Raw genomic sequence first — 56,529 nt, forward strand, 5'->3', positions numbered from 1 at the left:
GTCCTGGACCACCTGACGGCCCCGGCCGGCGAAGCGCCTCCGTTCCCCACCAGAACCCCGGAACCACCGCCTCCCCCCAACGACGACGAAGACGAAGAAGACCTCTCCGGCACCACCCCGCGCAGCGCGAACCTGGCCGCCGGCCTCAGCGCCGAACTGGCCCGCGAAGAGGCCGCCGCGACGCCCCGCCCGTCGACCGCAGCCTCCAGCGCCGCCTCCTCGATCACGGTCTCACCGGCCGCCGGCTCCCAGGCCACCCCGGACCCCCTCGCCCTCTGGGACGACCGAGCCCTCCCCCTCTTTCCCCTCCAGCCCCCGCGCACGGCCCGTGAACTGCTCGCCGACCACCTCACGGCGATGATCTGCTGTGCCGCGATGGACACCGCCGGAGCGACGCCCGGCCTGGACTGGCTGGACGGCCCCACGCTCCTCCACAACGGCGAGCGCACCGCCGATCTCGCGCCCAAAATCCTCACCCTGATCGAGGAGGGCGACCCCACCCCCTTGCGCGCCTGGCTTGCCGAGCTGGGGATACGCCCGGAGAAGCCGGTCCGGCTCGTCTGACCGCCGGAGCACCTGCTTCCACTTCTGGCCAATTCGAAACGAACAGTGACGAAGTGCGTGCGTTATGTGATGTGCTTAGACCGTTCGCGCGCATGGCAAGGGCTGACGACATACGACAAGCACATAAGCGCGACGGCACCGCAGGGGACGCACTCACCACGCGCTCACCACGCGTTCACGGACAGACCGCACGCATCACACCGGCAGGCACCACCACGGGGGCGAAGGGGAGGGGAAACAGCCATGGCTTCGGAGCAGATCCGCCGCTGGGAGTCGGGAGCGCTGGCGCACGCCGTGACGGATCCCTTCGGGCAGGGACCCGTCCCATGGCTGCGCGGCACCGTGACGTACTTCGACGACACCGGCCAGGTCGTCCCCTGGTACGTGGACCAGGACGCGCCCCACGCCCCGAGGAAGGCCACCCGCTCCAACGGCCCCCGCGCGGCCGACGACGTCAACCGCCAGATCAAGGGCTTCACCTCCACCGGCGCGGTCGCGCCCGGCGAGGCCATCGACTTCCACATCACCGTCGACCCGCCCCAGGAGTTCGGCGTCGACATCTATCGCATCGGCCACTACGGCGGTGACGGCGCCGCCAAGATCACGACCAGCCCGCGGCTGTCCGGCATCGTGCAGCCCGCGCCGCTCACCGCGGACCGTACGGTCTCCTGCCACCACTGGTGGCTGTCCTGGCGGCTCCAGGTCCCCTCGTACTGGAACATCGGCGCGTACGTCGCAGTCCTCACCACCGCGGGCGGCTACCGCTCCCACGTCCCGTTCACGGTCCGCCACGACCAGCCCGCCGACCTGCTCCTCGTCCTGCCCGACATCACCTGGCAGGCGTACAACCTCTACCCGGAGGACGGCCGCACCGGCGCCAGCCTCTACCACGCCTGGGACGAGAAGGGCCGGCTGCTCGGCGAGTCGGAGGCCGCGACCACGGTCTCCTTCGACCGTCCGTACGCGGGCGCCGGCCTCCCCCTCCATGTCGGCCACGCCTACGACTTCATCCGCTGGGCCGAGCGCTACGGCTACGACATCGCCTACGCGACGGCGAGCGATCTGCACGCGGGCCGCGTGGACCCCGCCCACTACCGCGGCCTGGTCTTCCCGGGCCACGACGAGTACTGGTCGGCCGCCATGCGCGGCAGTGTGGAGCTCGCCCGCGACGCCGGCACCTCGCTCGTCTTCCTCTCCGCCAACTCCATGTACTGGCAGGTGGAACTGGGCCCCTCCCCGTCCGGCGTCCCCGACCGCCTGCTGACCTGCCGCAAGCGCAGGGGCCCGGGGAAGCCGGTGCTGTGGCGGGAGATCGACCGGGCGGAGCAGCAGCTCATCGGCATCCAGTACGCGGGGCACGTCCCGGAGCCGCAGCCCCTGATCGTGCGCAACGCCGGTCACTGGCTGTGGGAGGCGTCCGGGGCGCACGAGGGCGACGAGATCGCCGACCTGGTCGCGGGCGAGGCCGACCGCTACTTCCCGCGCACCCCGCTGCCCGAGCACGAGGAGCGCATGCTGCTCGCGCACTCCCCGTACACCGACAAGGAAGGCGCCCAGCGCCACCAGGAGACATCTCTCTACCGCGCCCCATCCGGCGCCTGGGTCTTCGCATCAGGAACGTTCGCCTGGACCCCGGCCCTGGACCGCCCGGGCCACGTCGACCCCCGCATCCAGCGCGCCACCGCAAACCTCCTGGACCGCATCTGCAAACGCGACTGACCCGCTGTCCGTGATCACCTCCCGCATACGGGAGAATCAAGCCATTGGACAGAACCACGGGGAGGAACCGTGTCCGGATTCGTCGAAAAGCCCGAGCCGATCCAGGTTCCGGGTCTGGTGCATCTGCACACCGGCAAGGTGCGCGAGCTGTACCAGAACGAGGCGGGCGACCTCGTGATGGTCGCCAGCGACCGCATCTCCGCGTACGACTGGGTGCTGCCGACCGAGATCCCGGACAAGGGCCGGGTCCTCACGCAGCTCTCCCTGTGGTGGTTCGACCAGCTCGCCGACCTGGTGCCGAACCACGTCCTGAGCACCGAACTGCCCGCCGGCGCCCCCGCCGACTGGGCGGGCCGCACGCTGGTCTGCAAGTCCCTGCAAATGGTCCCCGTGGAGTGCGTGGCCCGCGGGTACCTCACCGGCTCGGGCCTGGTCGAGTACAACGAGACCCGCACGGTCTGCGGCCTCGCCCTCCCCGAGGGCCTGGTCGACGGCAGCGAACTGCCCGGGCCGATCTTCACCCCGGCCACCAAGGCCGCCGTAGGCGAGCACGACGAGAACGTCTCCTACGAGGAGGTCGCCCGCCAGGTCGGCGCGGACACCGCGGCCCGACTGCGCCAGGCGACCCTCGCCGTCTACGCCCGGGGCCGGGACATCGCCCGGGAGCGGGGCATCATCCTCGCGGACACGAAGTTCGAGTTCGGCTTCGACGGCGACGACCTGGTCCTCGCGGACGAGGTCCTCACCGCGGACTCCTCCCGTTTCTGGCCGGCCGACCAGTGGCAGCCGGGCCGCGCGCAGCCGTCGTACGACAAGCAGTTCGTGCGCGACTGGCTGACCTCGGCGGAGTCCGGCTGGGACCGCAAGAGCGAGCAGCCCCCGCCCGCGCTGCCGCAGCAGGTCGTCGACGCCACCCGCGCCAAGTACGTGGAGGCGTACGAGCGCCTGACGGGCCTGACCTGGTCCTGAACACACAGAAGCCCCCCGGCCGGAACCGGGGGGCTTCTCGCTGGAGCGAACGACGAGGTTCGAACTCGCGACCTCAACCTTGGCAAGGTTGCGCTCTACCAACTGAGCTACGTTCGCATGCGCCGTGGCGCGAGAACCACTATACCCAACCTCGCTCCCGTGCGAGCCGCACCGCCGCATGCCGGTTCTCCGCCCCGAGCTTCGACACCGCCGACGACAGATAGTTCCGCACGGTCCCCTGCGACAGCGCGGCCCGCTCGGCGATCTCCGCCACGGGTGCCCCGTCGGCGGCGAGTTCCAGTACCTCGGCCTCCCGCGCGGTCAGCGGAGAGTCCCCGGCGGCGATCGCGTCGGCGGCCAACTCCGGGTCGACGTAACGGTTGCCGGCGTGCACGGTACGGATGAGCTCCGCGAGCCGCTGCGCGCTCACGGTCTTCGGCACGAACCCCCGCACCCCGGCCTCCAGCGCCCGCTTCAGATGCCCGGGCCGCCCGTGGCTGGTGACGATGAGCACCTTGCAGCCGGGCAGTTCGGCGCGCAGGGATGTGGCGACCTTCACACCGTCGGCGCCGGGCATCTGGAGATCCAGTACGGCGACGTCGGGCTCGTGAGCGCGGGCCATCGCCATCGCCTCCGGCCCGGTGGCCGCCTCGGCGACGACCATGAGGTCGTCCTCCAGCGACAGCAGCGCGGCGAGCGCCCCGCGGATGAGGTGCTCGTCGTCGGCGAGCAGCAGCCGTACGGGCTCTACTGCGGTCATGGTGTGACCTCACCCACAGGGCCCACGGTGGCGACGGACGCCGGGCCGGAGGGGTCAGCAGGGCCGGCTGCCGACGGCAGCGGAATCTCCGCCGTCAGCCGGAACAGCCCCCGCCCCGCGGGCCCTGCCTCCAACGTCCCGTCGATCTCCGCAAGCCGCTCCCGCAACCCGGCGATCCCCGAGCCGGAAGAGCTGATCGCCCCGGCCCCTGTGGCCACCCCATCGCCCTCCTTCCCATTGCTCTCCACCCCGTCGTTCTCCACCGACAGCACCACGCACCCCTCCACCACCCGCAGCCGCACCGCACACCGCCGCGCGTCCCCGTGCCGCAGGACATTCGTCGCGGCCTCCCGCACCACCCACCCCAGGGCGGACTGCACCGCGACCGGCAGCCCGGCCGCCGTCGCCCCGCTCACCGTGCAGTCGATGCCGGCCGCGGCCAGCACCCCTTGCGCCCCGGCGAGTTCCGTCCCGAGGTCGGCCTCGCGGTAGCCGCGGACGACCTCCCGCACCTCGCGCTGCGACTCGTGCGCGAGCCGCTGCACCTCGACCATCTGTGCCACGGCCTCCGGCCGTCCCCGCTGGGCCAGCTGCACGGCCAGTTCGCTCTTGAGCGCGATCACGGCGAGGTTCCGCCCCATGACGTCGTGCAGATCACGCCCGAACCGGAGCCGCTCCTCGGCGACGGCGAGCCGGGTCCGGGTCTCGCGTGCCTCGTCGAGCTCGTAGACGATGTCGAGCAGCCACACGGAGACGACGGCCGTGAAGGCGAGTACTCCGCCGGCGAGCAGCGCCATCAACGCCGTGAAGAGCGATTCGCCCAGCGGGGCGCCCCGGGTGAGCGCCACGAGCCAGGAGACCGACGCGAAGCCCACGACGATCGCGAACACATGCCGCCGCCGGCGGACACCTAGGGCGATGGTGCCGATCCCGATGATGCCGACGACCCCGACGGCCCCGTTCGCGGCGTTGTCCACGCTCTCGCCGCCCGGCCCGTGGTCGGCGATGCCGATCGCGACGGCGCCGATCACGGCGGTCACGGCGCCCAGCGTCCACAGCAGCCGGACGGGCTGCCGCCGCCTGCCGCGCGTCCAGTCCAGTGACCGCGACACGGTGACCAGGCAGACCGCGGCGTGCACAGCCGACATGAGCAGCAGCCCGGTCCCGAGCCACTTCCCCAGCGGGACCAGGGCCAAGAGCCCGACCATGACGAACTCGGTCACCGCGAAGGACTGGAAGGACCACCGCGTGTACGTCTCGACCTTCTCCGGCGTGGTCTGCCGCCGCCACCACCCACCCGGCCCGCGCATCAGCCCGTCCCTCCCCCTCCGGTCAGCGCCGCGGTTCCCAGCGGAACCACCGTCGTCCAGCAAACACCGACACGACGGTCCAGGCCACCGCCGTCGCCACGGCGCCCAGCGCCTCGTACGCCGACAGGTCGCCGGTCCAGCCGCCGCGCACCAGGGTGACGACGGGCGTCAGCGGCAGCAGTTCGCACAGGGAGGCCAGCCGGTCCGGCAGCAGCTCCAGCGGGACGAACATGCCGGAGCCCATCATCGAGAGGACCAGCAGCGGCATGGGCGTGACCTGTGCGCTCTCGCCGGTCCGGGTGAAACCGGCGGTGACCGCGGCGAGGGCGGCGCACAGCACGATCCCCAACAGCAGGCCCACGACGGCCAGATGGGGCGCGGACGGTGCGGACATGTCCAGCAGCACGGTGCAGCCCGCCGCGAGCAGCAGGCACTGCACGAGCCCGGTGACGGCGGCGGGCGTGGCGGAGCCGGCCAGGATCTCGGCGTCCCGCGGCTCACCGGTGCGCAGCCGCTTGAGGACGAGTTCCTCACGCCGGACGACGAAGACGCCGACGAGCACCGAGTAGACGGCGAACAGCAGGGAGAAGCCGACCGCGGCGGGCAGCACCAGGGTTCCGGCGTCCAGCCCCGCCTCCGCGAGGTCCATCTCCGGGGCCGCCGACCGCACGCTGACCGGCATCACCAGCGGCACGAACAGCGCGGCGACGAGCGCGCCCCTGCTCCGCCCGAGCAGGGTCAGCTCGGCGCGGGCGAGTGCCGTCATGCGGCTCATCGGCGTGGTGCCCGCGGCTCTCGTGCCGGTCGCCGGGCCGGGCGTCGTGTGGGTGGCACTCATGCCGCGTACTCCTTCGTCGTCCTTGCCGGGGTCCGCCCCGCCGATGCCTCCTTGGCGATCCCGAGGAACGCCTCCTCCAGGGAGGCAGACCGCACGTCCAGGCGGCGCAGTTCCACCCGGGCCCGCTCGGCCCACAGCAGCAGACCGGTGGCCGCGCGCTGCAGTTCATGGGTGCGGAGCCGGACGATCCGGCCGTCGGTCTCGTGCCCGGTCACGCCCAGCTCCCCGAGCGGCGGCAGATCGCCCACGAAGTAGCCGTCGGGCAGTTCGAAGGAGATCCGCGACGGCTCGGCGGCGGTCACCTCGGCCGGGGTCCCGGTGGCGGCGATGCGGCCCTCGTGCATGATCGCCAGCCGGTCGGCGAGGTTCTCGGCCTCCTCCAGGTAGTGCGTGGTCAGCAGCACCGTCGTGCCGCCGTCTCGCAGCGCGCTCACCAACTCCCACGTCTCCCGCCGGCCTTCGACGTCCAGTCCGGTGGTCGGCTCGTCCAGGAAGAGCACCTCGGGGTGGCCGAGCAGGGCGAGCGCCAGATCCAGGCGGCGCCGCTGCCCGCCGGACAACTGCTTGACCCGGACGCCGGCCTTCGACTCCAGTCCGACCAGCGCGAGGACCTCCGCCGGCGGCCGGGCTCCGCTCACGCACCCCGCCCACATCCGCGTGGTCTCCGCGACGGTCAGCTCGGACGGGAAGCCGCCTTCCTGGAGCATGACGCCGGTGCGGGGCCGGACGAGCGCCCGCTCGGTGTACGGGTCGTGCCCGAGGACCCGCACCCGGCCGTCCGCCGGCGCCGCGAGCCCCTCCAGCAGTTCGACGGTCGACGTCTTGCCCGCGCCGTTGGTGCCCAGCAGCGCGAAGATCTCCCCACGGCGGACGGAAAAGCTGATTCCGCTCACCGCCTCGAACCCGCCCCCGTACACACGCCGCAGGTCAGTGACCTCAATCACGTGTTCGCGTCCGTTGTTTTCCATGCCTTCAGCGTTCCGCCCCGGCGGGCCGCTCGGCAGTGCGCGTTGTCATCACTCGGCATGACAAATGTCAGACGAACCCGCGATGAACACGAAAAGACCCCGGTCCTGAAGGACCGGGGTCTCATTCCCGAGCGGACGACGAGGTTCGAACTCGCGACCTCAACCTTGGCAAGGTTGCGCTCTACCAGCTGAGCTACGTCCGCAATTGCCCCCGACCGGCTCTCACCGATCGGTGCGGGCACCAGCCTACCTGATCCACAGGAGTGGTCGGTACGGCGATGCAGAGCGGGTGACAGGAATCGCACACTGCGCCTTCCCCCTGGAAGGGGGATGTTCTACTACTGAACTACACCCGCATGTTTCCGTGAGCTGGGCCTTTCGGCCTCGCCCCTCGGCGTGCTCCAGACTCTAACTGATCAGCCGGGGTGCTGCGCAAGTCGGTTGCCGTGAGGGGCGGATGGCCGGCCGTCGGGCGGGGCTCACGGGGCCGTCACTGCGCGGCCGTGAACGCCTCGTAGACCTTCTTGGGGATGCGCCCGCGCGCGGGGACCTCCATCTTGTTGGCCTGGGCCCAGGCCCGTACGGCCGAGGGGTCGGGGGCGACCTCCGTCTGCCGGTACGCCTTGCCCGAGCGGGACCGCTTGCGGCCGGCCTCCACGTAAGGCGCGAGCGCCTTCCGCAGTTCGTCGGCATTGCCTTCGTTCAGGTCGATCTCGTACGACTTGCCGTCCAGTCCGAAAGCGATCGTTTCCGCCGCTTCCGAGCCGTCGATGTCGTCAAAGAGAGTGACCACGACCTTCTGCGCCACGAATATCGGTCCCTTCCTGCGGCACTTGCCAATTCATTTGTACAGTGCCGTTCAATGCATTGTGAAGCCCGACTAAATCCTTCCGCGTGTCCGAACGCAATAGGTTTCGGGTGACGACCCGGAATCTTTCCCGGAAATTTTCGTGTGTGGACCCGACGATGCCGGATCGTGATGACCGTCACGTAGTTTCCTACAAGTCGACGCGCGTAGAAATTTTGGGCGGGTAGTCTGAAGGGACCTGCTCAGCACCACACACCGGGAGTGCCAGTGGCACGCGTCGTAGTCGACGTCATGCTCAAGCCGGAGATCCTCGACCCCCAGGGCCAGGCGGTGCAGCGCGCACTGCCGCGGCTGGGTTTCGAGGGGATCTCGGACGTCCGCCAGGGAAAGCGTTTCGAACTGGAAGTTGACGGGCCGGTCGACGAGGCCGCCCTCGCCCGCATTCACGATCTTGCGGAGTCCTTCCTCGCGAACACCGTGATCGAGGACTTCACCGTCCGGGTCGAGGAAGTCGCGGAGGCCGTGAAGTGACCGCTCGTATTGGCGTCGTCACTTTTCCCGGCAGTCTGGACGACCGGGACACGCAGCGCGCGATCCGGGTCGCGGGCGCCGAGCCGGTCGCCCTCTGGCACAAGGACAAGGACCTCAAGCAGGTCGACGCCGTGGTGCTGTGCGGTGGTTTCTCCTATGGCGACTATCTGCGCGCCGGGGCCATCGCCCGTTTCTCGCCGGTGATGGAGCCCCTGCTGGAGCAGGCGAAGGCCGGTCTGCCGGTGCTCGGCATCTGCAACGGCTTCCAGATCCTCACCGAGGCCCATCTGCTGCCGGGCACGATGCTGCGCAACGACCACCTGCACTTCATCTGCCGTGACCAGAAGCTGCGGGTGGAGAACGCCGAGACCTCCTGGACCACCGACTACACGGCCGGCCAGGAGATCCACATCCCGCTGAAGAACAACGACGGGCAGTACGTCGCCGACGCCTACACCCTCGACCAGCTCGAGGCCGAGGGCCGTGTCGCGTTCCGGTACCTCGACTTCAACCCCAACGGCTCGCAGCGGGACATCGCCGGCGTCAGCAACGCGGCCGGAAACGTGGTCGGCCTCATGCCGCACCCCGAGCACGCCGTCGAGCAGCTGATCGGTACGGGCCGTACCGACGGCCTCCCGTTCTTCACCTCGATCCTCAAGAAGCTGGTCAACGCATGAGCCGGACGCCTCTGGACACGGTCGAGCACGCGGCCGAGACCCCCGACGTCGAGCTGCCCTGGGCCGAACTCGGCCTGAAGAAGGACGAGTACGAGCGGGTCGTGGAGATCCTCGGCCGCCGGCCCACCGGGGCCGAGCTCGCCATGTACTCCGTCATGTGGTCCGAGCACTGCTCGTACAAGTCGTCGAAGGTGCACCTGCGCCAGTTCGGCGAGAAGGCACCGCAGAGCGACGCGCTGCTCGTCGGCATCGGCGAGAACGCCGGTGTCGTGGACGTCGGCCAGGGCTACGCGGTCACCTTCAAGGTCGAGTCGCACAACCACCCGTCGTACGTGGAGCCCTACCAGGGCGCGGCCACGGGTGTCGGCGGCATCGTCCGCGACATCATCGCCATGGGCGCGCGGCCCGTCGCCGTCGTCGACCCGCTGCGCTTCGGTGCGGCCGACCACCCCGACACCAAGCGCGTGCTGCCGGGTGTCGTCGCCGGCATCGGCGGCTACGGCAACTGCCTGGGGCTGCCCAACATCGGCGGCGAGGTCGTCTTCGACTCCTGCTACCAGGGCAACCCGCTGGTCAACGCCGGTGCCATCGGCGTCATGCGGCACGAGGACATCCACCTCGCGAAGGCGTCCGGCGCGGGCAACAAGGTCATCCTGTACGGGGCTCGCACGGGCGGTGACGGCATCGGCGGCGCCTCGATCCTGGCCTCCGAGACCTTCGACGACGCCAAGCCGTCGAAGCGCCCGGCCGTGCAGGTCGGCGACCCCTTCCAGGAGAAGCTGCTCATCGAGTGCACCCTGGAGGCCTTCGCCGAGAAGCTGGTCGTCGGCATCCAGGACCTCGGTGCGGCCGGTCTTTCCTGCGCAACCTCCGAGCTCGCCTCCAACGGCTCCGGCGGTATGCGCGTCACCCTGGACGACGTCCCGCTGCGCGACTCGACGCTCTCGCCCGAGGAAATCCTCATGAGCGAGTCGCAGGAGCGCATGTGCGCGGTCGTCGAGCCGGAGAAGGTCGACCGCTTCCTGGAGATCTGCGAGAAGTGGGACGTCATCGCCACCGTCATCGGTGAGGTGACCGACGGCGACCGCCTGGAGATCTACTGGCACGGCGGCAAGATCGTCGACGTCGACCCGCGCACGGTCGCCCATGAGGGCCCGGTCTACGAGCGCCCGTACGCCCGCCCGTCCTGGCAGGACACGCTCCAGGCGGACGACGCGAACAAGCTGCCCAGGCCCACGACTTCGGTTGAGCTGAAGGACCAGGTCCTGAAGCTGGTCGGCTCCCCGAACCAGGCCTCCAAGTCCTGGATCACCTCGCAGTACGACCACTTCGTGCAGGGCAACACGGTTCTCGCCCAGCCCGAGGACTCCGGCATGATCCGGATCGACGAGGAGTCCGGCCTCGGCGTGGCCCTCGCGACCGACGGCAACGGCCGGTACGCGAAGCTGGACCCGTACCACGGCGCCCAGTTGGCGCTGGCGGAGGCGTACCGCAATGTCGCCACGACCGGCGCGAAGCCGCTCGCCGTCTCCGACTGCCTGAACTTCGGCTCGCCCGAGGACCCGGCGGTGATGTGGCAGTTCGCGGAGGCCGTGCGCGGTCTGGCCGACGCCTGTCAGCAGCTGGGCACCCCGGTGACCGGCGGCAATGTCTCCCTCTACAACCAGACGGGCGAGGCCGCCATCCACCCGACCCCGGTGGTCGCGGTCCTCGGCGTGATCGACGACGTGGCCCGCCGCACGCCGGTCGCCTTCCAGGAGGAGGGGCAGCTGCTCTACGTCCTCGGTGACACGCGTGAGGAGTTCGGCGGTTCGGCCTGGTCCCAGGTCGTGCACGACCACCTCGGCGGCCTGCCGCCCAAGGTCGACCTGGAGCGCGAGCGGCTGCTCGCCGAGATCCTGATCGCCGCCTCCCGCGACGGCATGATCGACTCCGCGCACGACCTGTCCGACGGCGGTCTGATCCAGGCGGTCGTCGAGTCGGCGCTGCTGGGCGGCAAGGGCGCCCGCCTGATCGTCCCGGACGGTCTGGACGCCTTCACCTTCCTCTTCTCCGAGTCGGCGGGCCGCGCGGTCGTGGCCGTGCCGCGCTCCGAGGAGCTCCGCTTCAACGACATGTGCGGTGCGCGGGGCCTCCCGGCCACCCGCATCGGTGTCGTCGACGGTGACTCCGTGGACGTCCAGGGCGAGTTCGCTCTCACCCTGTCCGAGCTGCGCGAGACGCACGAGGCGACGATTCCGGCGCTGCTGGCCTGACCCGAGGCAGTCATGCCGGTGCCCCGTCGAGGTCCCACTCGGCGGGGCACAGGTGTCTTTCAGGGGAGCAGGCCGGAATGCCGGTTCGTCTGCGTCGTCACGGGTGCATCGCGCTGTTCTTCAGGGCCCGGGTGATCGCCTCGGGCGCGTCCGCCGAGATGTAGACCGTGTCGACGTCGAAGCTGTGACCGTCGTCCAGCTCGACCGGCACGGGCTCCGCCAGGAGGACCCGCACATTGACGGAGCCGCCGATCGAGCACGCCACGGCCGAGGGCTCATTCGGCACGCGACGCAAGCCTCGTCCCTCGATCGTCCGCATGGACCGGTTCGCCGACCGCACCATCGGGCGCGGCAGCTCCAGGCCGCCCATGAACCCGGTGCGCAGCGCGACCCGGTCGGCCGAGACGGTGTGCGGGCTGCGGGCCATGGTGACCAGGACGCCGAAGCCGGTGAGGATCAGCGCGAGCTCCAGCACCGCGTGCGGAATCCGGCCGGCCGGCGGAAGGATCTCGGAGACGAGGAAGGCCAGCGGGATCTCCGTCAAGGTCAGGACCGTGACCATGGAGCGGACTTCGGAGGAGTGCCGGATCGCCGTTGTGCCCGGCGGTGTGCCGAGCGGGCGCCGAGTGATCACCGCCATCAGGGCGCGGGTCAGGATCCCGGCCCTGTGCCCCATACGCGGCTTGGGAGTCACCTGTAACCCATGGTGATTCGACACGCTGTCTCCAGACTCCGGCGATGTGGCAACTGAGCGGTTCTACCCGCGTACACCCGCCTTGTGCCAGATCTTTTGCGCGTCAGGTTGCACGATATTACGTAGTTCCGTAATCTCAGAGGAGTGGAACTCGAAGCACGCGTCGCCGACCTGGAGCGCCGGCTGGCGGCCCTGGAAGGCGCCCGCCGCGCCGGACCCCGTCTCGACGAGAGCGACTTCTGGGCCCTGAACGGGCTGAGGGAGCAGCTGGCCGAACTGGGGGCCACCGACGGAGGCGTCCTCTACACCGGCTCCGTGCGTCTGCCGACGGGCGAGCCGTACGCGTGGCAGATGGGAGCCCTGACAGAGGGGCTCCTGGAGGAGGACTGGACGGCGGCCGCCGAGTCGTTCGCGGCGCTCGGCCACCCGGTCCGGCTCCGGCTGCTCCGCGAGATCCTCGGCGGCCGGCGCACCGCGGCGGAACTCGCCGAGCTGGACGAGGTCGGCACGACCGGCCAGATCTACCACCACCTGCGCCAGCTCACCGGCACCGGCTGGCTGCACACCACCGGCCGGGGCCGCTACGAGGTGCCGGCCCAGCGCGTCGTACCGCTGCTGGTGGCGGTGGCGACGGCCAGGCCATAGCAGCGAGAACCGGGAAACGGGGGACGGGATGTCCGCACACAAGCTCGGCACGGTGGCCTTCCAGGGCCTGCAACTGGCCTTCATCGGCCTGGTGATCGCCCACATCTGCCTCGGCTGGGGCTACCCCATCCTGTGGAACTGCCTGGTGCTGCTCCTCGCGTACGCCGTCGTCACCGTCGCCAACCGGTGGGGCGGCGCCCCGGACAGCACGCGCCGGGCCAGGGAACCCCTCGAAGTCGCCCCGCCCGTGACCGGCCGCTGGTCCGCGCTGAACAGCCCGGCCGACCGCACCCCTAGCCACGGCATCCACGCCCACGGGCAGACGTACGCCATCGACATCCTCGCCGAGCCCGAGCCTGGCTCCCGCCCCGCCTTCCGGTGGCTGTGGCCGCTGGCTCGCCGCCCCCAGGACTTCCCGGCCTTCGGCGCCGAGATCCTCGCGGTCGCCGACGCCACGGTCGTACGGGCCGCGGACGGGCAGCGCGACCACCTCAGCCGCAACTCACTGCTCGGCCTGCTGTACCTGATGCTCGCCGAAGGCTCGGTACGGGAGATGGCCGGCGTCAGCCGCATCCTCGGCAACCACATAGTCCTGGACCTCGGCAACGGCACCTACGCCGCCTACGCCCACCTGCGACGCGGCTCCCTCACCGTCCGCGAGGGCGACCGCGTCCGGGCCGGACAGCCGCTCGCCCGCTGCGGCAACTCCGGCAACTCCTCCGAGCCACACCTCCACTTCCAGCTGATGGACGCCCCGGACCCGGACGCGGCCCGCGGACTCCCCTTCACCTGGAGCGGCATCGGTGTGCCCCGCAACGGCGAGACCTTCGAGGCACCCACTGTCACAGCCCGCGCCTAGGCTGCCCCTCATGCCCCCGGCCAAGAAGCGCCCCCGCGCCTACGACCCCGCCAAGACCCGAGCCGCCGTGCTCGCCCAGTTCGGGAACATGCGCCGGGCCGTGGGCACCCTCGGTCCCGACCGGCTGACCCTGCCCACGCGCCTCGGCGACTGGACCGTGCGCGAGCTGGCCGCGCACTGCGCCATGGCCCTGGACGCCGTGGAGCGGCTGCTCGGGGAGCCCGAGCCCGCGCGGCAGGACGGCCGGCTGCTCGACTGGCCCTTGGCCATCGCCGACGACGCCCCCGCCATCGCCGGCACCGCCCGCCGCCTGGCCGAGGAGCACCCGGACCTCGACGCCCACCTCGCCGGCGCCGAGCACCGCTTCACCGCGAACCTCGACGCGCACCCCGCCGGCCGGCTGCTCCCCACCGGCGCGGGCGCCCTGCCCCTGGCCGACTACGTCGTCACGCGCACCGTCGAACTCGTCGTCCACACCGACGACCTCAACGCCGCCGTCCCCGGCCTGGACATCCCCTACGACCGTCAGGCCCTCGCCGCGTGCACCCGGCTGCTCGCGGACGCGCTCGCCGCGAAGGCGCCCGGCGGCTCGACGGAGGTGCGGGTGCCGCCGTACGCGGTCGTGCAGTGCGTGGAGGGTCCGAGGCACACCCGGGGCACCCCGCCCAACGTCGTCGAGACGGACCCGCTCACCTGGATCCGGCTGGCGACCGGGCGGCTGGCCTGGAAGCAGGCGCTCCAGGACGCGCAGGTCAGCGCCAGTGGAGAGCGCGCGGACCTGTCCCCCTACCTGCCACTGATGACATAAGGGGAACCGATCCCCCCGGGTCCCCCGTCGAAGTGGCATGGACAGGCAGAAGCAGCGCATGACCCTGACGGCCGCCGCCATGCTCGTCCCGCTCATGGCGGCCTGCGGCAGTGAGAAGGCGGACAGCGGCAGCGGTTCGGTCGGTGCCGACAAGCCGGCGGTGACCGGCATGCGGTGGAGCGTGGACAGCGTCACCGCGGACGGCAAGACCCAGAAGGCACCCACCGGCGCCCATGTGACCATCGACAAGGGCCGGGCCGAGGGCAGCTTCGGCTGCAACAACTTCGGCGCCGACGCCACCGTCGACGGCGACCGCATCCGGCTCAGCAAGACCATGGCCACCGAGATGGCATGCGAGAACAAGCCGATGGACTTCGAGGAGGCCCTCGCGCGCACGCTCTCCGACCAGGAGTTCAAGGCGAAGGTGGACGGCGACCGCCTCACCCTCACCACCGAGAAGGGCGACACCGTCCGTCTCACCAAGGCCAAGGACGCCCAGCTCAGCGGCACCAAGTGGACCGTCACGGCCCCGGAGGCCGACGGCCGCGCCCACCTCACCTTCGACGAGAAGAAGGGCACCGTCTCCGGAAGCCTCGGCTGCAACAAGGTCAACGCCAAGGCCACCGTGCGCGACGGCAGTATCACCCTGGGCCCTCCGGCCACGACCCGCATGATGTGCGAAGACTCACTCATGGCCGGCGAGAAGACCCTGCTGCGTCTTTTCGACGGGAAGCTGAAGTACGGAGTCGATCATCGAACTCTGACGCTGACCAGCGAAAACGGAACGAACGTACGAGCCGTCGCCGAGCAGTGATCCACCAAAAAGTCCGTTATCCCCAATTCGGACCAGTGGTCGACCTCGCCTACACTCGGTGGCGTGCCACGTGGTGACGGACGACTCAACCACGACCTGCTCCCCGGTGAGAAGGGCCCCCAGGACGCTTGTGGCGTCTTCGGTGTCTGGGCTCCGGGCGAAGAGGTCGCCAAGCTCACGTACTTCGGGCTCTACGCCCTCCAGCATCGAGGCCAGGAATCCGCGGGAATCGCGGTCAGCAACGGCTCTCAGATCCTTGTCTTCAAGGACATGGGCCTGGTCTCCCAGGTCTTCGACGAAACCTCCCTCGGCTCGCTCCAGGGACACATCGCGGTCGGACACGCCCGCTACTCGACCACCGGTGCCTCCGTGTGGGAGAACGCCCAGCCGACGTTCCGTGCCACCGGGCACGGCTCCATCGCGCTCGGCCACAACGGCAACCTGGTCAACACCGCCCAGCTCGCCGAGATGGTCGCCGACCTGCCCAAGCAGGAGGGCGGCCGCACCCCGCGCGTCGCGGCGACGAACGACACCGACCTGCTCACCGCGCTCCTCGCGGCCCAGGTCGACGAGGACGGCAAGCCGCTGACCATCGAGGATGCCGCCCACAGCGTCCTCCCGCAGGTCAAGGGCGCCTTCTCGCTCGTCTTCATGGACGAGCACACGCTGTACGCGGCCCGCGACCCGCAGGGCATCCGCCCGCTGGTCCTCGGCCGCCTGGAGCGCGGCTGGGTCGTGGCCTCCGAGTCCGCGGCCCTCGACATCTGCGGCGCCTCTTACGTCCGCGAGATCGAGCCGGGCGAGTTCGTCGCCATCGACGAGAACGGCCTGCGCACCTCCCGGTTCGCGGAAGCGAAGCCCAAGGGCTGTGTCTTCGAGTACGTGTATCTGGCCCGCCCGGACACCGACATCGCCGGTCGGAACGTCTACCTCTCCCGCGTGGAGATGGGCCGCAAGCTCGCCAAGGAAGCCCCGGTCGACGCCGACCTCGTCATAGCGACCCCGGAGTCCGGCACCCCCGCCGCCATCGGCTACGCGGAGGCGTCCGGCATCCCCTTCGGCTCCGGCCTGGTGAAGAACGCCTACGTCGGCCGCACCTTCATCCAGCCCTCACAGACCATCCGCCAACTCGGCATCCGTCTGAAGCTGAATCCTCTCAAGGAAGTCATCAAGGGCAAGCGCCTGGTCGTCGTCGACGACTCGATCGTGCGCGGCAACACCCAGCGGGCCCTGGTCCGCATGCTCCGCGAGGCCGGCGCCGCCGAGGTCCACATCCGGATCTCCTCGCCGCCCGTGAAGTGGCCCTGCTTCTTCGGAATCGACTTCGCCACCCGCGCCGAGCTCATCGCCAACGGCATGACCGTCGACGAGATCGGCACCTCGATGGGCGCCGACTCCCTGGCGTACATCTCCATCGACGGCATGATCGAGGCGACCACCATCGCCAAGCCGAACCTGTGCCGCGCCTGCTTCGACGGCGAATACCCGATGGAGCTCCCGGACCCCGAACTGCTCGGCAAGCAGCTCCTGGAGACCGAGCTGGCCGCCGGCCCGGCCGCCACGGCCGCCGCCGACGCGATCCGCCGCCCGTAGTCGGCCCGTAACACCTGCCGTACGACACGAAGGTTCTCATCAGCCATGTCTGAGACACCCATCGCCGAGGGCGGCGCCAGCTACGCAGCCGCGGGCGTCGACATCGAAGCGGGCGACCGCGCCGTAGAACTCATGAAGGAGTGGGTGAAGAAGGCCCAGCGCCCCGAGGTCCTCGGCGGCCTCGGCGGCTTCGCCGGCCTCTTCGACGCCTCCGCCTTGAAGAACTACGAGCGTCCCCTGCTGGCCTCCGCCACGGACGGGGTCGGCACCAAGGTCGACATCGCCCGCCAGCTCGGGATCTACGACACGATCGGCCACGACCTGGTCGCCATGGTCATGGACGACATCGTGGTCTGCGGCGCCGAGCCGCTGTTCATGACCGACTACATCTGTGTCGGCAAGGTCCACCCCGAGCGCGTCGCCGCCATCGTCAAGGGCATCGCCGAGGGCTGTGTGCTGGCCGGCTGCGCCCTGGTCGGCGGCGAGACCGCCGAGCACCCGGGCCTGCTCGGCGAGGACGACTTCGATGTCGCCGGCGCCGGTACGGGTGTCGTGGAGGCCGACCGGCTCCTGGGCGCGGATCGTATCCGTACGGGTGACGCGGTGATCGCCATGGCGGCCTCCGGTCTTCACTCGAACGGGTACTCCCTCGTCCGCCACGTCCTGCTGAACCAGGCGGGTCTCGCGCTGGACACCCACATCGACGAGCTCGGCCGCACCCTCGGCGAGGAGCTGCTGGAGCCGACGAAGATCTACTCGCTGGACTGCCTGGCCCTGATGCGCACCACCGAGGTGCACGCCTTCAGCCACATCACCGGCGGCGGACTCGCGGCGAACCTCGCCCGGGTGATCCCGGACGGCCTGCACGCGATCGTCGACCGCTCCACCTGGACCCCGGCCCCGATCTTCGACCTCGTCGGCCGGACGGGCCAGGTCGAGCGCCTGGAGCTGGAGAAGACCCTGAACATGGGCGTGGGCATGATCGCGATCGTGCCGCAGGAATCCACGGACGTGGCCCTGACGACCCTGGCCGACCGCGGCGTGGACGCCTGGGTGGCAGGAGAGATCACGGACCGGGGCGAGCACACCACCGGCGCCGCCCTGATCGGTGACTACGCGAGCTGAGGCACGGGGGTCATAACCCTGCGGGCAGCACAGAACCCGGTCGGTGACCGGAGTCACCGACCGGGTGAGTGCTCAGTGCAGGGTCAAGCGCCGCGACGGTGTTGTGAGGACTGGTCGTCCTCGTCCTCGTCGTCGTCCTCATAGAGGTCGGCGTACCGTGCGTACAGGTCCTCATCCTGATCATCGTCCTCGACCACCGGCTCGCCGTTAGGCGGCTGCGGATTCGAAGGCGATGCACCCAGCTCCTCGGCCAGGCGTGAGAGGTCAGTCCCACCGCTGTTGTACTTCAGCTGGCGGGCGACCTTCGTCTGCTTGGCCTTGGCCCGGCCGCGCCCCATGGCTCGACCCCCTCAACGACGGGGCTCGACGGCCCCAGAGTCTTGACACGCGTTCATGGTCCGGCACGGACTCTCCGCAGAGAGACCGTGTCCGTAGGGCTTCCACGGTACCTGAGCCCGCGCCCATACGGTACGTCGCCCGCATGACGTGCCCGCGCCCAGGACCCTCGAGGCGCCCCGTCCTCGCTGGTCAACCGCGATTTTAACCACTTATCGGCGGTCGACCCGCCGGTAGAAGTGAGAGTTCTCTCTAACTGCCCACCGACGGGTACCGGCCAAACGTACGAGACCCCTCCGGGTCAGTCCCGCATCCCCTCAGGTTCAGCGCGCCCGGCGGGCCATGGCCGCGTCGTGCATCCGCTGCTCGGCGATCCGGTCGGCCGCGGCGGCCGGCGGAATGCCGTCCTCCTTCGCACGTGCGAATATGGCCAGCGTCGTGTCGTAGATCTTCGCCGCCTGCGCCCTGCACCGCTCGAAGTCGAAGCCGTGCAGCTCGTCGGCCACCTGGATGACACCGCCGGCGTTCACCACGTAGTCCGGCGCGTAGAGGATCCCGCGGTCGGCGAGGTCCTTCTCCACACCCGGGTGGGCGAGCTGGTTGTTGGCGGCGCCGCAGACCACCTCGGCGGTCAGCACGGGCACGGTGTCGTCGTCCAGGGCGCCGCCCAGCGCGCAGGGGGCGTAGATGCCCAGCCCGTCGATCCGGATCAGCTCGTCGGTGTCCTTGACGGCGATCACGTCCCGGTGCCGCTCGGTGATCCGCCGCACGGCGTCCTCGCGCACGTCCGTGACGAAGACCTCGGCGCCCTCCTTCACCAGGTGCTCCACCAGGTGGTGGCCGACCTTGCCGACACCGGCGATACCGACCCGCTTCGCGCGCAGCGTCGGGTCGCCCCACAGGTGCTGGGCGGAGGCGCGCATGCCCTGGTAGACGCCGTAGGCGGTGAGGACGGAGGAGTCCCCGGCGCCGCCGTTCTCGGGGGAGCGGCCGGTCGTCCAGCGGCACTCGCGGGCCACGACGTCCATGTCGGCGACGTACGTACCGACATCGCAGGCGGTGACGTAGCGGCCGCCGAGGGAGGCCACGAAGCGGCCGTAGGCGAGGAGCAGCTCCTCGCTCTTGATCCGCTCCGGGTCGCCGATGATCACGGCCTTGCCGCCGCCGTGGTCGAGACCGGCCATGGCGTTCTTGTACGACATCCCGCGCGCGAGGTTCAGCGCGTCGGCGACGGCCTCCGCCTCGCTCGCGTACGGGTAGAAGCGCGTACCGCCGAGCGCGGGGCCCAGGGCGGTGGAGTGGATGGCGATGACGGCCTTGAGGCCGCTCGCGCGGTCCTGGCAGAGCACGACTTGCTCATGACCCCCCTGGTCCGAGTGGAACAGGGTGTGCAGTACATCAGCAGGCGCGCCGGCTACGTCGGTCACTGTGGTGACTCCTGAGTAAGTTGCGGCGGGTGGGGCTGGGCCCCCGTGTGGGTGGCGGGAGCTGTTGAGCATGAGATTAGAGCCTGGTGCGCCCATCGGAGGCACCGCGCACAGGATCCCCTCCGTGCGGAGTACAGCCGTGCGACGATTTGCATAGTCTTCCCGTGCGTTCGTGAGTGGGTCCCGCAGGTTTTCGCGACGGAGCGCGGGGGAGGGAGCAGGCGTGCCCAAGGTGTCCTCGGTGATCGTCCCCTACGCGACCTACCTGCGCGTGTACGAACCGCTGGCCGCCTTCCCCGAGCCGGAGCGCAGCCACTGGGCCCGCTACGCGCGTCGTACGGACCGTCCCTCGTACCAGGACGAACTCCGCCGCGCCCTGGCCGACTTGGCGCCCACCCCGCCGGTCCCGGTGCCGGTGCACGAGAGTGAGGACGCCTTCGTGCTCGATGTCGACGGCGTCGTCTGCGTCTGCCCCTGGCGCACCCGGCTGCGCGGCTGGCAGGCCCTGGACGAGCTCTCCGAGGAGCTCCCGCAGCCCGTCCTGGACGCGGTCCTGCCGCCCTTGCTGCGGGACCAGGCCACCCAGGACTACGAGCGCTGGCTGGCGATCAACCCGGACGCCCGGCCGTGGATCCGTACGGCGACCTGGCAGGTGCCGATCAACTGGTTCGTGCTGGTCTCCGACGAGGAGCGTGAGTACGACAAGGGGGCCTCGGTCGACAGCCCGCCCGTGCTGCGCTACCGCACGCCGATGGTCCAGGCCCGGCGGCGGGTGGCCCGGGGCCTCAGGGCCCTGAAGGAGGCCATGGACGAGGGGCCGCTGATCGACGGCCTGGTGGACGTCGGACGCTGGCTGGAGGAGTTCCACCCGCGTTCGCTCGTGGAGCTGGACTACGGCGGTCTGGTGCACGCCGTGCCGGCCGGGGCGCTGGAGGACGATCACTCCGCGGCGGACGTGGCCGAGGGGATCGCCGCGCTGCGCCGGGGCGACGGGACGGCCGCGGGAGCGGCGTACGGGCGGCTGGTGGAGCGGTGGCGTTCCGTGCGGGATCTGCGGTCGGCCAACTGACCTCTGACCTTGTGATCCCTACGGACGGCTCGCGGTCGGTCACGAACTGACGTTTGACGAACCGCCCGATTTGAGGTTTTGTCCTCGCACCGAGTTCCTGAAGCGGACTGTGCGTTTCCTGAGGCTTCGTCAACAAGGGACGTAGGGCCCGATCCGGGCGTACCTCCCAAGTTGGCCAAGCGTGACGGACTACACGTACGTGGCTCTTGCGCCCCTTGCCCCTCCTCATGCCAAAATAGGACAAGGAGTCCGGGGGGCTCCTTCCGTCCCGTAGTGCTGCACTATGGGCGGAATCTCAGCATTGCACGCTTTGGGGGGTCTCGTGACTCCTGATCGCCGCTGTGACTGATCGTCACAGCGGCGTGACTGTCCGCTATGGCATGGTCCATCGGCTTCCGTCGCTGATGAACACCTGGAGGGGCAATTCCATCGGTTTGGCCGACGAGGCTGGACGGATGGTGTAGTTGTAGTGCCGAGGACAAGCCGTTCGTCCTATAACCGACTCGACTCGCGTCCGCCATTTCGGGCAACGCGGGTCAAGGTGCAGAATTTAGAGGAAAGAACCGAGAAGGTTCGGTTCTCCCGAGGAGGCCGCTCATGACCGCTCGCACCCCTGATGCCGAGCCGCTGCTGACCCCGGCTGAGGTCGCCACCATGTTCCGTGTGGACCCGAAGACGGTCACGCGGTGGGCGAAGGCCGGCAAGCTCACGTCGATCCGCACGCTCGGCGGGCATCGGCGCTACCGCGAGGCTGAGGTCCGCGCTCTGCTCGCGGGCATTCCGCAGCAGCGCAGCGAGGCCTGAACAATTGAATACCGGACAAACCGGCTGGTCCCCCACTGGCCGAGGCGTCCGGAACCCTAGCTCCAAGCGACGCGGGTCCTGCCCCAACAGGCCCCACGCCCAAGCCAGTCAGAGCTTCGCAGGCATGTAACAGGGTGCGTCGTAGATCGCGTTGGACTCCGCCGGGTCCAGCGCGATCTTTTTTGTGCGCCGACACCCGGTCTGCCGGGCCTGCTGTGAGTGGCCTTGTCGGAGTCTGGGGAGGGGTGTCGGATCTCCTGTGTGCGACACCCCGGGGTGGGGTGCAATTGCACATATTAAATTGACCTGTTGTAGGTGGGGTGTAAGTACCGCACTTTCCAAAACTCATGCGGTGACACCCGTCACATACCGATCGGCTTGTTAGCTCTGGCGCGGGTGCGGTAGTGGAGCCTCCGGCTCCAGCACCCCATGCTCAGACGGGCGTTGGAGCCGGCCCGGAGCGGACTCCATCGCCAGCCGCAGCAGGCGGTGGCAGATCGGGCAGTGACGCGTGAGGTGCCGGTACGACGACGCGGCCGACAGGTGCGCGCGGAGCAGGGCCCGCGTCTCGTGCCTAGCCGATGCCGCCATACGCCACCTCCAGGAGGCCGCACTGGGAACGGCCCTGGTTTCTGGGTACCGAGCTAACGAGAGCCCGTCAAGACGGCGTGGGGGAGCTCTAGAGGCTCCTACGGAGGTCAGGGCACACAAAGAAGCCCGGATCCGAAGATCCGGGCTTCTTTCACTGCGGTCCTGACGGGATTTGAACCCGCGGCCTCCACCTTGACAGGGTGGCGAGCACTCCAAACTGCTCCACAGGACCAGGTTTCGCAGGGCCCGCGCGACGGAGTCGCATATTGGATTCCGTGTGCGTTGCGCTGCGAGAAGAGACTGTACAGGAGGGGTGGGGCCGTGCGCGAACTCACCCAACGCGCACGGGCGATTACGGGACTTCCGCGTCGATCGCCTTGACGATCCGCTTGTCGGAGACGGGGTACGCCGTGCCCAGCGCATGGGCGAAGTAGCTGACCCGGAGCTCCTCGATCATCCAGCGGATGTCCAGGACCGACGAGGGGACCGGCCGGCCCTGCGGCATCTGCTCCAGCAGCCAGGCGTACTCGTCCTGCATCTCGTGGACCTTCTGCATCCGCGTCGTGTCCCGCTGGACGTTCGCCGGCATCTGCTGCAGCCGCCGGTCCGCCGCCACCAGATAGCGCATCAGGTCCGGCTGGCGCCGCAGCCCCGCCTCCGTCACGAAGCCCGGCTTCACGAGGGCGTCCAGCTGCCCCCGCACGTCCTGGAGGTTCGGCAGCAGCGCAGGGCTGCGTACGCCCTTCAGACGGCGCTCACAGGCCTGCCAGGCGGCCAGGACCTGCTGCACCTGGCCCACGGTACGGACCGTCGTGTCGACGATCTCCGCGCGCACCTTGTCGTACAGCTTCCGGTACGACTCCTCGTCCCACGCCGGCCCGCCGAAGTCCCCGATCAGCTTGTCGGCCGCCGCCATCGCGCAGTCGTCGAACAGGCCCTGGATGGAGCCGTGCGGATTCGCGGACAGCGCCAGCTTCTGCGCGTTCGTCAGCTTCTCGGAGGCGAACTTCGCCGGGTTCACCGGGATGTTGCGGAGGATCAGGCGGCGCGTGCCCTTCCACATGGCCTGCGCCTGTTCCGCCTCCGTGTCGAAGAGGCGTACGGAGACCGTGTCGCCGTCGTCGACCAGCGCCGGGTACGCCTTCACCGGCTGGCCGGCCCGCTTGGTCTCGAAGACACGGGTGAGCGTGCCGATCGTCCAGTCGGTGAGGCCCTTGCGCTCCAGGGACTCGCCGCCCTGGCGTTCCGCGGTGGCCGCCGCGGCCTGGGAGAGGGCCTTGCGGGCCTTCGGCCGCAGCTGGAGCTTCAGCGCCTCCAGGTCCTTGTCCTCCGCGAGCTTGCGACGCCGCTCGTCGACGATCCGGAACGTGACCTTGAGGTGGTCGGGCACCTTGGACCAGTCGAAGTCTTCCGCCTCGAACGGGACGCCGACCATGCGCCGCAGTTCGCGGGTCATCGTCGTGGCGAGGGGCTCCTGGAGCGGTACCGCGCTGTCCAGGAACGCCTTCGCGTAGTTCGGCGCGGGGACGTAGTGGCGGCGGATCGGCTTGGGCAGGGACCGGATGAGCTCCATGACGACCTCTTCCCGCAGGCCCGGGATCTGCCAGTCGAAGCCCTCGTCCGTGACCTGGTTGAGGACCTGGAGCGGGATGTGGACGGTCACGCCGTCGGCGTCCGCGCCCGGCTCGAACTGGTACGTCACACGGAACTTGAGGTTCCCCTGGCGCCAGGAGTCCGGGTAGTCGGCCTTGCTGACCTCGCCCGCCTTCTCGTTGATGAGCATCTCGCGCTCGAAGTCGAGGAAGTCGGGCTGCTCGTGCCGCTTGCGCTTCCACCAGGAGTCGAAATGGGCGCCGGAGACGACGTGTTCGGGGATCTTCTGGTCGTAGAAGTCGAACAGCGTCTCGTCGTCGACCAGGATGTCCCTGCGCCGGGCGCGGTGCTCCAGCTCCTCCACCTCGGTGAGGAGGCGGCGGTTGTCCGAGAAGAACTTGTGGTGGGTGCGCCAGTCGCCCTCGACGAGCGCGTTCCGGATGAACAGGTCGCGGCTGACCTCCGGGTCGATCCGGCCGTAGTTGACCTTCCGCTGCGCCACGATCGGTACGCCGTACAGCGTGACCTTCTCGTACGCCATCACCGCTGCCTGGTCCTTCTCCCAGTGCGGTTCGCTGTATGTGCGCTTGAGGAGGTGGGCGGCGAGGGGTTCGACCCACTCGGGCTCGATCTTCGCGTTGACGCGGGCCCAGAGGCGGGACGTCTCGACGAGTTCGGCGGACATGACGAAGCGCGGGGGCTTCTTGAAGAGGGCCGAGCCCGGGAAGACCGCGAACTTGGCGTTGCGGGCGCCCAGGTATTCGTTCTTCCCCGTGCTTCTCCCGCCCTCGCCGCCGGTCTCCTTCACGTCCTTCATGCCGACGTGGGAGAGCAGGCCCGCGAGGAGGGAGACGTGGATGCGGTCGTCCGGGGCGTCGTCCTCGTTGAGGTGGATGCCCATCTGCTTCGCGACCGTGCGCAACTGGGAGTAGATGTCCTGCCATTCGCGGATGCGAAGGAAGTTGAGGTACTCCTGCTTGCACATCCGGCGGAAGGAGGACGAGCCCCGCTCCTTCTGCTGCTCGCGGACGTAGCGCCAGAGGTTGAGGAAGGCCAGGAAGTCGCTGGTCTCGTCCTTGAAACGGGCGTGCTGCTGGTCGGCCTGCGCCTGTTTGTCGGACGGGCGCTCGCGCGGATCCTGGATGGACAGCGCGGCCGCTATGACCATGACCTCGCGGACACAGCCGTTCCGGTCGGCCTCCAGCACCATCCGGGCCAGCCGCGGGTCGACCGGCAGCTGGGCGAGCTTGCGGCCGGTCTGCGTGAGCCGCTTGCGGAGGTCCTTCTGGGCCGGGTCGAAGGCGCCGAGCTCCTGGAGGAGCTGCACGCCGTCGCGGATATTGCGGTGGTCCGGCGGATCGATGAAGGGGAACTTCTCGATGTCGCCGAGGCCGGCCGCGGTCATCTGCAGGATGACGGAGGCGAGGTTCGTACGGAGGATCTCCGCGTCCGTGAACTCCGGGCGGGCGTTGAAGTCGTCCTCGCCGTAGAGGCGGATGCAGATGCCGTCGGACGTACGGCCGCAGCGGCCCTTGCGCTGGTTGGCGCTGGCCTGGGAGACCGGCTCGATGGGGAGGCGCTGGACCTTGGTGCGGTGGCTGTAGCGGGAGATCCGCGCGAAGCCCGGGTCGATGACGTACTTGATGCCCGGGACGGTGAGGGAGGTCTCGGCGACATTGGTCGCCAGAACGATCCTGCGTCCGGTGTGCGGCTGGAAGACCCGATGCTGCTCCGCGTGCGACAGCCGGGCGTAGAGGGGCAGGATCTCGGTGAATCTGTACTGCTTCTTCGTGAGCGCGTCGGCCGTGTCCCGGATCTCCCGCTCGCCGGAGAGGAAGACGAGGATGTCGCCCTTGCCCTCCTTCTGGAGCTCCTCCACGGCGTCGGTGATCGCGGTGATCTGGTCGCGGTCGGCGTCGTCGGAGTCCTCTTCGAGGAGCGGCCGGTAGCGCACCTCCACGGGGTACGTACGGCCGCTGACCTCGATGATCGGGGCGTCGCCGAAGTGCCGGGAGAAGCGCTCGGGGTCGATGGTGGCCGAGGTGATGACGACCTTGAGGTCGGGCCGCTTCGGCAGCAGCTGGGCGAGGTAGCCCAGCAGGAAGTCGATGTTGAGGGACCGCTCGTGGGCCTCGTCGATGATGATCGTGTCGTAGGCGCGCAGCTCGCGGTCGGTCTGGATCTCGGCGAGCAGGATGCCGTCCGTCATCAGCTTGACGAAGGTGGCCCCCGGGTCGACCTGGTCGGTGAAACGGACCTTCCAGCCGACGGCCTCGCCGAGCGGGGTGTTCAACTCCTCCGCCACGCGCTCGGCGACGGTCCGGGCGGCGATACGACGGGGCTGTGTGTGCCCGATCATGCCGCGGACGCCCCGCCCGAGCTCCATGCAGATCTTCGGGATCTGCGTGGTCTTCCCGGAACCGGTCTCACCGGCGACGATCACGACCTGGTGGTCGCGGATGGCGTCGGCGATCACGTCCTTCTTCTGGCTGACCGGCAGCTGCTCGGGGTACGTGACCTCGGGCACACGGGTGCGCCGCCCGGCCATTCGCTCCTCGGCCTTGCCGACCTCCGCCTCGATCTCGGCGAGCACGGCGGCCTGGGCCTCCGGCTTACGGATCTTGCGCGCGCCTTCGAGCCTGCGGCCGAGCCGGTGCGCGTCGCGCAGGGACAGCTCGGTCAGGCGGGTGGCGAGGGCGCCGAGGGCGGGGGCGGGGTGCGTAGACATACGGGATCCAGGATCTCATCCCCGGGAAATCCGTGGCGAACGGTTTTGTCCCACGGCTCGCTCCCCGCGGCACGGAGTGAGGTTTGACCGTTTCTCGTTCGGGCGGCGATTGCATGGAGGTGAGGCCGTACGGCAGTCGCTCACGATTGGAGGGCCTCCCGTCCCATGTCCGAAGCCACCGAAGTCCTGATCGTGGGTGCCGGTCCCACCGGTCTGATGCTCGCCGGAGACCTTGCCGCGGCGGGCGTCTCCGTCACCGTGCTCGAGCGCCGCACCGAGAGGTCGCAGCTGACCCGGGCCTTCGCGGTCCATGCCCGGACGCTCGAACTGCTGGACGCCCGGGGCATCGCCGACGAACTCGTCGCCGGCGGTGTCCGGATCGGCAAGCTCCAGATGATCGGGGATGCCCAGCTGGATCTGAGGCGGCTGCCGACCAGATTCCCGTACATGCTGCTGACCCCTCAGTACGCGACCGAGGCGGTGCTGGCGAAGCGGGCCGAGGCGCTCGGTGCCGAGGTGGTGCCCGGCGCGGAGGTCACCGGGGTCGAGCAGGACGCCGACGGTGTGAGCGTCACCGTGCGCCGGTCCGACGGCACACCGCGGACACGGCGTGCCCGCTATCTGGTCGGCGCGGACGGGATGAGCAGTGTCGTGCGGCGGGCGCTGGGGTTTCCGTTCCCCGGCCGGGCCGCCCTGCGCTCGGTGATGCTCGCCGACGTCCGGCTGGCCGTGCCGCAGGACATGCCGGTGGCGAACGCGGTCCGGGAGGGGATCGCCTTCGTCTCCCCGCTGGGCGACGGCTGGCACCGGGTCGTCGCCTGGGACCGCGCCAAGCAAATGCCGGTCGAGGCCCCTCTCGATCTGGAGGATGTGCGGACGATCACCCGCAAGGCACTCGGGACCGACTTCGGCATGCACGACCCGCGCTGGCTCTCCCGCTTCCAGACCGACGAACGCCAGGTGCCGCGGTACCGGCTCGGACGGGTGCTGCTCGCGGGCGACGCCGCGCATGTGCACTCTCCGGCCGGCGGCCAGGGCATGAACACCGGCCTGCAGGACGCCGCCAACCTCGCCTGGCGGCTGGCGGCGGTGGTACGCGGGTGGGCGCCGGAGGGGCTGCTCGACGGGTACCAGACCGAGCGGCACCCGATCGGGCGGGAAGTGATCCGGGACAGCGGCAGGATGATGCGGCTGGCGCTGATCCACTCACCCGTGCTGAGCACCGCCATGAACCTGCTCTCGCGCGCCGCCGCCGCCGTCCCACCGGTGGCCGACCGTCTGGCCGCCAAGGCGACGGGTCTCGCCATCTCCTACCCGGCACCCTCCGGCACCCACCCCCGCACCGGCCACCGCGCTCCCGACCTGGACCTCGCCCCGAGCACTGGCACCGGCTCCGGCTCCCCGACGCGGTTGTACGAGGCACTGCGCGCCTGCCGTTTCGTGCTCGTCAGCCGGTTCCCCGAGGTGACGGGCTGGGAGGGACGGACGATCACCGTCGCCCCGGCCGCCGGCTCGAAGGCCCCGGCGGTGCTGCTGGTCCGCCCGGACGGCTACATCGCATGGGCCGCGGACGACCACGACCACGACGCACTGCTGACTGCCCTGACCACCTGGGTCGGCCCCCGGCAGGACGTGCCATCGACATGAACCACCACATGACTGAGCCCCTCTCCCGTGCTGCCGGAGAGGGGCTCGCGCCCTGAACGGGCGGCTCGGTCAGTACCAGGCCGTGCAGATGGTCTTGTGACCGCTGGTGTCACCACAGGCCCGCACCTTGTGCGGCGAGCCGTCGTACAGCAGGTTGTTCTGCGGCGTCTGCGTCGACCTCGAGGGGCTGGTCGTGTACTGGCGCGCGGTCCAGTTCTTTCCGCCGTTGATCGAGTCGTCCAGCCACACGCGCGCCTTGGAGGCGTTGGCGCTGCCGGAGATGATCCCCTTGGCGTAGTCGTGCCCGTCCGGGCACCGCCAGATCTGGAGGATGACCGTGTCCCCGCTGCCCGAGGCCGTCCTCTGCTTCGAGTACTTGCAATCCCACGTGGCGTAGGCGTTCGCCGTACCGCTGGTGGCCACCACGCCGCCGACGGCCACCGCGAGAGCGATGGCGATTCTGCCGACTGTCTTCTTCATCCCGTGCCCCGTTTCCTCTTCACGCATCGCAGCGTGAACCCCTCGGGTCGAGTGAGGGGTTGTGCCCGATCCTAGCCTTCAAGATCATCCGGCAATTCCTCGCACGGACCGGGGTGCGGGCTGGCACAGCCGACACGAAAACGGCCTCACCGATGATCATCGGTGAGGCCGTATGCCCTGATAGGGCTGCGGTGGCTGGGGCCGGGGTCGAACCGGCGACCTTCCGCTTTTCAGGCGGACGCTCGTACCAACTGAGCTACCCAGCCACGAGGTTTCACGTGAAACCTCAGCGGTCCTGACGGGATTTGAACCCGCGGCCTCCACCTTGACAGGGTGGCGAGCACTCCAAACTGCTCCACAGGACCAAGCGTGTCGTACGACAGTGTCGCACAGGGTGGTGCGTGCCCCCAACGGGATTCGAACCCGTGCTACCGCCTTGAAAGGGCGGCGTCCTAGGCCGCTAGACGATGAGGGCTATCGGCCCGCCTGCGCGCTTCTCAGCGCGTCGGGGACGTGAGAAGCATATGGGATGGCGGGACCTATCGCCAAAACGGTTTAGGGGGAGGCGGACGGGGTGCCCTCCGTAGGGGTACTCGGCGATGGTTGCGCACCGGGCTGGTTCTCCTCCGGCAGGTGGCGGCTGACCTCGGCCGTCGTGAGGCCGAGGCCGCCCAGCTCGATCTCGTCCCAGGCCTGGAGGAGGCGGGAGTCCCGGTCGAAGTACAGGATCGACGCCTCGATGGGGTCCGGGTGCCTGCCCTCGATGGCGCGCAGGCCGCTGCCGCCGGTGGAGCCCTCGATGCGGAGCCGGGTGCCGTACTTCAGGACCTCCGTCTCGTCGTGGTGGAGGTGGCCGGCCAGGGCCAAGGGGACTTCGCCGTCGACCTCGCGGACCGCCGCCGGTTCGTGGGCGACGGCGACATCCACCGGGGTGCCGGCCGTGCGCTGGTCGCGCAGGGCCGTGGCCAGCCTGGCACCCGCCAGCTCCTGGGACTGGGCGGCGCCGATCTGCTTCGAGCGGTCCGGCGTGTACTGCGGATCGCCGATGCCCGCGAAACGCAGGCCCTTGATCGTCGTCGCCCGGCCGTTGTCCAGGACGTGGACGTTCTTCAGGTCCTCCATATAGCGCTGGGTGAGCATCGAGTCGTGGTTGCCGCGGACCCAGACATAGGGGGCCCCGAGGTCCTCGATGGGGTCCAGGAAGCCGTTCTCGGCTGCTGTGCCGTGGTCCATCGTGTCGCCCGAGTCGACGATCACGTCCACCTTGTACTGCTCCACGAGCGAGGCGATGATCTTCCAGCTCGCCGGGTTGAGGTGGATGTCGGAGACGTGCAGGACCCGGATGGTGGAGGGGTCGGGCGCGTAGGCCGGGAGTGTCGAGGTGGCGTCGTAGAGCTTGGTCACGTTGGTGACCAGGCGGGCCAATTCCTTCTGGTAGACGTCGAATTCGGTGACGATGCTGCGCGCGTTGCCGACCAGGGAGGGGGCCGAGGTGAGCAGGCCGGAGAACTTGGGTTCCAGGACCGAGTCGGGGCGCCAGGTGGCGTAGGCCGTGCCGCCCGAGGCGGCGAGGAGGGTGAGGGCGAGGCCGCCGGCGGCCAGGGCGCGGCGCGGGCGGCGGTAGACCGCGAGGCCGAGGGCGGTGGCGCCGGCGACGACGGCGACGCTCGAGCGGACGGCCAGGTCGAGGGTGCCGCGGCCGACGTCCTCGGTGACCTCGTCCTGGAGGCCGGAGAGGCGTTCGGGGTGGTCGACCAGGGCCTGCGAGCGGTCAGGGTCGAGCTGGTCGACGTTCACGTCCAGGCGGACGGGTGCGTTGTGGCTGTCCAGTGCCAGGGCGCCCAGCGGCGAGATGTTGATCTTGGTGCCGCCGGTGAAGGAGGGGCGCAGGGTCATGGTGGTGTTCATGGGGCCGACCGGGACCCGGACGTTGCCCACGACCAGCAGCCCCAGCCAGGCGCCGAGGAGGACGACGGTCACGAGTCCGGCCGCCCGGGCCCACGGGTGCGGCTGCCGCACGAGCTCGATCGTGGTGGGCGCCTGGCGGGAGCGATAGCGGCGGGCCAGGGCGCGCGGGGGCTTGCGGATCGGGTTCAGGACACTCAGGACTGCGGCGGGGACGCGGGCCATTGATCCCGTATGCCCAAGTCCCGGGCCGGATATGCGACGCCGGATGGCTCTCGTACGGCGGGATCGTGGCCGACAATGGGCCTGTGCTGGAGATGACGCGCGAGGAGTTCGAGGAACTGGTCGCCGAGGCGCTCGACCGGATCCCGCCGGAGCTGACCCGACTGATGGACAACGTCGCGGTGTTCGTCGAGGACGAACCGCCGACGGACGATCCCGAGCTGCTCGGGCTGTACGAGGGGACTCCGCTGACCGACCGGGGGGAGTGGTACGCCGGTGTGCTGCCGGACCGGATCACGATCTACCGGAACCCGACCCTGCGGATGTGCGAGTCGCGGGAGGACGTCGTCGCGGAGACGGAGGTCACCGTGGTGCACGAGATCGCGCACCACTTCGGCATCGACGACGAGCGCCTTCACGCCCTGGGCTACGGCTGAGCGTGATGTGAACGCGGGGCGCGTGTCCTCTTGTGGGCGGCGGGAGTTGAAGGTGTTGACTCCATCACCCTTCCCGGAGGTGGCCCCGTGCGCCCCTTGTACGTACCCGTCCGCCTGGCCGCCACGGTCGTGGCCGTCGCCGCTGCCGCCGGCTGCATGAGCGTCGGCGACGACGGCGCGGGCGGGAGTGCCAAGCCGTCGCACTCCGCGGGGCAGCGCGGCGGGGAGGCGCCCGACGGCGGGTCGGCGGTGTCGGGCGGCGGTGCCGGGGCCGGTGCGGCGGCGGCCGACGGCAAGCACGGGCGCGGCAAGGGGAAGAAGGGCGGGAAGGGCGAGCGCGGCAGGCCCGGGGAGTCGGCGTCTCCCGAGGCCTCGCCGTCCGCCGCGGTGAGCGCGTCGGCGCCGGCAGGCGGCAAGCCGGGGAAGCCGGGGAAGCCGATGCCGAAGCCGCCGGAGCCGCCCACTCCCACCCGGACGGCCGAACCGGAGCCCACGCCGACACCGCCCGAGCCGACGACATCGCCGGAGCCGACGCCGGAGCCTTCGTCGTCGGCGCACGAGCCGCCGGGTCCGCAGCTGGCGCAGCGGGAGCCGGCTCCGGAGGCGGGGGAACCGGCGTAGCCCTGCGGTGAGCTGTGTCACGGCGGGGGCTCGGCGGGAACAGGGTGTGGGGGTGGTGGGTTGGAAACCGACGGGAGGTTCTCCGGGCCAGTGGCCGACGGAGGGCGTCCCGGTCTGTCTCCCGCGGAGTCCGGTTTGCCTTGCGGGGCCCGGAGTGCGTATGGTGGCAGATCGTTTGAACCCATTCTTGCCCGGCGCCACTACAGAGCGCGCCGTGTGGCGCGTACTCTCCCTTGCCGTGGTGGACCGCATTGAGGCGGTCGTATTGCGAATCGCGAATCACGGAGTTGACGGGCGCGTGCCGACGGAGACTCCGGAAGGTTTCGCATTCGCATGTCCATCGCCAGTACTGATCACGTCGTCGTGCCCGAGAACGAGGCAGCCGACGACACCCCCGAAGTGACTTTCGCCGACCTCGGCCTGCCCGAGGGCGTCGTGCGCAAGCTCGCACAGAACGGCGTGACCACCCCCTTCCCCATCCAGGCCGCGACCATTCCGGACGCCCTGGCCGGCAAGGACATCCTCGGCCGTGGCCGCACCGGCTCCGGCAAGACCCTCTCCTTCGGTCTGCCGACCCTGGCGACGCTCGCCGGCGGCCGCACCGAGAAGCACAAGCCGCGCGCCGTCATCCTCACGCCGACGCGTGAGCTCGCCATGCAGGTCGCCGACGCGCTCCAGCCCTACGGCGACGTCCTGGGGCTGAAGATGAAGGTCGTCTGCGGCGGTACGTCGATGGGCAACCAGATCTACGCCCTGGAGCGCGGTGTCGACGTCCTCGTCGCCACCCCCGGCCGACTGCGGGACATCATCAACCGCGGTGCCTGCTCCCTGGAGAACGTGCAGATCGCCGTCCTCGACGAGGCCGACCAGATGTCGGACCTGGGCTTCCTGCCCGAGGTCACCGAGCTGCTCGACCAGGTCCCGGCGGGCGGTCAGCGCATGCTGTTCTCGGCCACGATGGAGAACGAGATCTCCACGCTGGTCAAGCGCTACCTGAGCGACCCGGTCACGCACGAGGTCGACAGCGCCCAGGGCAACGTCACGACCATGTCGCACCACATCCTCATCGTGAAGCCCAAGGACAAGGCGCCGGTCACCGCCGCGGTCGCCTCCCGTAAGGGCCGCACGATCATCTTCGTCCGCACCCAGCTGGGCGCCGACCGCATCGCCGAGCAGCTCTGCGACTCCGGCGTGAAGGCCGACGCGCTGCACGGCGGAATGACGCAGGGCGCGCGCACCCGCGTGCTGGAGGACTTCAAGAAGGGCTACGTCAACGCGCTCGTCGCGACCGACGTCGCCGCCCGCGGTATCCACGTCGACGGCATCGACTTGGTGCTGAACGTGGACCCGGCCGGGGACCACAAGGACTACCTGCACCGCGCGGGCCGTACGGCGCGTGCCGGCCGCACGGGCACCGTCGTCTCCCTCTCGCTGCCGCACCAGCGGCGTCAGATCTTCCGGCTGATGGAGGACGCGGGCGTCGACGCCGGGCGTCACATCATCCAGGGCGGCGCGGCCTTCGACCCGGAGGTCGCCGAGATCACCGGCGCCCGGTCGATGACCGAGGTCCAGGCCGAGTCCGTGGGCAACTCCGCGCAGCAGGCCGAGCGTGAGGTCGCCCAGCTCACCAAGGAGCTGGAGCGTGCGCAGCGGCGTGCGACCGAGCTGCGTGAGGAGTCCGACCGGCTGCTCGCGCGGGTCGCGCGTGAGCGGGGCGAGGAGCCCGTGGCCGCCGGTGAGTCCGGCCCGGCCGCGGACGTTCCGGCCGGCGTCGAGGTGTCGGTGCCGGAGCAGCCGACCGCGCAGGACGTCGCGCGCGAGGAGCGTGCCGAGTCCTCCCCGTCCTACGAGCGTCGCGAGCGGCGCGAGGAGCGTGGCGGCGGCTACGGGCGTGACCGGTACGCCGACCGGGAGCGGTCCTTCGACCGTGACCGTGGTGGCGACCGCGGCGGGCGTTCCTTCGACCGTGACCGCGGTGGTGACCGTGGTGGCCGTTCCTTCGAGCGGCGTGACGAGCGCGGCGGCGGTTTCAACCGTGACCGTGACCGTGACCGCGGTGGCGACCGTGGTGGTGACCGTGGTGGCCGTTCCTTCGAGCGGCGTGACGAGCGCGGCGGCGGTTTTCGTCGCGACGACCGGGGTGACCGCGGCGAGCGCGGGGGCTTCCGGCGTGACGACCGCGGCGGGCGTTCCTTCGACCGTGACCGCGGTGGTGACCGTGGCGGCCGTTCCTTCGAGCGGCGTGACGAGCGCGGCGGCGGCTTCAACCGGGACCGTGACCGTGGCGGCTTCCGCCGCGACGAGCGCGGTGGGCACCGCGGCAGCGACCGCCCCTTCAACCGGGACCGCCGGGACGACCGTCCGGGCTACCGCGCCGGCGGGCACGACCGCCCGAACGGCCGTCGTGACGACCACCGCGGCGGCGGCTCCTTCGGCCGCCGCGAGGACAAGCCGCGCTGGAAGCGCAACGGCTGACGCATAGCAGTGTGGAGCGCCGTGGCCCCGCCCCGACGGGCGGACCACGGCGCTCTGCTTTCGGTCCCGTACGGTGGTGTGTGGCCGTCGCGTTCCGATACCTGATCGGAGACTCGCCGTCCTGCGGCTATGCTCGTGGGGGCAACATCGCCTGGGCCCTTAGCTCAATTGGCAGAGCAGTGGACTTTTAATCCATTGGTTGTGGGTTCGAGTCCCACAGGGCCTACCGCAGCGCAGCGCCCGACCCGGCTTCGGCCGGGTCGGGCGCTGCTTCGTTTTCAACCGTCTCCCCCGTCTCCCCCCCGTCTCGCCGAGTGTCAGCAGAAGGGGCGGCCCGGGTCATTGGCCCAGAAGGAAAGGAAGGACCAGGTCTGCGCTCCGATACGTCCGTCGACGACGATTTCGGCGCATTGCTGGAAGGCGGTCACCGCGCTTCGCGTCAGCCTGCCGAAGTCTCCGTCCACGTCCAGCTCGGCTCCTACAGCCTCATTGAGATAGCACTGGGCTTGCTGGACAACCGCCCCGGATGAGCCCTGTTGGAGGTTGGGCCGACGATTCGTGTAGTCGCATATGTCGTCCGGCCCCTGCGCTACGACGCGTTCGGTGCGTTCCGGGATGACCTGCGGCGCCGCGACAGCAGGACCTCCGAGAAGGCCTGCGGAAAGAAGAACAGCCGCAGTGACGGCGTGCGCTCGTCGCATCCTCAACCACCTCCGAAGGCGCTGCACGTGTCTCCAGCGTGCGCTGGTGCCTCCCAGGTCGCATCTCGACGCAGGCAGCTCCGTGGGGCCGCCCAGGAGTGGGTGTTGGCGTATGCGGCGGGTTCGGGGCAGAACCACCGAAGAGCCCCGGTCCAGACGGCATCTGGACCGGGGCTCAGGTCGATTCCGGGGCGGCTCAGCCCGTCGTCAGCATCCCCGCCCGCAGTCGTGCCACCGTCCGGGAGATGAGGCGGGAGACGTGCATCTGGGAGATGCCGAGGCGGGCGCCAATCTCGGCCTGGGTGAGTTCCTCCACGAAACGCAGGTGGAGGATGAGGCGCTGGCGTTCGTCGAGTTCGGCGACCAGGGGAGCGAGGGCGTGGAAGTCCTCGACCAGTTCGAGGGCCGGGTCCTCCTCGCCGATGAACTCCGAGAGCGTCGCGTCGCTTTCGTCCGCGTCACCGCCGACCGTCGCGTCGAGGGACGAGGAGAGGTAGCCGTTCGCCGCGACCTGGGCCTCGACGACCTGCTCCTCGGTGATGTTCATCAGGGCCGCCAGCTCGGCGACCCGGGGCGCGCGGCCGAGGCGGGAGGCCAGTTCCTCGGTGGCCTTGGCGAGTTCGGTACGGGCCTCCTGCAGGCGGCGCGGCACGTGCACGGCCCAGGACGTGTCACGGAAGAACCGCTTGATCTCGCCGATGATGTAGGGCACCGCGAAGCTGGTGAACTGCACCTCGCGGGAGACCTCGAAGCGGTCGATCGCCTTGATCAGCCCGATGATGCCGACCTGGACGACGTCCTCCATCGCCTGGCCGCTGCCGCGGAACCGGCGGGCCGCGAACCGCACCAGCGACATGTTCATCTCGATGAGCGTGTTGCGCGCGTACTGGTATTCGGGAGTGCCCTCCTCCAGTACGGCGAGCCGCTCCAGGAACTGTCCGGTCAGCCCGCGCGCGTCCTGCGGGGCGAGCTTCTGCGGCTCGGCGATCAGGGGCAGCACCTCACTGGTCTCGATGCCGGAATCCGTCGTCGTGCCGATGCGCGTCGTCGCCGTCACGGGCCCTCCCTCGTAGTACCGGCCCGCTTCCATCCCCCGACAGGCCACCTCCAGCGCCGCTACCCGCAGTCGCCCGGCTCATGCCCCGCATATGCCCCATCGAGACGTTGACCACAGTCGGTGCAGGTCGGGGCGGTGTCGGGGTACCCACAAAAGTCTGCGGCGGTAGGGGACAGGAGGGTGGGGCTTCGTGGCGGGGAAGAGTTCAGGCAGTCCGGGTGCCGGGCGAACCGGAGTCGTCGGAGGCGTCGTGTATCCGGGCCGCCGCCACGTCGCAGAACGCCTCGAGACCCTGCAGCAGCGCGACCCGCTTGGCCGCGGGCATCCGGTCGAGCACCTCGCGCAGCGCCTGCTCCCGTCGTACGCGCAGATCGGCGAGGAACGTACGGCCCCGGCCGCTGAGGCGCAGACGCACCTCGCGCCGGTCCACCGGACTCACCACACGCTCGACGAACCCGGTCGCCTGCAGCCGGTCGCAGAGCCGGCTCGTCGAGGGCGGTGTGGAGGCCAGGGAGTCGGCGAGCGTGCGCAGGTTGATGCCCTCGTGGTGCTCGAGGATGAGCAGCACGCGCAGCTGGGAGGCGGAGGCGGGTGCCGTCGAGGCCCGGCCCCAGAGGACTTCCAGCAACTCCGCGGCCGTGGAGGTCACACGTGCGACCTCTGCTGGCTCAGGGCGGGGTCGGAGGGAAGTCACAGTCACACTCTCGCAGGCACCGGGGTGGCCGTCAGCGTACTAGGCGCGCGGGGAGCCGGGGGTGGCCCGGGCAAGGGTCACAACCGCCCACCGCGCATTCGAACCAAGGATTGGTGTGTCGACCATCGTGACGACGATCGTGAACAGATTCGTGGCCGCCGAGCGCGCCTTGCGCACGGCGGCACCCCATCAACTGCTGGACGCGGTCCGTCGCGTACTGACCGATCAGTACGCGGCGGACTCCGTCGAGCTTTTCCTGGCCGACTACGGACTGACGGTGCTCCAGCCGGTGTCCGTGCTGCCGCACACCCTCCAGCCGGTGTCGGTGCACAACAGCCCGGCGGGCCGGGCCTTCGGGGCTCAGGAGCCCTGGGTGGAGGCCCTTTTGGGTGAGCGCGTCCGAGCGCATCTGCCCGTCACCGTGCGCGGCGACCGGCTCGGCGTACTGACCGTGGTCCTGCCGGGCGGCGAGCACGCCGACGGCTGCCTCGGCGAACTGGCGGAGATCGCCCAGGTGCTGGGACACGAGGTCGTCGTCGCCGAGCGGGACACCGACCTGTACCTCCAGGCACGCCGCAGGGACCGTCTCACCCTGGCCGCCGAGATGCAGTGGCAGCTGCTGCCGGGCCGCTCCTGCGCCCGCCCCGAGTACGAGCTCGGCGCCCAGCTGGAACCGGCGTACGCGATCTTCGGCGACAACTTCGACTGGTCCGCCACGGCCGACCGGCTCAGTCTCTACGTCACCAACGGCATGGGCGAGGGCATCGAGGCCTCCCTGCTGACGAACCTGGCGATCAACGCCCTGCGCAACGCGCGCCGGGCCGGTCTCCCCCTCGCCGACCAGGCCGCGCTGGCCGACCAGGCGGTGTACGCGCACTACCGGGGCCGCTGCTATCTGTCCGTGCTCATGCTCGACTTCGATCTGGCCACCGGGCGGGTCCGGGCGGTGGACGCCGGGTCTCCGCAACTGCTGCGGATGCGCCGGGGCGTGGTGGAGCGGGTGGACTTCGACGCCCAGCTGCCGCTCGGCATGTTCGAGGAGACCGACTATGTGGCCCAGGAGTTCCGGGCCGAGCCCGGCGACCGGCTCGTCTTCGTCAGTGACGGGGTGTACGACGTCGCCTCCCCGGGCGGAGAGGCGTACGGCGACACCGCTCTGGCCCGGGCGATCCAGTCGACCCGGCTGCTCCCGGCCGCCGATGTGCCCCGGGCCGTCCTGCGCGAACTGAGCGGCCATCGCGGCAGGCCGGTCGCGGACGACGACGCCCTGGTGGTGTGCCTGGACTGGCGTGGGCGATGAGGGACGGGGAAGGCGCAGGCCAGGGGCGGCGAGGGGCAGTTGTTTGGTGTTGCCCCGCGCCGGCACTAATGTTTGTCATACGGCAAGTAATGGCTGAGGCGCTGTAGCGCGGCCTCGGTCCGGTCCGTGCAAGGGAGCGATGCAAGTGTCGGAATCGGAACGGAACGCGGAACAGGAGCCGGCCCATTACCAGGTGAGCGCCTTCCTCGAGCAGCGCCGGGAGCAGGTCGCCCAACGATGGGCGGACGCCGCGCTGTTCCGCACGGTCTTCACCGTCTCACGGGACGAGGCCGTGGAGGCGGGCAGGTCCGTGGCCGCCGCGCTGGCGGCGGTGGCGGCTTCCGGCCGTACGGAGGACATCCGGGCGCCCGGATTCGAGCCGGTGCGCGACCAGTTGGGCCGGATGGCGGCATCCCGTGCCCGTACGGGGATCGACCCGGACGGGGTCGCCGAAGAGGTGGCCGCCCTGCGCGCACCGGTGACCGAACTGCTGCGCGCCGAGTTCCCGGACCCGTACGCCCCAGAGGCCCAGGAGAGCGTGCTGGCCCTGACGGTGCTCATGGGCACGCTGCGCATGGTCGTGATGGAGACCTTGGTCAGCGCGGGCGAGGAACTCATCGCACGGCAGCGCGAGCAGCTGCTCGAAGCGGCCACCCCGGTGATCAAACTCTGGGAGAGCACCGTCGCCGTGCCGCTGATCGGCACGCTGGACAGCGCGCGCAGCCAGGTGGTCATGGAGAGCCTGCTGGACGCGATCGTCGCCGAGCGCGCCCGGTTCGCCATCCTCGACATCACCGGTGTGCCCACGGTCGACTCGCTGGTCGCCCAGCACCTGATGAAGACGGTGGCGGCGGCCCGGCTGATGGGCGCCGAGTGCATCGTCTCCGGGATCCGGCCCGCGATCGCGCAGACCATCGTCCACCTGGGCATCGACCTCGGCACGGTGCTCACGCGCGCGAGCCTGGAGGACGCGCTGGCCTACGCGCTCAGCCGGCAGGGCGTCGAGATCGCGCCGCTCCGCTCGGCCGGCCCGGCGGCCGACGCGGGCGTGCGGTGACCGGGTTCGGGCCGGGGCTGCCCGGACCCGCGGGGGGACACGCCTTCACGGTGCCGGTCCTCCAGCTGGGCGACACCCTGCTGGTCACCCTCCAGGGAGAGCTGCACGACGGGATGGCCGAGCAGCTCCAGCAGGACATCACGGCCCGGATCGCGCACACGCGAGTGACCGGAGTGGTCATCGACATCTCCGGCGTCGACATGGTCGACTCTTTCCTGGGGCGGGTCCTCGCCGAGATCGCCGCCGGAGCCGGACTGCTGGCCGCCCGTACGGTGCTGGCCGGGATGCGCCCGGCGGTGGCGATCACCCTGGTCGAACTGGGGCTCACCCTGCCGGGACTGCGTACGGCCCTGGATGTCGAACGCGCGATGGAGCTGCTCGCCGCCGGTGAGCGTCACAGTGAGGGGAGTCCCTGATGCAGGCCTCCCGCCATGCCGCGCCGACGAGCCTGCCGATCGGCTCGGACGCCGATCTGGCCTGGGTGCGGCAGCAGGTCAGGCAGGCCGCCGCCGAGCTCGGCTTCGGGCTGGTGCAGCAGACCAAGCTCGTCACGGCGGCCAGCGAACTGGCCCGCAACACCCTCGTCCACGGTGGGGGCGGCCATGTGGAGATCACCCCGCTGGGCCTCGGGCCGTCGAGCGGACTGCGGCTGGCCTTCGTCGACAACGGGCCCGGCATCCGCGACCTGGACCAGGCGATGACCGACGGCTACACCAGCGGCGGCGGGCTCGGTCTGGGCATGAGCGGGGCCAAGCGGCTGGTGCACGAGTTCGAGGTGGAGAGCCGGCCCGGCGAGGGCACCACCGTCACCGTCACCGCCTGGGCCACCGCCGTACCGCCGTCCCGGCCGGGGGCCTGATGAGCAGGGTGTGGGACGTGCCGGTGGACGACTCGACCCGGGTGCGGGACGTCCGGGTTGCCGCCGAGGAGGCCAGCGCACGCGCCGGGCTGCCCGCGCCCCGCACCGCGACCGCCGCGCTCGTGGCGACGGAGCTGGCGACCAATCTGCTGCGGCACGCGGACGGCGGGCGCGTCCTCATCAACCTCGTCGAGCGCGGCCGCGACGGCACCCCGGAGACGTCCGTGCAGATCGTCTCGCTCGACCACGGCCCGGGCATCCCGGACATCGCGGCGGCGATGCGCGACGGCTACACCACCGCGTCCTCCCTGGGCGCCGGCCTCGGCACGTGCCGGCGCATAGCGAACGACTTCGACCTGCACAGCGCACCCGGGCGGGGCACCGTGGCCGTGGCCCGCATCGGCCACGAGCGGGCCGTCAGGGGGTCGCGGCCCATTCCGGGCCCGCGCGTGGGCGGCGTCAACGTGCCCCTCGGCCGGGCCGAGTACTCCGGTGACGCGTGGAGCCGGGTGTACGGCCGCGACCGCGTGACCCTGCTGCTCGCCGACGGGCTCGGCCACGGGCCCAAGGCCGCCGAGGCGTCCGGCGCCGCCGTGGCCGAACTGCGCGGGGTGGCCGACCTGCCGCCCGCCGAGATCCTGCGGCGCCTGGGCAGGACGCTGCGGCCCACCCGGGGCGCGGCCGTCGCCGTGGCTCAACTCGACCTTCCGTCGGGGCAGTTGAGCTTCGCCGGGATCGGCAACATCGGCGGCCGTATGCGCACCGACGGCACCTGGAAGCCGCTGCTGTCCCACCCCGGCATCGTGGGCGCGCAGGCCCCGGCGTCCGTGCCCGTGCAGCGCGTTCCATGGCAGGAGGACAGCCTGCTCGTCCTGCACAGCGACGGGCTGCCCAGCCGCTGGACGCCGCCCGACGACGGAGTGCTCCTCTCCTGCGACCCGGCGGTGGTGGCCGTCGCGGTGCTGCGGGACGCCGGGAGCGCGGCCCTGCCGGTGCGGGACGACACGTGTGTGGCCGTACTGGGCGCCGGTGGCGGGGGCCGGCACGGCTCGGGGGCTTGACTCACTCGGTTCCGTCAGGGTGCGGCACGGCCGCGTCCCGTGCTGCCAGAAATCCCCGCAATCCCCGGCTCAGAGCCACCCGTTCCGCCGGTTCCATCGCCGCCAGCGCCGTGGCCAGGGCCTCGGCCCGGCGGTCTGCGACGTCGCTCAGGACATGCCGGCCGTGCGGGGTGAGCCACAGCTGTACCTCGCGGCGGGTGCCCGGGTGTGGGGCCCGTTCCAGCAGGCCGGCCGCCGCGAGCCGGTCGCAGAGCCGACTGGCCGTGGGGAGGCCGATGTCGAGTTCGTCCGCCAGGGCCGTGACGTTCAGGCCGGGCCCCGCCTCCACGGTGCGCAGCGCCCGCAGCTGGTGTGGGGACAGGCGCAGGGACGCCTCCTGGGCGGCGACCGACCACAGGGCCGTCAGACTGTCCACGGCATCGGCGATCTGCGACGCGACGGTTTCCGGTCCGTCGCCCGGTCCCCTCGCCCGGGGGTCGCCGGGGGCGCCGAGATCGGTCACGAAACGTCACTTTCCATAAGCTCCGGGTACTGCGGAGATCGCCCTCTTTCAAAGGCTGTACCCGATGAGCCGAGGGGCAAGCAGCCCCGTTCAGCACCCGGCCGGGCCGTGCCCCGTTCAGCCCGCGCTGAGCTCCGTCAGCGCGGCCAGCGGCAGCGTGTGCTGGGTCTGGAGGACCTTGGCGCGCAGATAGCGGACGTTGTGCGCGGTGGTGAAGACGCCCGTGGGGACACGGTCGCGCACCTCGATACCCAGGGTGCGCAACTGGTCCGCCTTGTCGGGGTTGTTGGAGAGCAGGTCCAGCTCCTTGATGCCCAGGGCCTTCAGCATCTGGGCCGCCGCCGTGTAGTCCCGGGCGTCCTCAGGCAGCCCCAGGGCGGCGTTCGCCTCGTACGTGTCGAGGCCCTCGTCCTGGAGGGCGTACGCGTCGAGCTTGTTGTAGAGGCCGATGCCCCGGCCCTCCTGGCGGAGGTAGAGGAGCACGCCGCCGCGGTCGGCTATCCGCTCGACCGCCTCGCGCAGCTGCGGACCGCAGTCGCAGCGGGCCGAGCCGAACACGTCCCCGGTCAGGCACTCGGAGTGCAGTCGCACCAGCGGGACCGGGCCCGGCTCCCCCAGGACGACGGCCACGTGTTCCTGGTTGTCGGCCAGTCCGTGGAAGGTGACGAGTTCGGCGTCGACCTCGTAGCCGTCATGGAAGCGCAGCGGTACCCGGACGCGGGAGCGCTGGGTGGCGATGACGTCGGGGGTGTCGGGCATGCGGGGCCTCCGGGTTCCGTTCCTGTTCGGCTGCACAGCCGTCTGCTTCAGATTTGAAGCAGATCCACGGTCCGGAACACTACCCTTGCTTTAAATTTGAAGCAACGAGGTTCAGCCCCTTGTGACGTGCCTCACTGAATGCCCCGCTGAATGCCCACTGAGTGCCTCACGGCGTCGCTGCGGGCCGCCTCACGAACAGCCCGTGGAGGACCTCCGCCGCCACGGCACGTCGTCCGACGTCGGCCGGGTCCCGTCCTCCTGGAGCCCCTGCGCGATCGCCGCGGAGATCTCCTCCAGCTGCGCCACCTGCTCCTCGCTGAGCCGGTCGAAGACGTAGCTCCGCACGGTCTCGACATGCCCGGGCGCCGCGCGCTCCAGTACGGCGAACCCCGCCTCGGTCAGCGCGGCGATGCTGCCCCGCTTGTCGTACCGGCAGGCCTCGCGCCGCAGCATGCCGTCCTTCTCCAGCCGCGTCACCGCGTACGTCAGCCGGCTGCGCGTGATCTTCAGCCGCTCGGCGAGATCGGTCATGCGCAGGCGCTGTTCGGGGGACTCCGACAGAACGGACAGGATGGAGTAGTACAGGTGCGGCATGCCGGCGTCCTGCTGGAGCTGCCGGTCGATCGCGTCCTCCAGGAGCAGCGAGGAGGCGATGTACGCGCGCCAGGCGCGTTGCTCCTCGGGGGTGAGCCAGCGAGTCGTCATGCCGCCAGTGTAGGTTTGTTTCAAACTTGAACCAAGACCCGGCAGGCCCCGAGTCCCGCCGGTCCGCCGTCCCACCCGACCGGGGAGCGTCGATGCCTCACCCGTACGTCCTGCTGTCCGCCGCCGTCTCCCTCGACGGCTATCTGGACGACACCGGGCCCGAACGCCTGCTGCTGTCCGGCCCGGCCGACTTCGACCGGGTCGACGAGGTCCGGGCGTCCGTCGACGCGATCCTGGTCGGCGCCGGCACCATCCGTGCCGACAATCCGCGCCTGCTGGTCAACTCGGACGAGCGGCGGGCCGCCCGCATCGCCGCCGGCCGGCCGGAATACCCCCTCAAGGTCACCGTCAGCGGCTCCGGCGACCTCGACCCGGAGGCCCGTTTCTGGCACACCGGCGGCGAGAAGGTCCTCTACACGACCGACCAGGGCGCCGAGCGTGCCCGGGCCCTCGGCCTCGCCACCGACGTGGCCCCCCTCGGCGCCGACCTCGACTGGCGGCGGCTCCTCACCCACCTGCACGACGTACGGGGCGTACGGCGGCTCATGGTCGAGGGCGGCGGCCTGATCCACACCCAGCTCCTCACCCAGGGCCTCGCCGACGAACTCCAGCTGGTCCTCGCCCCGCTCTTCGTGGGCGATCCGCAGGCACCCCGCCTCTTCGGGCCCGGCGGCTACCAGGGCGGCCGGCTCCGGCTGCTGGAGACACGGCGCATCGAGGACGTGGTCCTCATGCGCTACGAACCCACCGCCCCGGGCACCGGCGCCCTCCCCACCGCCGCCGACCACCACTGGCTGGCCCTCGCCTGCGAACTGGCGGACCTCTGCCCGCCGTCGGACACGGCGTTCAGCGTGGGCGCGGTGGTCGTCGCGGCCGACGGCACGGAACTGGCCCGCGGCCACTCCCGCGAGGGCGGCGACCCCGTCGCGCACGCCGAGGAGGCGGCCCTGGCGAAGCTCGGCCCGTCCGACCCGCGCCTCGCCACCGCCACGGTCTACAGCAGCCTGGAGCCCTGCGCCCGCCGCGCCTCCCGCCCCGCACCCTGCGCCCGGCTGCTCCTCGACGCGGGCGTACGCCGGGTGGTCACGGCCTGGCGCGAGCCGGACACCTTCGTCCAGGGCGCCGACGGCAGCGGAGTCCTGGCGGCCGGCGGGGCGGAGGTCGTCGTCCTCCCGGAGCACGAGCACCGGGCCAAGGCCCCGAACCGCCATCTGCTGTAGCGGGCGGGTGGTCACGAGTGGTCCCGCGGATGGCGTACACTGGAATCACAACGACGCGGGGTGGAGCAGCTCGGTAGCTCGCTGGGCTCATAACCCAGAGGTCGCAGGTTCAAATCCTGTCCCCGCTACTGAAGGCCGAGGGCCGGAATCCAAAAGGATTCCGGCCCTCGGTGTTTTCCGGTTCTCCACACCCCGGTTACTGCCCGTGAGCGAAGCGCATCGCTCCGCAGAACAACTGACACACCGTCAATACCCAGCAGTCACTTGCGGAGCGGGCAACTCGCCCGATTTAAGCCGGTCATGGCAGGTAAGTCCGCACGAAAAAGGTTAATGATCAAGTGGAACCGCTGGAATCCACTCCCCGGGTCTATTAACGTTCGATAACGCAGCGCGGTCGTCCCAGCCGTCACAGAAGGCGGCTCCGTGCGCACGCGCCGAATCCCGAAAGGGAACCGGGGAACCACCACTTGGGGTGAATCGGGCGTAAACCGCCGTGGAAGCACGGTCTGTTTACGCGCGTAGGAGACCTTCCTGCTCCGAACCCGTCAGCTAACCCGGTAGGCGAGAAGGAAGGAAAGGAGTACGCCCACGTGGCGTCCAACCGGCCTGCCCCCGCGGCCCCGTTCGCGCGGAACCAGCGCGACACCGAGACTTTCGGCTACGGCGGTCAGCGCACCGACGAGGGCCCGTTCCAGGAGTGGAACCCCACCGAGGAATCCATCCGTCCCGTCCGTGGCCGGCATCGCGTCACCAAGCAGCGCGGCGGAGGGCTCGCCCGCAGCTCCACCGTCCTGGGCGTCGGCGTCATAGCCGCCGTGGGCGCGGGCGGCATGGCCAGCGCCCAGACCGGCAAGCCACCGGTGTCCATCTCCGTGTCGGACCTGCCCTCGGTGGGTTCCCTCATCTCGGACGACGACACCCCCGCGGGCTCCGCGACTCCGCTCAGCGGCCTCGGCGCGACGACCACAGCCGACACCGAGGAGAACTCCTCCGGCGCCGGCGAGGCGCTGCGCGCCCGGATCATGGCCCAGGTCGAGTACCAGCAGGACCAGATCGACACCAAGGCCGCGCAGGACGCCGCCGACGCCGCCGAGAAGGCGGCCGCCGAAGCCGTCGCCAAGGCGCAGGAGGAAGCCAAGGCCAAGGCCGCCGAGGCCAAGCGGAAGGCGGAGGAGGAGGCCAAGAAGAAGGCCGAGGCGGAGCGGCTCGCCGCCCTCGCCAAGCAGTTCACGCTGCCGACCTCCTCGTACACCCTCACCTCGACCTTCGGTCAGGCCGGCGCCTACTGGTCCTCCGGCTACCACACGGGCCTCGACTTCGCCGCCCCCACGGGCACGCCGATCAAGGCGGTGCACAGCGGCACCATCACCGAGGCGGGCTGGAACGGCTCGTACGGCTACAAGACGGTCCTCACCCTCGATGACGGCACGGAGATCTGGTACGCGCACCAGTCCTCCATCGGCGTCAGCGTCGGCCAGAAGGTCAGCACGGGCGATGTCATCGGCCGCGTCGGCGCCACCGGCAACGTCACCGGTGCCCATCTGCACCTCGAAGTTCACTCCGGTGGTTCCAGCGGCGGAATCGACCCGATGGCGTGGCTGCGGGGCAAGGGCCTTAACCCGTAAGCGCCACAAGCCAGTCGAAGCACCGGCAGCCCTGACGACGACCCCCCGACGTCAGGGCTGCCGGTTTCCGGCATGTCCGGCGGCTGTTCACAGGACCTTTGCGTCTGACCTGGAATGAGCCGCTCTGGCACGGCCGTTGACGAGAGGCATGACTTCCCTTCGCAAGCTCGGCTCCTCCGACCTCGAAATCTTCCCGCTCGCCCTCGGCGGCAACGTCTTCGGCTGGACCGCCGACGAGGCACAGTCCTTCGCCGTCCTCGACGCCTACACCGCCGCCGGCGGCAACTTCGTCGACACCGCCGACGTCTACTCGGCGTGGGTCGACGGCAACCAGGGCGGCGAGTCCGAGACGGTCCTCGGCAAGTGGCTTCAGGCGCGCGGCAACCGCGCCGATGTCGTCGTCGCCACGAAGGTCAGCCAGCACCCCGAGTTCCAGGGCCTGTCCGCCGCCAACATCAAGGCCGCCGCGGACGCCTCGCTGCGCCGCCTGCGCACCGACTACATCGACCTCTACTACACCCACTTCGACCGGCCCGACGTGCCGGTGGAGGAGATCATCGGGGCGCTCGACGAGCTGGTGAAGGCCGGGAAGGTGCGGCACATCGCCGCCTCCAACATCTCGGCGGAGCGGCTGCGGGCCTCCCTGGAGTTCTCCGACCGTGAGGGCCTCGCCCGCTATGTGGCGCTCCAGCCCCACTACAACCTGGTCTCCCGCGACACCTACGAGGGCGAGATCCAGGACCTCGCCGAGCGCTCCGGCCTCGCGGCCGTCCCGTACTACGCGCTCGCGTCCGGCTTCCTCACCGGCAAGTACCGGTCCGGTACGACCGTCGACAGCGCGCGGGCCGGCGGCGCCGCCAAGCACCTGGAGACCGAGCGGGGCCGCCGGGTCCTCGACGCCCTCGACGAGATAGCCACGGCCCACGACGCCCCCGTCGCCACGGTCGCCCTGGCCTGGCTCGCGGCCCGGCCGACGGTGGCCGCGCCGATCGCGTCCGCACGGACGGTGGAACAGCTGCCGGCGCTGCTCGGGGTCGGGGAACTCACCCTGACGGAGGCGGAGGTGGGCCGGCTCACGGAGGCTTCGGCCTGAGCGGCAGCTGCGGCCGGTGAGGCGGGGCTTCGGCCTGCTCGGTGAAAACGCTCGCTCTCCGTTCCACGGGGGAACAGTACCCAGGCATGCGCCGCCGTGACCGGCCGGGAACCGGTGGACGCCCGGGCTCGTAGCCGGCGGCCGCGCCCCGGCACGGGGCCGGCAGACGACCGGCCTCGTTGCCCGGGGCTGCGGCCGACCGCCGTCGGCCCGCGCCGCCGCAACGGGTCAGAGCGGGCGCCACGGCCGCGGCGCCCGGCGCCGGACCAGCGGACGCCCGGCATCGTCGCCTGCGGCGGCTGGCCGGCGCCTCGGCTACGACCGGTACGGGTTGTACGCGGGGTACGGCGTCGTCGGGGCGGAGTAGTGCGTCGTCGGGTGGCCGTACCCGTACGCCCCGTACACCGGCCAGGGCGGGGCCGCCACGGGTACGGGAGGGGCCGTGATCCGCGCCGCGTGGTCCAGCGCGGGGCGGGCCGCATCCCGGCGCCGCCACAGTTCCTCCAGCAGCTCCCGTTCCCGTACGACGAAGTCGGCACCGGCGCGGCCGCGGCGGCCCCGGTGCCGCAGGAACGCCAGAGACGTCGCGTAGGCCTCGTACTGCGCCACCGCCCGCGCCGCGGTCTTCCCCGCGTGGTCGCGGGCGTACTGGCGGGCGATCCGCCGGGCCCGCATCGAGCCGAGCGCGTACGGCTCGGCCGGAGTCAGCCAGCCGGCGACGGCGTACGCGGGCAGCTCCGCCCGCACGGTCCTCAGCTCCCGCTGCCGGGTCCAGATCACCAGCCACGTCAGCAGCCCGAAGATGGGCACCATGAACGCCGCGTACACGGCGAAGAACCCGTACTCGCCGAACGCCGACGAGCCGTTCCACATCGCGTGCATGCCCATCGCGAGCAGCAGCCCGGAGAGCGGGAAGGCGACGCGGCGGATGTGCTGGCGGTCCGCCGCGAGCGCGGAGATGCCGAAGCCGATGCCCGTGAGGACCGTGAAGAGCGGGTGCGCGAACGGCGACATGACGATCCGCACGAAGAAGGTCGCCGCCGTGACGGAGGCGATGCCCGTGTGCCCGGCGAGCTGGTCGGTACCGAAGGCCATGCCCAGATAGAGGATGTTCTCCGTGAACGCGAAGCCGGTCGCCGTGACGCCGGCTATGACGACTCCGTCGACGATGCCGGTGAAGTCACGCCGCCGGAAGAGGAAGACCAGTAAAACGGCCGCCGCCTTGGCCGACTCCTCGACCACCGGCGCGATGACGGTCGCGCCGAGCGTGTCCGCGCTCGTCGGATCCGCGGTCGCCGTCGCTATCCACTGGGTCGCGAAGCTGTTGGCGACGATCGCTATCAGCGCCGCCGCGCAGGCGCCCCAGGCGAAGGAGAACAGCAGGTTCCGCCAGGGGCCCGGTTCGACCCGGTCCAGCCAGCGGAACGCGGCTATGAGCAGGGGCACCGGGAGGACGGCCAGCCCGAGCCCGACCAGGAATCCCTCCGTGCCGGTCTCCTCGCGGACCAGGGCCAGGATGACGAGGCCGGAGATCACGAGGAGCATGGACAGCGCGCCGTAGCGCACCCAGGCGCGCTGCCACCAGTGGGCGTGCCGCAGACCGGCGGTGGATGTGCCGGTGAGGGGCACGCCGTCGGCGGGACCGCTGGGGTACGACGGCTGTGGGGGGCAGGTGGCCACGGCATTGACCCTAACGACGGATGGGCGCTGTCCGCAGGCGGAAGAGGCCGGGGGCGGTCAGGCGCCGGCGGGGGGCTGGTCCACGTGCTGTACGCGACGGAAGAGGAGGTCGTTCACGACATGTCCTTTGTCCAGTCCCTGGCCCTCGAAACGGGTCAGCGGACGGAAGTCGGGACGGGGCGCGAAACCGCCGTCCGCCTGCGTGTTCTCGAAGTCGGGGTGTGCGGTGAGGACCTCGAGCATCTGCTCGGCGTACGGTTCCCAGTCAGTGGCGCAGTGCACGGTCCCGCCGGGCTTGAGGCGGGTCGCGGCGAGGCTCAGGAAGTCGGGCTGGATGAGCCTGCGCTTGTGGTGCCGCTTCTTGGGCCAGGGGTCGGGGAAGTAGACGCGGAGGCCGTCGAGGGAGTCCGGGGCGAGCATCTCGCGGAGCAGGATGATCGCGTCGCCGTTCGCCACCCGGATGTTGGACATGCCGTCCCGGTCGGCGAGATTGAGCAGATTGCCCTGGCCGGGGGTGTGGACGTCGACGGCGAGGATGTTGGTGCGGGGGTCGGCGGCGGCCATCAGGGCGGTCGCCTCGCCCATGCCGAAGCCGATCTCCAGGACGACGGGGTTGTCGTTGCCGAACAGGTCGGCGAGGTCGAGCCCTCGGTGCCCGTCGATGTCCAGTCCCCACTTGGGCCACAACCGCTGCAGCGCGTCCGCCTGCCCCGCGGTCACCCGGCTCCGCCGCGGCTGAAAACTCCGGATCCGCCGCTCGAAGTGCGACCCGGCGGGATCGGCCTTCGGCCCGTCGGGAAAGCGCGGCTCACCCTTGGCCCGCGTATGCCGGATGGACACACCGGGCGCGTGGTCGGGGTGCTCGCCGCCGGGGGTGTTGGGCGGCTGGGTGCTTTCGGGGGTATTCACGGAGTCAGACACAGTGAGGCCGATTTTACGGCCGTCGGGTAAGGGGCTGCGGCGGGGCGAGCCCGCGGCAGCCCGCTCCGCCGGGCCGCGGGCCCCTCATGCCCGGCTCACAGCCCGCTCAACGCCCTCCGCGCCACCTCCCGCCCGATCGGCAAGGACGCCGTAGCCGCAGGAGACGGCGCGTTCAGCACATGCACCGTGCGCGCGCCCTCGCGGATCAGGAAGTCGTCCACCAGCGTGCCGTCACGCAGCACGGCCTGGGCCCGTACCCCTGCCGCCGTCGGCACCAGGTCCTCCTCGGACACCCCGGGCAGCAGCCTGCCCACCGCGTCCGTGAACGCCGCCTTGGACAGCGACCGCCGCAGCTCACCCGCCCCGTACCGCCAGTGCCGGCGCGCGATCCGCCAGGATCCCGGCCAGGCCAGGGTCGACCCCAGCTCGCGCCAGCGGACCGTGCCCCATCCGTACCCTTCGCGGGCCAGGGCCGGCACCGCGTTGGGCCCGACATGGACACCGCCGTCGATGCCGCGGGTGAGATGCACCCCGAGGAACGGGAACGCCGGGTCGGGGACGGGGTAGACCAGGCCCCTGACGAGCTCCGGCCGGGCGAGTTCGTAGTACTCGCCCCGGAACGGCACGATCTGCACGTCCGGGTCGTCCCCGGTCAGCCGGGCGATCTCGTCGCTGTACAGGCCCGCGCAGTTCACCAGGACCCGGCCGCGCACCACGTCCCCGGCCGAGGTGAGCGCGGCGACGCCCAGCTCGGGGCGGCGGTCGACGCGCACGACCCGCGTGCCGTAGCGGATCTCCGCGCCCGAGCCGTGGGCCAGCTGGCGGGCGACCGCGACGAAGTCGCAGATGCCGGTCGTGCCGACGTGTATGGCGGCGAGGCCCCGCACCTCCGGCTCGTACTCCGTGATCTGGGACGCGCACAGCTCCCGCACCGGGATCCCGTTCTCCCGGCCGCGCTGCACGAGCGCGTGCAGACGGGGCAGCTCGGCGCGGTCGGTCGCGACGATCAGCTTGCCGGTGACGGAGTGCGGGATGCCGTACTCGGCGCAGAACTTGACCATCTCGGCGGCGCCCCGCACCGCGTAGCGCGCCTTGAGGGAGCCGGGGCGGTAGTAGACACCGCTGTGGATGACGCCGCTGTTGCGGCCGGTCTGGTGCCGGGCGGGGCCCGGTTCCTTCTCCAGCACCGTGACACGTGTGCCCGGTGCGGCGCGTGTGATCGCGTACGCCGTCGACAGACCGACGATCCCGCCGCCGATCACCAGCACGTCACAGTCGTAGGCGAACCGCACGCGCACCACCTCCCACCTCGATAGTGCACTGCGCCACTGACATCGCCTTCAAACGCGTGGACGGCGGCGATCACGCCGCTCAGGCGGGAGCCACGAGCAGCGGCCGGGCACGCTCGCGGAGCTCGACCACCCGCGGCTCGTCCCCGTACGGCTCCAGCCGGTGAAGAAGATCCTTCACGTACTCCGTGGTCCGGGCGGACGAGATGCGCCCGGCGACCTCCACCGCCCGCACCCCCTGCTCGCACGCCGCGTCCAGGTTCCCCGACTCCAGTTCGGCCACCGCCGAGACGACGAGGCGCAGACCGTGCGAGCGGACGAACTCCTCCGTCGGCTTCGAGAGCGCCTGCTCGGTGAAGCGGCGGACCTGGCGGGGCGCCTTGAGATCGCGGTAGCACTCGGCCGCGTCGGCGGCGAACCGGTCGTAGGAGTAGAAGCCGAGCCAGCTCGGGTCGTTGTCGCCGGGACGGGCGCGCTCCAGCCAGCTCTCGGCCGCCTTCAGGGCGCCGCCGGCCGCCGGGGCGTCACTCGCGCGGGCATGCGCGCGTGCCTCGACGAGGCGGAAGAAGCTCATGGTGCGGGCCGTCGCCAGTCCGCGGTTGCGTTCCAGGGCGGCCTGGGCGAGGTCCACGCCCTCGTCGCCGAAGCCGCGGTAGGTGGCCTGGAGGGACATGGAGGCCAGGACATAGCCCCCGAGGGGGACGTCCGCCGCCGCCCGGGCCAGGCGCAGGGCCTGGATGTAGTAGCGCTGGGCCGCTTCCTGCTGGCCGGTGTCGAAGGCCATCCAGCCCGCGAGCCGGGTGAGTTCCGCGGAGGCGCCGAAGAGGGCCCGGCCGACCTCGTCGGAGTAGGAGCCGAGCAGCAGGGGGGCGGCCTCCACCCTTAAGCACTCGGGGACCATCGACGAACGCCAGTCGCCGCCGCCGTACTTGGAGTCCCAGCGCCGCGCGTCCTCGGCGGCCTCCCGCAGCTTCTGCACATCGCTGTGGCCGACTTTGAGCGGTGCGCCGGAGCCCTCGCCGGGGCCCACGTCACGCGCGACCGAACTGTCGGCCGGGGTTATCAGCCATCGTGAGGCGGGCGTCGCGTACGCGCTCACCGCGAACGATCCGGCCAGTGACTGCCAGATGCCGCCGGTCCCGGCCCGGCGGCCGGCGAGGTCGAGGCGGTACAGCTCCGTCGCGGACCGCACCGCCTGGCCGACGTCCCGCGGGAAGGCGAGGCCGACTTCGGGCGCGGGGTCCGCGTCCGCCAGGCCGATCTCGTGGAGCGGCACCGGGCGGCCGAGTTTCTGGCCGATGGCGGCGGCGATGAGGTGCGGCGCCGCACCCTGCGGCACCATGCCCTTCGACACCCAGCGCGCCACCGACGTCTTGTCGTAGCGAAGCGTCAGACCGCGCTGGGCGCCGAGGTCGTTGACACGCCGCGCGAGGCCTGCGTTGCTGATTCCCGCGAGGGCGAGAACGGCGCCGAGTTTCTCGTTCGGCCCGCGTTGCTCCCTGGACATGAGCCACCCCTCGACACAGACGGCTGCCGGCACTGGCATAACCACGCGGCATTCGTAAACCCAGCGTAGTTCGCCGCATCCCAAGCGTTAAGGGGCATTGTTCCGGTTGGCGGGATTGTGGTCCGTACTGAAGTGCGGTTCAGATACGGGCTGTTGCGGCGTGCTCCCACTGTGTGGCCGTGCGCCTGCCTGTGCGCTCTTCTCCAGCCATCGCGGGAGCGGTTCCATGGTCATTGCGTGGGTCGGCCCGCTGTACTGGATCCAGTGGGCTGGGGGACACCGCCGCCTACATCCCCGCGGGCGGCGGAACGGTCCGGGAGGCGTGCTCCGTCTCCCGGACTGCGCGATCGAGTGGTGGTACGCCAAGCCTGTACGGAGCGTGTTCGACGCTGTCCGCGTAACGGCGATTTGGCTGAAAATCGACCCCACCGGTCGTGGGGTATCAGGGCTCCGACCACGGTACTTGAGGGCGCATCGGGCGTATTCGGGGCGCGTATTGAGGGCGCATTCGCGCCGCAATCGCAGGCGAGACGTGTCGCTGGGGCGCCTTGCGTCCCGGCCGTGTTTGCTGTGCCGGGGGTGTTCGAGGCGGTGCGGGTGTCGCCGCCGGGGCGCATTCAACGGAGCGCAAGCGGCGTCGGGGCCCTCTGGAGTGCTTCCTTCATGGCAGCATGGTGAACCGGTTCGTACGGTGCACTGGTTGTCCACAGCCTGTGGAGGCGGCGATGCGGTGGTTGGTGGGATGGAGCAGCACCGCCGCGGGAGCACTCGCTGCCGGTGCGGCGGGCGCGACGGGGCAGGACGGCGAGACCGTGCACCCGGTGGGTTCCCAACTCCTGTGGGGCGACCCCGATCCGCTGTGGGCGGTCGGCGACTGGCGCCCCGACGAGGTGCGGGTGGTGAAGGCCGACGACCAGACCCGTATCGCGGTCCTCGGCATCTGCGGCGCCACCGACGAGCAGCTGCGCGTCGCGCTGTTCGCCGCACGCGGCGGGGCACTTCGGCACCTCACCGCCTGGCCGGGCAGCTACACCGCGATCGTGCAGGTCGGCAGGAGGCTCACCGTCTGCGGCGATCTCGCGGGCGCGCGGCCGGTGTTCCACACGCCCTGGGCCGGCGGTACGGCGTACGCGACGGCCGCACTGCCGCTGGCCGACCTCATCGAGGCCAACCTCGACTTCGGGCACCTCGCCGCGCTGCTGGCCGCCCCTGACGTACCCGCCGCGCTGCACGACTCCACGCCGTACGACGGCGTGAAGCGCATTCCGCCGGGGCATGCCCTGATCCTGCGCGCCGGTGCGCGGGAGATCGCCGGGTACGAGCCCGTCGCCTCGCTGGCGGTGGCGGCGCCTCCGGCCGACCCCGACAGCGCGGTCGACGCAGTGCGCGACGCGCTCGTGGAGGCCGTACGGACCCGGCTGTCCGCGCCGCGGCACGTCCCCGGGGCGGACATAGACCCCGGCCCCGTGCCCGGCATGGGACCCGCCGAGCGGCGTGCCGCGCGCGGGATGCCCGTCCCGGGCATCGGGGCGGACCTGTCCGGCGGACCGGCCTCGGGGACGCTGGCGCTGCTGGCCTCGGGGCTGCCCGGGATGCCGGGCACGGTGCTGGGGCACGGCACGGGCGCGGGGGAGCGGCTGCTGGCGGTCACGTTCAACGACCTCGCCGTCCCGGGGCAGGAGGCCGAGCTGGAGCGGGCGGGCGCGCTGGCGGCGAACCCGCGGCTGCACCACGTGGTCGTGGCGGGCGGCGAGGAGACCCTTCCGTACGCCGACCTGGACGGCCCGCTGACCGACGAACCCGGGCCGTGCCTGGTGTCGGCGGCCCGGCACCGGGCACGGCTGGCGTCCGGCAGCGCGGACCACTTCACCGGCTACGGGGCCCGCCAGGTCCTGGACGCCCATCCGGCCCGGCTGGCCGACCTGCTGATGGACCGCCGGCGGCGCCATCTCGTGCGGCCGGTCGCAGCGCTGGCCAAGGCGGACGGGTCCGTGCTGGTCCCCGCGCGCGTGTACGCCGCGGCGCGACGGCTCTCCCGTACGCCGTACCGGTCGGGTATCGAGTCCCTGGCCGAGCGTCTGCTCGACCACCGGTCGGACGACGGTCTCGACGCGCCCGGTGGCGCGGTGGAGGCCTCGCTCGCCGCGCTGACCTGGGGCAGACCCGGGCCGGCCGCGCGCTGGCTGACCGGCGAGGCACTCGCTGAAGTATCGGTTCGCCTTCAGGCGTCCACACACCGGTCGGAACTGGTGGGTCCGGGGCAGCGGCCGGGCGACTTCCGCGCGCGTGCGGCGCTGGCGCGGCACGCGGCGGACCTGCGGGTGCTGGAGCAGGCCGCGGAGATCCGCTTCCAGCGGCTGCACGCGCCCTTCCTCGACAACCAGGTCGTACGCGCGGCCCGGGCGCTGCCCGAGGCGTTGCGGGTACGGCCCGGGGCGCGTGCGGCGATCCTGCGTACGGTGCTGGAGGGGGCCGGAGTGCGGGAGCTGCCGCCCGGGTGGGGCGTCCCGACCCAGGCGACCGAGGCGGCCGCGGCCCGAACGGGCCTGAGAGTGGCGGCGGACTCCCTGGTGACCCTGTTCGACACGCCCCTCCTTGCGGAAGCGGGCCTGGTCGAGGCCCGAGTCGTCCGCAAGGCCCTCCGCTCCGCGGCGGCCGGCGAACCCCTCCCCCTCGACGGCCTCGCGGACCTCGTCTCCCTGGAACTCTGGCTCCGCCGCCTCCTGGCCCGCCGAGGCACCTGCTGGACGGGCACACCGGCTCGCCAGCGAGCGGTACCGGCGGGAATCGCCCCACAGCGGGGCGCGTTGGGGGCGGGGGCAGGGGGAAGGCCCGGCTGAACGACGGACGGCCCCGCCCTGGCTGCCCTAGCTGCGGGCAATCGTGCCGCTAAGGGCGGCACGGGTGGGCGCAGCGGCACCTCGTCGCGCCGAGCTGCGCAACGCCCCGGCTTCAGCAGCAACGCCGGGCACCTCAAACGCACAGCAGCACCAACACCCCGCGTTCAAAAACCCCGCAGCCCCCACCCCCACCCCAGCGACAATGACCCCGTGCGGTACAGAATCCTGGGCACCACCACGGCAGAGGACGACCACGGCGCAGCCGTCCCCCTCGGCGGCCCCCGCCTCCGCGCCCTGCTCACCGCCCTCGCCCTACGCCCCTCCCACACCACCACACCCCAGACGCTGATCGACGAGGTATGGCCGGACGACCCACCCCAGGACGCCCCCGCCGCCCTCCAGGCCCTCATCGGCCGCCTCCGCCGCGCACTCGGCAAGAACGCCGTGACGACCTCCGAAACCGGCGGCTACCGCCTCACCGCCACGCAGGACGACATCGACCTCTTCGTCTTCGAACGGCTCGTCCAGCAGGGCACCGACGCCCTCGCCGCCGACACCCCCGCCCTCGCGGAACGGCATCTCGACGACGCCCTCGCCCTCTGGCGCGGCCCCGCCCTCGCCGACCTTCCCGACCGCTCCGCCGCGACCCGCCCGGAGGCCACGCGCCTGGAGGCGGCCCGGGCCCGGGCCGAGGCCCGCCTACGGCTCGGCCGAGCACTGGACGTCGTACCGGAACTGCGGGAACTGACCGCCGTACACCCGTACGACGAGCCTCTGCACGCGCTCCTCATCCGCGCCCTGCGCGACACCGGCCGGCAAGCCGCCGCCCTCGCCGCGTACGAGTCGGCCCGCCGAGCCCTCGCCGAGGGCCTCGGTACCGATCCGGGCCCGAAGTTGCGCGCCCTGCACGCGGAGTTGCTCGGCGCGTCCGCGCAGGACCCGAAACCCTCGTCGGCGACACCCCCCGTACGACCCGAGCGCACCGGCAACATCCGTCCCCGTCTGACCTCTTTCGTGGGCCGGGAACCCGAGATCAGCGCCATCCGTTCCGATGTGCACAGGGCCCGGCTCGTCACCCTCACCGGACCGGGCGGCTCCGGCAAGACCCGTCTCGCCGAGGAGGCCGCCGCCGGGCTTCCGCAGGCCTGGCTGGCCGAGCTCGCCCCGCTCGACCGGCCGGAGGCGGTGCCCGGAGCGGTGGTCAGCGCGCTCGGTCTGCGCGAGACCGTGCTGATGACCAGCGAGCTGACGGCCGTGCCGGACGACCCGGTCGCCCTGCTCGTGGAGTACTGCGCCCCGCGCAGCCAGATTCTGATCCTTGACAACTGCGAGCATGTCATCGGCGCCGCCGCCCACCTCGCCGAAACCCTGCTGACCCGCTGCCCCG

50 protein-coding genes, 9 tRNA genes and 1 riboswitch (2 of these 60 cut by a window edge) are annotated in these 56,529 nt (G+C 71.0%); of the genes, 30 read left to right on the forward strand and 29 right to left on the reverse strand.

What is annotated here, in order from left to right; translation table 11 throughout:
• The 3 genes from ACFT32_RS23870 to ACFT32_RS23880 all read left to right on the forward strand — a co-directional run.
• Positions 1-564, forward strand: partial view of a hypothetical protein gene (locus ACFT32_RS23870; protein WP_382492777.1) — the 3' end only. Its footprint begins 1,251 nt before the window's first position; the window shows 564 of its 1,815 coding nt (coding positions 1,252-1,815); its start codon lies off the left edge, out of view; the stop codon is at positions 562-564.
• Between the two features lie 243 nt (positions 565-807).
• Entirely contained in the window at positions 808-2,283 is a 1,476-nt protein-coding gene (locus ACFT32_RS23875; protein WP_382492564.1) for a N,N-dimethylformamidase beta subunit family domain-containing protein, read from the forward strand.
• A gap of 69 nt (positions 2,284-2,352) precedes the next feature.
• Positions 2,353-3,252: a phosphoribosylaminoimidazolesuccinocarboxamide synthase gene (locus ACFT32_RS23880; protein ID WP_382492567.1), complete on the forward strand. Its 900-nt coding sequence runs from the start codon at positions 2,353-2,355 to the stop codon at positions 3,250-3,252.
• A gap of 41 nt (positions 3,253-3,293) precedes the next feature.
• On the opposite strand, the gene ACFT32_RS23885 is transcribed toward ACFT32_RS23880, so the two are convergent.
• The 8 genes from ACFT32_RS23885 to ACFT32_RS23920 all read right to left on the reverse strand — a co-directional run bounded on the left by ACFT32_RS23885 (position 3,294) and on the right by ACFT32_RS23920 (position 7,936).
• Positions 3,294-3,369 (reverse strand) — tRNA-Gly (locus ACFT32_RS23885).
• A 22-nt stretch (positions 3,370-3,391) separates the two neighbouring features.
• Entirely contained in the window at positions 3,392-4,012 is a 621-nt protein-coding gene (locus ACFT32_RS23890) for a response regulator (protein ID WP_382492568.1), read from the reverse strand.
• Positions 4,009-5,322: a sensor histidine kinase gene (locus ACFT32_RS23895; RefSeq protein WP_382492571.1), complete on the reverse strand. Its 1,314-nt coding sequence runs from the start codon at positions 5,320-5,322 to the stop codon at positions 4,009-4,011. The genes ACFT32_RS23890 and ACFT32_RS23895 overlap by 4 nt, the downstream gene beginning before the upstream one ends.
• 22 nt (positions 5,323-5,344) lie before the next feature.
• Positions 5,345-6,160 (reverse strand): ABC transporter permease, encoded by an 816-nt coding sequence (locus tag ACFT32_RS23900; protein ID WP_382492572.1) that lies wholly within the window; start codon positions 6,158-6,160, stop codon positions 5,345-5,347.
• A complete protein-coding gene (locus ACFT32_RS23905; RefSeq protein ID WP_382492574.1) occupies positions 6,157-7,128 on the reverse strand; it encodes an ABC transporter ATP-binding protein in 972 nt (323 codons plus the stop codon). The genes ACFT32_RS23900 and ACFT32_RS23905 overlap by 4 nt, the downstream gene beginning before the upstream one ends.
• Positions 7,129-7,258: 130 nt before the next feature.
• Positions 7,259-7,331: transfer RNA gene (locus ACFT32_RS23910), tRNA-Gly, on the reverse strand.
• 81 nt (positions 7,332-7,412) lie between these two features.
• A tRNA-Gly gene (locus tag ACFT32_RS23915) sits at positions 7,413-7,484 on the reverse strand.
• A gap of 134 nt (positions 7,485-7,618) precedes the next feature.
• Positions 7,619-7,936, reverse strand: coding sequence for an Lsr2 family protein (locus tag ACFT32_RS23920; RefSeq protein WP_193483505.1), 318 nt, complete (start codon positions 7,934-7,936; stop codon positions 7,619-7,621).
• Between the two features lie 267 nt (positions 7,937-8,203).
• On the opposite strand from ACFT32_RS23920, the gene purS reads away from it, so the two are divergent.
• Genes purS through purL form a run of 3 tightly spaced genes read left to right on the forward strand, consistent with a single transcriptional unit; the run spans position 8,204 to position 11,399 of the window.
• Positions 8,204-8,467, forward strand: coding sequence for a phosphoribosylformylglycinamidine synthase subunit PurS (gene purS, locus ACFT32_RS23925; protein ID WP_010045045.1), 264 nt, complete (start codon positions 8,204-8,206; stop codon positions 8,465-8,467).
• The gene (gene purQ, locus ACFT32_RS23930; protein ID WP_184593580.1) at positions 8,464-9,144 is read left to right on the forward strand and encodes a phosphoribosylformylglycinamidine synthase subunit PurQ; all 681 of its coding nucleotides are present in this window, start codon (positions 8,464-8,466) and stop codon (positions 9,142-9,144) included. The genes purS and purQ overlap by 4 nt, the downstream gene beginning before the upstream one ends.
• Entirely contained in the window at positions 9,141-11,399 is a 2,259-nt protein-coding gene (gene purL / locus ACFT32_RS23935; protein ID WP_382492578.1) for a phosphoribosylformylglycinamidine synthase subunit PurL, read from the forward strand. Before purQ ends, purL begins: the two co-directional genes overlap by 4 nt.
• A gap of 97 nt (positions 11,400-11,496) precedes the next feature.
• On the opposite strand, the gene ACFT32_RS23940 is transcribed toward purL, so the two are convergent.
• Positions 11,497-12,075, reverse strand: coding sequence for a hypothetical protein (locus tag ACFT32_RS23940; RefSeq protein WP_382492581.1), 579 nt, complete (start codon positions 12,073-12,075; stop codon positions 11,497-11,499).
• A 162-nt stretch (positions 12,076-12,237) separates the two neighbouring features.
• Here ACFT32_RS23940 and ACFT32_RS23945 point away from each other — a divergent pair, with 162 nt between their 5' ends.
• The 6 genes from ACFT32_RS23945 (at position 12,238) to purM (ending at position 17,937) form a co-directional block, all read left to right on the forward strand.
• Complete coding sequence (locus tag ACFT32_RS23945) at positions 12,238-12,738, forward strand: ArsR/SmtB family transcription factor (protein ID WP_382492582.1); 501 nt, start codon at positions 12,238-12,240, stop codon at positions 12,736-12,738.
• Positions 12,739-12,766: 28 nt separating this feature from the next.
• On the forward strand, positions 12,767-13,597 hold the full coding sequence (locus tag ACFT32_RS23950; protein WP_382492585.1) for a M23 family metallopeptidase: 831 nt from the start codon (positions 12,767-12,769) through the stop codon (positions 13,595-13,597).
• Positions 13,598-13,607: 10 nt separating this feature from the next.
• Entirely contained in the window at positions 13,608-14,405 is a 798-nt protein-coding gene (locus tag ACFT32_RS23955) for a sterol carrier family protein (protein ID WP_382492587.1), read from the forward strand.
• A gap of 37 nt (positions 14,406-14,442) precedes the next feature.
• On the forward strand, positions 14,443-15,219 hold the full coding sequence (locus ACFT32_RS23960) for an META domain-containing protein (protein WP_382492590.1): 777 nt from the start codon (positions 14,443-14,445) through the stop codon (positions 15,217-15,219).
• A gap of 63 nt (positions 15,220-15,282) precedes the next feature.
• Positions 15,283-16,812 carry an amidophosphoribosyltransferase gene (purF, locus tag ACFT32_RS23965; protein WP_382492593.1) on the forward strand — a complete coding sequence of 510 codons (1,530 nt, stop codon included), beginning with the start codon at positions 15,283-15,285 and terminating at the stop codon, positions 16,810-16,812.
• A gap of 45 nt (positions 16,813-16,857) precedes the next feature.
• On the forward strand, positions 16,858-17,937 hold the full coding sequence (gene purM / locus ACFT32_RS23970) for a phosphoribosylformylglycinamidine cyclo-ligase (RefSeq protein ID WP_382492595.1): 1,080 nt from the start codon (positions 16,858-16,860) through the stop codon (positions 17,935-17,937).
• Positions 17,938-18,020: 83 nt separating this feature from the next.
• Here purM and ACFT32_RS23975 read toward each other — a convergent pair whose 3' ends face one another.
• Entirely contained in the window at positions 18,021-18,275 is a 255-nt protein-coding gene (locus tag ACFT32_RS23975) for a DUF3073 domain-containing protein (protein WP_193483495.1), read from the reverse strand.
• Between the two features lie 321 nt (positions 18,276-18,596).
• Complete coding sequence (locus ACFT32_RS23980; RefSeq protein WP_382492598.1) at positions 18,597-19,700, reverse strand: Leu/Phe/Val dehydrogenase; 1,104 nt, start codon at positions 19,698-19,700, stop codon at positions 18,597-18,599.
• 223 nt (positions 19,701-19,923) lie between these two features.
• Here ACFT32_RS23980 and ACFT32_RS23985 point away from each other — a divergent pair, with 223 nt between their 5' ends.
• Entirely contained in the window at positions 19,924-20,769 is an 846-nt protein-coding gene (locus ACFT32_RS23985) for a hypothetical protein (protein ID WP_382492601.1), read from the forward strand.
• Between the two features lie 597 nt (positions 20,770-21,366).
• Complete coding sequence (gene bldC / locus ACFT32_RS23990) at positions 21,367-21,573, forward strand: developmental transcriptional regulator BldC (protein ID WP_003949541.1); 207 nt, start codon at positions 21,367-21,369, stop codon at positions 21,571-21,573.
• 381 nt (positions 21,574-21,954) lie between these two features.
• Here bldC and ACFT32_RS23995 read toward each other — a convergent pair whose 3' ends face one another.
• The 3 genes from ACFT32_RS23995 to hrpA form a co-directional block, all read right to left on the reverse strand.
• Entirely contained in the window at positions 21,955-22,164 is a 210-nt protein-coding gene (locus ACFT32_RS23995; protein ID WP_382492604.1) for a DUF6274 family protein, read from the reverse strand.
• 157 nt (positions 22,165-22,321) lie between these two features.
• Positions 22,322-22,396, reverse strand: a tRNA-Asp gene (locus tag ACFT32_RS24000).
• Positions 22,397-22,516: 120 nt separating this feature from the next.
• Positions 22,517-26,485: an ATP-dependent RNA helicase HrpA gene (gene hrpA, locus ACFT32_RS24005; RefSeq protein ID WP_382492607.1), complete on the reverse strand. Its 3,969-nt coding sequence runs from the start codon at positions 26,483-26,485 to the stop codon at positions 22,517-22,519.
• Between the two features lie 165 nt (positions 26,486-26,650).
• Here hrpA and ACFT32_RS24010 point away from each other — a divergent pair, with 165 nt between their 5' ends.
• Positions 26,651-28,132 carry an FAD-dependent monooxygenase gene (locus tag ACFT32_RS24010; protein WP_382492610.1) on the forward strand — a complete coding sequence of 494 codons (1,482 nt, stop codon included), beginning with the start codon at positions 26,651-26,653 and terminating at the stop codon, positions 28,130-28,132.
• 69 nt (positions 28,133-28,201) lie between these two features.
• On the opposite strand, the gene ACFT32_RS24015 is transcribed toward ACFT32_RS24010, so the two are convergent.
• From ACFT32_RS24015 to ACFT32_RS24035, 5 genes are all read right to left on the reverse strand, one after another.
• Positions 28,202-28,612, reverse strand: coding sequence for a hypothetical protein (locus ACFT32_RS24015; RefSeq protein ID WP_382492613.1), 411 nt, complete (start codon positions 28,610-28,612; stop codon positions 28,202-28,204).
• Positions 28,613-28,804: 192 nt separating this feature from the next.
• Positions 28,805-28,878 (reverse strand) — tRNA-Phe (locus ACFT32_RS24020).
• A 24-nt stretch (positions 28,879-28,902) separates the two neighbouring features.
• Positions 28,903-28,977 (reverse strand) — tRNA-Asp (locus tag ACFT32_RS24025).
• Between the two features lie 37 nt (positions 28,978-29,014).
• Positions 29,015-29,087 (reverse strand) — tRNA-Glu (locus ACFT32_RS24030).
• Between the two features lie 80 nt (positions 29,088-29,167).
• The gene (locus ACFT32_RS24035; protein ID WP_382492616.1) at positions 29,168-30,742 is read right to left on the reverse strand and encodes a metallophosphoesterase; all 1,575 of its coding nucleotides are present in this window, start codon (positions 30,740-30,742) and stop codon (positions 29,168-29,170) included.
• Between the two features lie 83 nt (positions 30,743-30,825).
• Between ACFT32_RS24035 and ACFT32_RS24040 the strand changes: the two genes are divergently transcribed.
• The 4 genes from ACFT32_RS24040 to ACFT32_RS24055 all read left to right on the forward strand — a co-directional run bounded on the left by ACFT32_RS24040 (position 30,826) and on the right by ACFT32_RS24055 (position 34,498).
• Positions 30,826-31,176: a metallopeptidase family protein gene (locus ACFT32_RS24040; protein ID WP_382492617.1), complete on the forward strand. Its 351-nt coding sequence runs from the start codon at positions 30,826-30,828 to the stop codon at positions 31,174-31,176.
• A gap of 87 nt (positions 31,177-31,263) precedes the next feature.
• Positions 31,264-31,797 (forward strand): hypothetical protein, encoded by a 534-nt coding sequence (locus ACFT32_RS24045; RefSeq protein ID WP_382492620.1) that lies wholly within the window; start codon positions 31,264-31,266, stop codon positions 31,795-31,797.
• A 333-nt stretch (positions 31,798-32,130) separates the two neighbouring features.
• Positions 32,131-34,272, forward strand: a complete 2,142-nt coding sequence (locus ACFT32_RS24050; protein ID WP_382492622.1) for a DEAD/DEAH box helicase — start codon at positions 32,131-32,133, stop codon at positions 34,270-34,272.
• 153 nt (positions 34,273-34,425) lie between these two features.
• Positions 34,426-34,498, forward strand: a tRNA-Lys gene (locus ACFT32_RS24055).
• Positions 34,499-34,589: 91 nt separating this feature from the next.
• Here the strand turns inward: ACFT32_RS24055 and ACFT32_RS24060 are convergent.
• The 3 genes from ACFT32_RS24060 to ACFT32_RS24070 all read right to left on the reverse strand — a co-directional run bounded on the left by ACFT32_RS24060 (position 34,590) and on the right by ACFT32_RS24070 (position 36,679).
• Positions 34,590-34,973, reverse strand: coding sequence for a peptidoglycan-binding protein (locus ACFT32_RS24060; protein WP_382492625.1), 384 nt, complete (start codon positions 34,971-34,973; stop codon positions 34,590-34,592).
• A gap of 196 nt (positions 34,974-35,169) precedes the next feature.
• Complete coding sequence (locus ACFT32_RS24065; protein ID WP_382492627.1) at positions 35,170-36,030, reverse strand: RNA polymerase sigma factor SigF; 861 nt, start codon at positions 36,028-36,030, stop codon at positions 35,170-35,172.
• A 205-nt stretch (positions 36,031-36,235) separates the two neighbouring features.
• Positions 36,236-36,679, reverse strand: a complete 444-nt coding sequence (locus ACFT32_RS24070) for a MarR family transcriptional regulator (protein ID WP_382492630.1) — start codon at positions 36,677-36,679, stop codon at positions 36,236-36,238.
• Between the two features lie 184 nt (positions 36,680-36,863).
• Between ACFT32_RS24070 and ACFT32_RS24075 the strand changes: the two genes are divergently transcribed.
• From ACFT32_RS24075 to ACFT32_RS24095, 5 genes are all read left to right on the forward strand, one after another.
• Positions 36,864-38,024, forward strand: a complete 1,161-nt coding sequence (locus tag ACFT32_RS24075) for a PP2C family protein-serine/threonine phosphatase (protein ID WP_382492779.1) — start codon at positions 36,864-36,866, stop codon at positions 38,022-38,024.
• A 139-nt stretch (positions 38,025-38,163) separates the two neighbouring features.
• The gene (locus ACFT32_RS24080; protein WP_382492633.1) at positions 38,164-39,081 is read left to right on the forward strand and encodes an STAS domain-containing protein; all 918 of its coding nucleotides are present in this window, start codon (positions 38,164-38,166) and stop codon (positions 39,079-39,081) included.
• A gap of 17 nt (positions 39,082-39,098) precedes the next feature.
• Complete coding sequence (locus ACFT32_RS24085; RefSeq protein WP_184594863.1) at positions 39,099-39,497, forward strand: STAS domain-containing protein; 399 nt, start codon at positions 39,099-39,101, stop codon at positions 39,495-39,497.
• Entirely contained in the window at positions 39,497-39,940 is a 444-nt protein-coding gene (locus ACFT32_RS24090; protein WP_382492635.1) for an anti-sigma regulatory factor, read from the forward strand. The genes ACFT32_RS24085 and ACFT32_RS24090 overlap by 1 nt, the downstream gene beginning before the upstream one ends.
• Positions 39,940-41,001 carry a SpoIIE family protein phosphatase gene (locus ACFT32_RS24095; protein WP_382492636.1) on the forward strand — a complete coding sequence of 354 codons (1,062 nt, stop codon included), beginning with the start codon at positions 39,940-39,942 and terminating at the stop codon, positions 40,999-41,001. The genes ACFT32_RS24090 and ACFT32_RS24095 overlap by 1 nt, the downstream gene beginning before the upstream one ends.
• Position 41,002: 1 nt before the next feature.
• On the opposite strand, the gene ACFT32_RS24100 is transcribed toward ACFT32_RS24095, so the two are convergent.
• The 3 genes from ACFT32_RS24100 to ACFT32_RS24110 form a co-directional block, all read right to left on the reverse strand.
• Positions 41,003-41,503, reverse strand: coding sequence for a MarR family winged helix-turn-helix transcriptional regulator (locus ACFT32_RS24100; protein WP_382492638.1), 501 nt, complete (start codon positions 41,501-41,503; stop codon positions 41,003-41,005).
• 117 nt (positions 41,504-41,620) lie between these two features.
• Positions 41,621-42,262, reverse strand: a complete 642-nt coding sequence (gene ribA / locus ACFT32_RS24105; protein WP_382492640.1) for a GTP cyclohydrolase II — start codon at positions 42,260-42,262, stop codon at positions 41,621-41,623.
• Positions 42,263-42,451: 189 nt separating this feature from the next.
• The gene (locus ACFT32_RS24110) at positions 42,452-42,967 is read right to left on the reverse strand and encodes a MarR family winged helix-turn-helix transcriptional regulator (RefSeq protein ID WP_382492642.1); all 516 of its coding nucleotides are present in this window, start codon (positions 42,965-42,967) and stop codon (positions 42,452-42,454) included.
• Positions 42,968-43,059: 92 nt separating this feature from the next.
• Between ACFT32_RS24110 and ACFT32_RS24115 the strand changes: the two genes are divergently transcribed.
• From ACFT32_RS24115 to ACFT32_RS24130, 4 genes are all read left to right on the forward strand, one after another.
• Positions 43,060-44,187, forward strand: a complete 1,128-nt coding sequence (locus tag ACFT32_RS24115) for a dihydrofolate reductase family protein (protein ID WP_382492644.1) — start codon at positions 43,060-43,062, stop codon at positions 44,185-44,187.
• 54 nt (positions 44,188-44,241) lie between these two features.
• Positions 44,242-44,315 (forward strand) — tRNA-Met (locus ACFT32_RS24120).
• Positions 44,316-44,609: 294 nt separating this feature from the next.
• A riboswitch (cyclic di-AMP (ydaO/yuaA leader) is annotated at positions 44,610-44,766 on the forward strand.
• An 11-nt stretch (positions 44,767-44,777) separates the two neighbouring features.
• Positions 44,778-45,812 (forward strand): M23 family metallopeptidase, encoded by a 1,035-nt coding sequence (locus ACFT32_RS24125; RefSeq protein WP_382492647.1) that lies wholly within the window; start codon positions 44,778-44,780, stop codon positions 45,810-45,812.
• 148 nt (positions 45,813-45,960) lie between these two features.
• The gene (locus ACFT32_RS24130; RefSeq protein ID WP_382492650.1) at positions 45,961-46,905 is read left to right on the forward strand and encodes an aldo/keto reductase; all 945 of its coding nucleotides are present in this window, start codon (positions 45,961-45,963) and stop codon (positions 46,903-46,905) included.
• A gap of 315 nt (positions 46,906-47,220) precedes the next feature.
• Here ACFT32_RS24130 and ACFT32_RS24135 read toward each other — a convergent pair whose 3' ends face one another.
• The 4 genes from ACFT32_RS24135 to ACFT32_RS24150 form a co-directional block, all read right to left on the reverse strand.
• Entirely contained in the window at positions 47,221-48,585 is a 1,365-nt protein-coding gene (locus ACFT32_RS24135) for a PrsW family intramembrane metalloprotease (RefSeq protein ID WP_382492652.1), read from the reverse strand.
• Positions 48,586-48,642: 57 nt separating this feature from the next.
• A complete protein-coding gene (trmB, locus tag ACFT32_RS24140; RefSeq protein WP_382492655.1) occupies positions 48,643-49,506 on the reverse strand; it encodes a tRNA (guanosine(46)-N7)-methyltransferase TrmB in 864 nt (287 codons plus the stop codon).
• Between the two features lie 95 nt (positions 49,507-49,601).
• Positions 49,602-50,804, reverse strand: a complete 1,203-nt coding sequence (gene lhgO, locus ACFT32_RS24145) for an L-2-hydroxyglutarate oxidase (protein WP_382492657.1) — start codon at positions 50,802-50,804, stop codon at positions 49,602-49,604.
• Positions 50,805-50,877: 73 nt separating this feature from the next.
• Positions 50,878-52,302, reverse strand: coding sequence for an MFS transporter (locus ACFT32_RS24150; RefSeq protein WP_215120504.1), 1,425 nt, complete (start codon positions 52,300-52,302; stop codon positions 50,878-50,880).
• Between the two features lie 725 nt (positions 52,303-53,027).
• On the opposite strand from ACFT32_RS24150, the gene ACFT32_RS24155 reads away from it, so the two are divergent.
• Positions 53,028-55,142, forward strand: a complete 2,115-nt coding sequence (locus tag ACFT32_RS24155) for an asparagine synthase-related protein (RefSeq protein WP_382492660.1) — start codon at positions 53,028-53,030, stop codon at positions 55,140-55,142.
• A 210-nt stretch (positions 55,143-55,352) separates the two neighbouring features.
• Positions 55,353-56,529, forward strand: the 5' portion of a protein-coding gene (locus ACFT32_RS24160; protein WP_382492663.1) for a BTAD domain-containing putative transcriptional regulator. Its footprint extends 2,120 nt past the window's final position; only the first 1,177 of its 3,297 coding nucleotides appear in the window; its start codon is at positions 55,353-55,355; its stop codon lies beyond the right edge, outside the window.

Source organism: Streptomyces sp. NPDC057002 (assembly GCF_042673825.1).
In the GTDB taxonomy this organism is placed as follows: Bacteria; Actinomycetota; Actinomycetes; order Streptomycetales; family Streptomycetaceae; genus Streptomyces.

What these genes read in the sequence shown, in the direction of transcription:
- ACFT32_RS23875 (WP_382492564.1), top strand. Translation starts at nt 808, where the DNA reads ATGGCTTCGGAGCAGATCCGCCGCTGGGAGTCGGGAGCGCTGGCGCAC.
- ACFT32_RS23890 (WP_382492568.1), bottom strand. Translation starts at nt 4,012, where the DNA reads ATGACCGCAGTAGAGCCCGTACGGCTGCTGCTCGCCGACGACGAGCAC.
- ACFT32_RS23895 (WP_382492571.1), bottom strand. Translation starts at nt 5,322, where the DNA reads ATGCGCGGGCCGGGTGGGTGGTGGCGGCGGCAGACCACGCCGGAGAAG.
- ACFT32_RS23900 (WP_382492572.1), bottom strand. Translation starts at nt 6,160, where the DNA reads ATGAGTGCCACCCACACGACGCCCGGCCCGGCGACCGGCACGAGAGCC.
- ACFT32_RS23905 (WP_382492574.1), bottom strand. Translation starts at nt 7,128, where the DNA reads ATGGAAAACAACGGACGCGAACACGTGATTGAGGTCACTGACCTGCGG.
- purL (WP_382492578.1), top strand. Translation starts at nt 9,141, where the DNA reads ATGAGCCGGACGCCTCTGGACACGGTCGAGCACGCGGCCGAGACCCCC.
- ACFT32_RS23940 (WP_382492581.1), bottom strand. Translation starts at nt 12,075, where the DNA reads ATGGGGCACAGGGCCGGGATCCTGACCCGCGCCCTGATGGCGGTGATC.
- ACFT32_RS23950 (WP_382492585.1), top strand. Translation starts at nt 12,767, where the DNA reads ATGTCCGCACACAAGCTCGGCACGGTGGCCTTCCAGGGCCTGCAACTG.
- ACFT32_RS23955 (WP_382492587.1), top strand. Translation starts at nt 13,608, where the DNA reads ATGCCCCCGGCCAAGAAGCGCCCCCGCGCCTACGACCCCGCCAAGACC.
- ACFT32_RS23960 (WP_382492590.1), top strand. Translation starts at nt 14,443, where the DNA reads ATGGACAGGCAGAAGCAGCGCATGACCCTGACGGCCGCCGCCATGCTC.
- purM (WP_382492595.1), top strand. Translation starts at nt 16,858, where the DNA reads ATGTCTGAGACACCCATCGCCGAGGGCGGCGCCAGCTACGCAGCCGCG.
- ACFT32_RS23975 (WP_193483495.1), bottom strand. Translation starts at nt 18,275, where the DNA reads ATGGGGCGCGGCCGGGCCAAGGCCAAGCAGACGAAGGTCGCCCGCCAG.
- bldC (WP_003949541.1), top strand. Translation starts at nt 21,367, where the DNA reads ATGACCGCTCGCACCCCTGATGCCGAGCCGCTGCTGACCCCGGCTGAG.
- ACFT32_RS23995 (WP_382492604.1), bottom strand. Translation starts at nt 22,164, where the DNA reads ATGGCGGCATCGGCTAGGCACGAGACGCGGGCCCTGCTCCGCGCGCAC.
- hrpA (WP_382492607.1), bottom strand. Translation starts at nt 26,485, where the DNA reads ATGTCTACGCACCCCGCCCCCGCCCTCGGCGCCCTCGCCACCCGCCTG.
- ACFT32_RS24010 (WP_382492610.1), top strand. Translation starts at nt 26,651, where the DNA reads ATGTCCGAAGCCACCGAAGTCCTGATCGTGGGTGCCGGTCCCACCGGT.
- ACFT32_RS24015 (WP_382492613.1), bottom strand. Translation starts at nt 28,612, where the DNA reads ATGAAGAAGACAGTCGGCAGAATCGCCATCGCTCTCGCGGTGGCCGTC.
- ACFT32_RS24035 (WP_382492616.1), bottom strand. Translation starts at nt 30,742, where the DNA reads ATGGCCCGCGTCCCCGCCGCAGTCCTGAGTGTCCTGAACCCGATCCGC.
- ACFT32_RS24050 (WP_382492622.1), top strand. Translation starts at nt 32,131, where the DNA reads ATGTCCATCGCCAGTACTGATCACGTCGTCGTGCCCGAGAACGAGGCA.
- ACFT32_RS24060 (WP_382492625.1), bottom strand. Translation starts at nt 34,973, where the DNA reads ATGCGACGAGCGCACGCCGTCACTGCGGCTGTTCTTCTTTCCGCAGGC.
- ACFT32_RS24080 (WP_382492633.1), top strand. Translation starts at nt 38,164, where the DNA reads ATGCAAGTGTCGGAATCGGAACGGAACGCGGAACAGGAGCCGGCCCAT.
- ACFT32_RS24090 (WP_382492635.1), top strand. Translation starts at nt 39,497, where the DNA reads ATGCAGGCCTCCCGCCATGCCGCGCCGACGAGCCTGCCGATCGGCTCG.
- ACFT32_RS24095 (WP_382492636.1), top strand. Translation starts at nt 39,940, where the DNA reads ATGAGCAGGGTGTGGGACGTGCCGGTGGACGACTCGACCCGGGTGCGG.
- ribA (WP_382492640.1), bottom strand. Translation starts at nt 42,262, where the DNA reads ATGCCCGACACCCCCGACGTCATCGCCACCCAGCGCTCCCGCGTCCGG.
- ACFT32_RS24110 (WP_382492642.1), bottom strand. Translation starts at nt 42,967, where the DNA reads ATGACGACTCGCTGGCTCACCCCCGAGGAGCAACGCGCCTGGCGCGCG.
- ACFT32_RS24115 (WP_382492644.1), top strand. Translation starts at nt 43,060, where the DNA reads ATGCCTCACCCGTACGTCCTGCTGTCCGCCGCCGTCTCCCTCGACGGC.
- ACFT32_RS24130 (WP_382492650.1), top strand. Translation starts at nt 45,961, where the DNA reads ATGACTTCCCTTCGCAAGCTCGGCTCCTCCGACCTCGAAATCTTCCCG.
- ACFT32_RS24150 (WP_215120504.1), bottom strand. Translation starts at nt 52,302, where the DNA reads ATGTCCAGGGAGCAACGCGGGCCGAACGAGAAACTCGGCGCCGTTCTC.
- ACFT32_RS24155 (WP_382492660.1), top strand. Translation starts at nt 53,028, where the DNA reads ATGCGGTGGTTGGTGGGATGGAGCAGCACCGCCGCGGGAGCACTCGCT.